A 55,863-nucleotide genomic window follows, 5' to 3' on the forward strand; every position below is an offset into this window, starting at 1 on the left:
GGGAGCCCGCCGCCCGCGACCGGTGGCTCGACGCCCTGGTCGCGCACCCGATCCTGATCCAGCGGCCGATCATCACCGCCGACGACGGCACGACGGTGATCGGCCGCACCCCCGAGTCCGTCAGGTCGGTCCTGGGCTGAACCGGCCGTGGGCCCGCACCACCGCGGACGGGCCCACGGAGGATCCGGGTCAGAAGTGGATGAAGTTCCCGACGCTGCTCGCGCTGATCGTCCGGGTGTCGTAGTTGTGCGCGCTGAGGTAGTTGTACTCCTCGACCAGGATCGTTCCGTCGCTGTTGACCCGGGCGACGTAGGCGACGTGCCCGTACGTGCCGGTGTTCCACTGCGCGACGGCCCCGACCTTGGCGGTGTGGTCGACCCTGACCCCGGCGGCCGAGGCGGCGTTGTCCCAGTTGATGGCGTTGCCCCAGTGGACGCCCCCGTAGGAGTTGGTGAAGTCGACGCCGAGCCGCTGACGGACCCGCCACGCGGCGAACGAGACGCACTCCCGCTTGTAGAAGAGCCACGGGTCCGCTTCGCTCCACGAGTCGGACTTGTAGGGGTAGTCGTCGGTGACCGTCTGGATGCAGGGCGGTGCGACGGTGCCGTCCGAACCGGTGTAGACGTAGGCGTCCGCGACATAGCCGGCCGGACTGGTGATCTTGTCCCAGACGCTGCTGGTGCCGTACGTGCCGGTGACCGTCGTTCCGCGCGTCTGGCACGTGATGGTGACGCTGTTCCCATCGGGCACGCTGCCGGTCGCCGTGTAGCCGGTGCCCGCGCCGGAGCGCACGGTGAGTGCGACACCGCTGGTGTTGACCGTGCCGGTCGCCGCACTCGCGGCCGGCACGCCCACCAGCATGACCCCGGCCACGGTCGCCGCGACCGTCAGCCCGCCTCTCCTGATCCACGCCATGCCCGACCCCTTTCTGACGGAAGATCCGATCAGACGGTAAGTGATCAACTGACACGCTGGAATCGGCGAATGTGACAAATTAACGGACTCCGGCTGGCAACCCGATGCCCCGGAGGAGACGGGGGCTCAGCCGGCGGTGAAGTGGACACCGGAGAACCCGGCGCGCCACGCGGTCACCTCGGCCGCGACCGTCTCCGGCTCGGTGTCCGGGTCGAGGCCACGCGCGATGAACGACGCCAGCACCGGCATGTCCGCCTCCGTCATGCCGAGCCGCACGATCTCGGGAGTGCCGACGCGCAGACCGTTCACGTCCCCGTCGACGGGCGCCGTCGGCAGGCCGATGCCGCAGGCCAGGAGGTTGGCCCGGCGCAGCCGGCGCGCGGCCCGCTGCCCGCCGCCGTACCGGTGGGCGAGGACCGCGAACTGGTGCGACCGGGTCGCGCCCCGGTCGGCGGCGAAGACCGGCACGCCCAGGGCCGTGAGCTCCCCGGCGAGGCGGGCGGCGGCCGCGGCCATCGTCTCGGCGTAGGCCCGCCCGGCGGCCTTCCAGTCGAGCATGGTCACGGCCAGCGCGGCGGTCCGCCCGGCGTCGAAGTTCGCGGTCAGCCCCGGGTAGGCGATCGCGTCGAGGCGTTCGGCGAGCTCGGGGTCGTCGGTGACGATCAGGCCGCCCGCCGGGCCGCCCAGACTCTTGTACGTGCTCATGGTGATCAGGTGCGCCCCCTCGGCGAGGGGCTGGGGCCACACCCGCCCGGCGACCATGCCGCAGAGGTGGGCGGCGTCGAAGAGCAGGCGCGCGCCGACGGAGTCCGCGACCTCCCGGATGGCGGCGACGGGGTGCGGGAACAGGTTCAGGCTGCCGCCGATCGTGATCAGCGCCGGGCGCGTCTCCTCGGCCAGCGCGCGCAGCGCGGCGACGTCCACCGTGTAGCCGTCGGCGGCCACGGGCGCCGGCACCGTGGTGAGCCCGTACAGCCCCGCCGCGCCCGGACCATGGTGGGTGACGTGGCCGCCGATGTCGGCCGGCGGCGCGATGATCGTGTCGCCGGGACGGCAGATCGCCATGAAGGCGTAGAGGTTGGCCAGCGCGCCCGAGCCGACCCGGACCTCGGCGTACCGCGCGCCGAACACCTCGGCCGCGAGCTCGGCGGCGATGATCTCGATCTGCTCGATGGCCTCCAGACCCGTCTCGTACTTGTCCCCCGGGTAGCCCAGCGAGGCCCGTGAGCCGAGCCCGGCCGCCAGCATCGCCTCGGCCCGCGGGTTCATGACGTTGGTGGCGGGATTGAGATTGATCGATTCGACGTCGTGGATGCGGTGGTTCTCGGCGACGAGCCCGTCGAGGGCGGCCAGCACGGCGGGGACGGGCCGGCTCGCGACCGACTCCGATACCTCCCGCACGCGCTCTTCGCTCGGTGCCGGGACCCAGGGGCGGGAGGCGAGGGAACGTGCCATCGGGCGATCTCCTGGTGAACTGCGGGACGGCGGCCGCGCGAGCGGCCCGTACGCGGCGACGGTAGATCGCGGCGGCCGCGCGGCGCATCGGATGAACGCCCTGACCTGCGCACGGTCGTTCCTACACTTGTCGGAAGACGAGCGGCGGGAGGTCCGGTGGAGGCGAGCGGCGGGATCCAGGCGAGGCTGGACGCGCTGGCCGCCCGCATCGGGCACGGCGTGTCCGTCGACGACCCGGAGGGCCGGCTCGTCGCCTACAGTGCGCACGAGGCCGGTGCCGACGCCGCGCGCATCGCCGCCATCCTGACCCGGCAGGTCGCCCCCGCGATCCAGGACTGGCAGAACCGGCACGGCATCGCCGAGGCGACCGGACCGGTCCGTGTCCCCGCCAACCCCGCGCTGGGGATGGCACCACGGCTGTGCGTTCCCATCCGCGGGGACCGCCGCTGCCTCGGGTACCTGTGGGTTCTGGAGTCGGACGGGCCGCTGGACGATCCCGCGATCACCGAGGCGCTCCGCTGCGCCCATGACCTCGCCGGCGCCCTCACCCCGGGCGCCCCCGCCGACGGCGGCGTGGACGGCCTCGTCCGGCGGCTGGTCGGCGAGGACTCCGGCACCGACGTACGGGACCGGCTGGCGGCGGCCGTCCCGGCGCTGGTCGGCGCGCGGATCCAGGTGTGCGCCGCCGTGCCGTACCGGCCGGAGGACGAGAGCGTCGCCGCGCTCACCTCCGCGGACTTCCGGCGTCTCAGCGCCGGGATGTCCCGCGCGCTGCACCGACACCCCGCCTATGTCGGATCGTTCGTCGGCGCCACGCACGCGGTGGTGCTGCTCCGGCATCCGGCGGACCGCCCTCCGGCCGCGGACGCGATCCATCGGGTCGCCGAGGCCGTGGGTGGCGGGCCCACTCCGACCGGGACGCGGCTCGCGGCCGGTGGCGGGCCCACTCCGACCGGGACGCGGCTCGCGGCCGGCGGCGAGTCCCCGCGGGACGGAACGCGGCTCGCGGTCGGCGGCGGGGCCCCGCCGGACGGGACGCGGTTCGCCGTGGGCGCCAGTGAGCCGGTTCCCTTCGCCGCCGGTACGGCGCGCGCCGCGCACGCCCAGGCGCTCGCCGCGGCCGAGCTCACCGTGCTGGACCCCGCGCTGCCCGAGCCCCTGTACTGGTCCGATCTCGGGCCGTACCGCGCCCTGCTGCGGATGCCGCCGGCGGACGCCGAGGACGCGCTAGCGCCGCTCGACCGGGCCGGGGCCTCGGGCGACACGCTGACGCGGACCCTGGAGACCTACCTCGACCTGGGCTGCGACGCCCAGCGCACGGCCGCCCGGCTGCGGCTGCACCGGACCAGCCTGTACTACCGGCTGGGCCGGATCGCCGACCTCCTCGGCGCCGACCTCGGGGACGGGCTCGTACGGCTGGACCTGCATCTCGCGCTGAAGAGCCGCCGCCTCGCCCGCCGCACGCTCACCTGACCCCTGAGGGCGCGCCCCGGCGGCCGGTCAGGCGGGGCGGCGCCAGGGGCCGGTCGGCGCCACGGGCCGCTGGTCGCGCGCCACGGCGGCGCGGTGCTCGCGGGGGCTGACGCCGCGGACCCGTTTGAACGCGGCGCTCAGCGCGAACGGGCTGCCGTAGCCGACCCGCTCGGCCACCTGGCCGATGGTGAGACCGGGGTCGCGCAGCAGGTCGGCGGCGAGCGCGAGACGCCAGGCGGTCAGGTAGGCCATCGGGGGCTCGCCGACGAGCGCGGTGAACCGGCGGGCCAGGGCCGCCCACGAGACGTTGGTGGCGGCGGCCAGCCCCGCCACCGTCCACGGGCGCTCCGGGGCGTCGTGCAGGAGCCGCAGGGCCGCGCCGACGACCGGGTCGCTCTGGGCGCGGTACCAGGGCGGCGGGTCCGCCTCGGGCCGGGAGAACCACGTGCGCAGGGCGGCCACCAGCAGCAGGTCGAGGAGCCGGTCCAGGACGGCGTCCTGGCCGGGCTCCTCCTTGACGACCTCAGCGGCGAGCAGGGGAACGAGCGGGCCGTCCCACGCGTCGTGCCGCAGGACGATCAGCGGGGGCAGCGCGTCCAGCAGCGGACGGCAGATCTCGCTGAGCACCTGGTAGGTGCCGGTGACCAGCACCGCGGCGCCTTCGGCCGCGTTCCCCCAGGTGCGGACGCCGAGCTCCCCCAGGTCCGAGAGCTCACCGCCGTCCGGGGTGGTGCAGCGCTGGCCGGGATGGATGACCGCCTGCGGGGCCGTGGCCGGGTCGTCGGCGAAGGTGTACGGGTCGGGGCCGCGCAGGATCGCGACGTCACCCGGGCCCAGCTCCGTCGCCCCGCCGCCCTCGGGGATCACCCAGGCCGTGCCGCGCACCGTCGCCACGAGCGTGAGCGGCGCCTCGTCCCGCACGCGCAGCGACCAGGGCGGCACGAGGGAGGAGCGGAGCAGGAAGGCCCCCTGCGCCCGGGGCCCGTTGAGGAGCCCGGCCACGATGTCCATGCCGCGACTGTAGACGAACACGTATGAATCAGAGAGCTTCGGCCATGGGAAGTCTCACACGGAGGCCATTGAATCGAGCCATGACCCAGAAGAGCCTCCAAACCGCCCTCCTCATGGCGGCGACCGTCACGACCGGCCTCATGGCCGGCCTGTTCGCCGCGTTCGCGTACGCGGTCATGCCCGGGCTGCGCGACAGCTCCGACCGCTCGTTCGTCGAGGTGATGCAGAACGTCAACAGGGCGATCCTCAACGGCTGGTTCATGTCCTGCTTCGTCGGCTCGCTGATCCTCCTGATCGGCGCGGCCCTGCTGGCCTGGCGCGGGCACGGACGGCAGGCCCTCCCCTGGATCGTCGCCGCCCTGGTGTTCTACCTGCTGATGTTCCTCATCACCAGCGGGGTGAACGTCCCGCTGAACGACCGGCTCGCCAGGGCCGGCGACCCCCGTCACATCGCCGGCCTCGCCGCCGTACGGCAGCGGTTCGAGGCCCGGTGGGTCACCTGGAACGTCGTGCGCGCGGTCGCGAACCTCGCCGCCTTCGCCTGCCTCGTCTGGGCGCTGGTCGTGTACGGCGCGCACCGCGACGACGCGCGCCGCGACGGTCCGCGCGCCGCCGGTCTGCCCTCGGCCGCGACGGAGGACGCGGCCTTCACGAGCCGGTCCCGGCCCGCGACGGGTGACGTGGCCTCCGCAGGCCGGTTCCCGGCCGCGGCAGGGGACGTGGCGCGAAAGGCGGGGTACGCGGCGTCCTGGCGCCGCCCGGCGGCCGCCGGCTGTGAGAGGCTGTGCGCGGCGAGCGGACGGTCGGCCGGCGGGCGTCCCGCCGCCTCCTGCGACGCTGCGAGGAGTGGGAGTTGACCGGTACGGCGCACGACTTCCTGGCCGTGGCCCGTTCGGCGGCGGGTCTGCTGCGCGACCCGGCGGTGGCCGCCCGGTGGACCGGGCCGAGCGCGCTCCCGGAGTTCCGGGTGAGCGGTCTCGCCGGTCACCTCGCCTACCAGGTCCTCGCCATCCCGCGGATCCTGGCGCGGCCGGTCCCGCACGAGCCGACGATCCCCCTGCTGGAGCACTACGCCCGCGTGGACTGGATCGACGCCGGCCCCGACGCCGACATCAACGTCCGCATCCGGCGGGGCGGCGAGGAGGCCGCGGCCGGCGGACCGGAGGCGCTGGCGGCGGAGGTGGACGCCGTCGTCGAAAGGTTGACCGGCGACCTCGCGTCCGCGCCGGACCGGGCGGTGCGCATCCCGTTCTGGGGGCCGTGGTCGCTGACGCTGGACGACATGCTGATCAGCCGGATGATGGAGCTGGTCGTCCACTCGGACGACCTCGCGGTCAGCGTGGGGGTCCCGGCGCCGGCGCTCCCGGCGAGCGCCGTCGAGACGGTGGTCGACCTGCTGACCCGCCTGGCCGTGCGCCGGCACGGCCCGACCGGCGTACTGCGCGCCCTGAGCCGCGCCGAGCGGGCCCCGGCCTCGATCGCGGCGTTCTGACGGCCGGGCACCGAGCCAGACCAGAGAGGAACCACGGATGGACGACGACAAGGAACTCCGGCGGCGCTTCGAGACGCTGACCACCGCGCACGTGGCGGACGCGTGCATCCGCGCCGGCCTGCCCGTGCGCTGCGCCCCCGCCGCGATGAGCGCCGTGGAGCCCGGCACCCGCCTGCTGGGCCGCGCGCGCCCCGCCCGGCACCTCGGCAGCGTGGACATCTTCCTGGAGGCGTTCGAGGGCGCGGCGCCCGGCGAGGTGCTGGTGGTCGACAACGACGGGCGTCTCGACGAGGCGTGCGTCGGCGACCTGGTCGTCCTGGAGGCCGCGGCGGCCGGGCTGACGGGCATCGTGATCTGGGGCCTGCACCGCGACACCGCCGACATCCGGGCGATCGGGCTGCCGGTCTTCAGCCTGGGGGCGATCTCCACCGGCCCGCTCAGCCTCCGCGACCGCCCGGCGGACGCGCTCACGTCGGCCACCGTCGGCGACCAGACGGTGAGCACCGAGGACCTCGTGCTCGGCGACGACGACGGCGTGCTGTTCGTCCCGGCCGCCGAGGCCGAGCGCCTCCTGACGATCGCCGAGCGCATCCGCGACACCGAGCGGACGCAGGCCGAGCGGATCCGCGCGGGCGTCTCCCTGCGCGAGCAGGTCGGCTTCGCCGCCTACCTCACCGCGCGCGGCGAGACGCCGTCGCTGACGTTCCGCGAGCACCTGCGCTCCGTGGGCGGCGCCATCGAGGAGTGAGCGAGCGCCCGTCGCTCCGGGGGAATCGGGATGAGGCGGGCCCGGTGGCGATGTTACGGTTCCGGAGCCGGTCGCGGGACTGCGGTGCGACTTCCGGAACCCGCCTATGAAGCGACGATTCGCAGCTCGTGCCCCCACTCCCCGACCGGCGCTCCCCTCCCTCCCCCCGGAAGGTGCGGACCGTGGCGCGTGCCGAGACCAGCGCGGACTTGATCGCCGCGGAGGACGTCCTGTTGTTCGTCAACGCGGCGATCACGTCGACGGGCCAGCGCGAGTTCCACTCCGGCGCCGATGAGCAGAGCCTCTCGCTGGACTTCCTTCACGAGTACGTGCTCGGCAACTACCGCGATCTGTACGCCGCGACGCTGGCCCTGGACGTCAACGACCACAACGCGGTGCTCATCGCGCGGAATCTCCTGGTCACCGCGGCCGAGGCGAGCGCCGAACAGCGCCGCGCCGAGGGCCGGCTGATCGCCCGGCGGCTCGCCCTGCTGCCTCCGCAGCGCGTGTACGGCCTGTTCCGGCGGTTGCGCCGTGCCCGGGTCAACAACCGGCGGACGCGGGCGATCATGCGGGACTGGCTGGCGGCCCGCCCCGACCCGGCGTTCGACGCGGTGAAGTACCGCGCGGCGGTCAAGGATGCGGTCCGGCACGCGCACCTGGCGCCCGCCGGCGAGCTGGGCCCCTTCCTGTTCACCCCGCACCGGCCGGCCGCGTACCGCACGCCGATCCTGGAGACCTGGCGGCGCGCCCACTACGAGCAGGCCGCGATGTACGACCTGCCGTACACCGTGGCGGAGGGGTTCGCGGCCCGGCACGGCGTCCCGCGTGGCGCGTTCCTGGAGCGTGTCGCGCCCCGGCTCACCCGCCTCGAACGGCTGCGCCTGCAGGAGTCCGCGCGCGGCCTGGGGGCCGAGGCCGTACGGGCCGACCTGGGAACGATGCCGCTGACCCGGCTGGCGTCGTACGTGCTCGGCCTCTCTCTGGAGGACCGGCGGAACCGCCGCGACGAGCTCACGGCGGCGCTGCGCACGGCGGCCCGCCGTGCGGCGGGCGAGGATGCGGGCCGCTGGGGGACCGTGGCCGCGGTGCTCGACGACAGCTTCTCGGCGTACGGCTCGGGTCAGAAGCGCCGCCGGCCGCTCGCCGTCGCGCTGGCCTGTCACTTCCTGCTGGAGGCGCTGGCCGCGGAGTACACGCCACTGTGGCTGTCCGGCCGCGCCGACGCGCTGTCGGTCCGGCCGTACGGGCCGACGCCGCTCGGCGAGCGGATCCTCGACGCGCTGGAGCTCGGGACCGCTCGCCTCGTCATCGTCTCCGACGGTTGGGACAACGCGCCGCCGGGTCTGGCCGGTGAGGTGCTGCGGATCTGGCGCACCCGGCTCGACCCGTCCCGCGCCTGTGCCATCGTCCACCTCAACCCGGTGTACGACGCCGCCGACTTCGACGTGCGGCGCCTCGCGCCGACCGTCCCGACCGCCGGCGTCCGGGACGCCGAGAACCTGGTCGCACTGGTCGAACTCGCGCAGTTCGCGGAGGGACGCACGGGACTGCCGGAGCTGCGCGCCCACCTGGCACGGCGCGTCGAGGACTTCCTGCGGGAGGGCCCATGACCGAGCGAAGCGAGGGAAATCGATCGGCACGGCCCCTTGGTCATGGGGCCGGCGAAGGAGGTCCCATGACCAAGGTGACGCTGAACGGCCTCACGAGCCGCCCGTCGCAGGTGTGGGGCGGGGTGCGGCTCGTGCCGCTGATCCGGGAAGAGCCGATCGAGGACCTGCGGCTGGACGCCCGGCTCTACGACGCCGACGCCGGGGTGGTCACGGTGGACCCGCGGACGGTCTACTGCTCCTACATCCCGCACGGTTATGTGGCGACGTGGGCGGACGACGGCGCGCCGGCCGCGGCGTACGGCACCCAGCTGCGCGACGCCGCCGACCGCGACCGCGCGCCCAGGCGGATGCCGCTGCGCTTCCACCGCCGGATGGCACGGCGGCTCGACAAGAACCGGCTGCGCTTCCTCCCCCTGCACGTGGCGCTGGAGGGCTACCTGGCGCTGCACTTCGGTGGTCCCACGTTCGCCTGGAAGGAGTGGTCACGGGAGGCGATCCGCCGTGGCCTGTCGCCACGCGCGGAGGAGGCGTACACGGGCGGCGCGGTCCGGGGCCTGGCCGACGCCCTGCGGGTGTTCGAAATCTACCCGGGCCAGTGCGGCGTCCTCGTCTACGCCGCGGACGCGCTCGCCGCCGCCTTCGTGGTGCCGCATCCCGCCGACTACCGCGCACTTCACCCGACGCTGATCCACGACCTGTACGGCGAACTGATCTACCACTACGCCATGCTGGGCGGCCCGGTGCCCGCCTTCGGCGCCCGCGTCGACGACACGGCCGTGCGTTCGCTCGGCGACCTGCGGGCCGCCGCACGGGCGCAGCGGGACGAGTGGGCCGCCTTTCACGAGGACGTCATGGCGGGCGGGCTGCTGGACGGCGACTACACCCGCGAGTACGTCCAGGAGGTCGGGCCGTACCGCCTGTCCCGGTTGATGCCGTCCTTCGAGCGGCATCGGGAGAACCACCTCGGTGAGCTCATCGACGACGACGCCGGGCGGCTCGCGTACCTCAAGACGTTCCGGCTGTCGGAGAACCAGGTCCGGCGCGGTCACCTGCTCACCCGGCTTGCCGCCGGCGACTGGAGCCTTTCAACGACGGCGGCCGCCATGGGCGTCACCGAGCCCGAGCTCGTCCGGCGGATCGAGGCGGCCGGCTTCGGCTACCTCCTCCGCCAGGACGTCCGCGACCACTACCGCGCCCGAGCCCGTGGGGACGCGGCACGGCGCGGGCGCTAGAACTCGACCTGGGTGCCCATGACGACGGTGCGGTCCTCCGGGAGACGGAAGTACTCGGCGGGGCTGGCGGCGTTGTTGGCCAGGGTGAGGAACACCCGCTTGCGCCACCGGCTCATGCCGGGCTCCCGGGTGAGGCGCAGGGAGCCGCGCGACAGGAAGTACGAGGCGTGGTCGGGGTCGATGTCGAGCAGTTCGTCCCGGCCGTCCGCCTGGGACGCGGCGAGCCGCAGCGCCCCGGGGATGTCCTGGTCGTCCTGGAACCCGTACGTGACGGTGAGGTGCACGATCCCGTCGTCCCGGTAGCCCAGGTCGTCGACGCTGATCCGCTGTTCCCGCGGGACGTGGGGGATGGTGTCGTACGTCACCGAGACGATCACGACGTGCTCGTGCACGACGTGGTTGTGGTCCAGGTTCGCCCGCAGCGCCAGGGGCGTCGTCTCCTTGCCCGGGTGCGGGAACACCGCGGTGCCGGGCACACGCGGCACCTTGGTCATGCGCAGCTTCCGCACGAGTTCCGGCAGCGCGCCCTCCTTGTCGACCCGGCGAGCCGTGACGATCTCGCGCCCCCGTTCCCACGTCTTCATGACGGTGAACACGGAGACCGCGATCAGCAGGGGCAGCCAGCCGCCGTGCGTGACCTTCGTCAGGTTGGCCGCGAAGTAGGTGATCTCGGCGCCGCCGATCACGACACCGATCACCACGAGCCGCCACATCGGCCACCGCCACTCCGCCCGCGCGATGACCAGGAAGAGGATCGTCGTGATGATCAGTGTCCCGGTGACCGCCACGCCGTACGCCGTCGCCAGGTGCTCGGACGACTTGAAACCGAACATCAGCGCCAGCACGCCGATGAACAGGATCCAGTTGACCGCGGGGACGTACACCTGGCCGACCTCTCGCGGCGAGGTGTGGCGGATCCGCAGGTACGGCAGGAACCCGAGCCGTACGGCCTGGCGCGACACCGAGAACGCCCCGGTGATCACGGCCTGGGAGGCGATCACCGTCGCCGCGGTCGCGAGGATCACCATCGGCAGCCGCGCCCAGCCCGGCAGCAGCAGGAAGAACGGGTTCGCCACGCTCTTGGGATCCCGGAGGATCAGCGCGCCCTGGCCCAGGTAGTTCAGCGTCAGCGCCGGGAACACCACGCCGAACCACGCGCGCCGGATCGGCCGCCGGCCGAAGTGCCCCATGTCGGCGTACAGCGCCTCGGCGCCCGTGATCGCCAGGACCACCGCGCCCATCGCGATGAAGGCGACGTACGGGTGCCGCAGCACGAAGGCTCCCGCGTAGGTCGGCGACAGCCCGAGCAGGATGCCCGGCTTCCGTACCACCTCGCCGACACCCGCGAGGGCGATCGCGACGAACCAGACCACCATGACCGGCCCGAACAGGATGCCGACACGGTGCGTGCCCCAGCGCTGCGCGAGGAACAGCAGGGTCAGGATCGCCGCCGCGATCGGCAGGACCAGATGGGACACGGCGGGGCTGGAGACCTTGAGGCCCTCCACCGCCGACAGCACCGAGATCGCGGGCGTGATCACGCTGTCGCCGTAGAACAGCGAGGCGCCGAACACGCCGAGGGCCATCGCCACCACGGCCTTGCCGCGCACGCCGCCGAGCACCCGCCGCACCAGGGCGGCGAGCGCCATCACGCCGCCTTCGCCCTCGTTGTCGGCGCGCAGGATGAAGATCACGTACTTCACCGACACGATCAGCGTGACCGACCAGAACACCATGGAGATCACGCCGTAGACGTCGCCGCTCGTCGGGCGGACGGCCCCGTTGTCGATGCGGAACACCGTCTGGAGGGAGTACAGCGGGCTGGTGCCGATGTCGCCGTAGACGACCCCGAGGGCACCCAGCATCAGCGCCAGGAGCCCGGACCGGTGCTCGGACGAGCCCGGCCCGGACGTGGACGCGGTGTCCCGCACCGCAGAATCGGCCATGAGGCAATACCTACCTGACGGCGATCCGGCCACACGCAGCCGGGTCCGGGATGTGCCCTGACCTGGGACGGGCGTCAGGCCGTGTGCTGGTAGGCCGGGTAGGTCAGATACCCCGCGTCGCCGCCCTGGTAGTACGTGGCCTCGTCGACGGGGGCGATCGGGAGTCCGAGGCGCAGTCGCTCGACCAGGTCGGGGTTGGCGATGAAGGCGCGCCCGAAGCTGATCAGCTCGGCGCCGAGCCCGAGCCAGTGGTCGGCGTCCTCCCGGCTCGTCTGCTTCGGTCCCATGGGAAGGACCGGGTTCATGATCAGGGTTCCCGGCCAGGCACGGCGCAGTGCGACCAGCACCTCTTCCTCGGCGGTGGCCTCCAGGTGGACGTACGCGAGGTCCAGGCGGGCCAGCTCGGTCAGCAGCGCGGTGTAGAGCTCGGGAACATCGGTCTCCTCGACGCCCCAGAACGTCCCGCCCGGGGAGAGCCGGATGCCGGTCCGGGCCGCGCCGACGGCCTCGACGGTCGCGGCCACCGCCTCGACCGCGAACCGGATCCGGTTCGCGACCGAGCCTCCGTACCGGTCCGTGCGCAGGTTCGCGTTGGACGAGAGGAACTGGGAGATCAGGTAGCCGTTGGCGCCGTGCAGCTCCACGCCGTCGAACCCGGCCTCGACGGCCCGGCGGGCGGCCTCGGCGTACGACCGGGCGTGCTCGGGCACCTCGGCGGTCTCCAGGGCGCGTGGCATGGGCGCGGGCTGCGGGCCGGTCGGCGTGAACACGTCGCCGACGGCGGGCACGGCCGAGGGCCCGACCGGCTGCAGGCCGGTGGTGTCGGAGTGCGAGACCCGGCCGCCGTGCATGATCTGGGCGAAGATCCGCCCGCCGTTGGCGTGCACGGCGTCGGTCACGGGCCGCCAGGAGGCGACCTGCTCATCGGTGTGCAGGCCCGGCGTGCCGGGGTTGGACTGGCCGATCAGGCTCGGCTGCACGCCCTCGCTGACGATCAGTCCGGCGGTCGCCCGCTGGGCGTAGTACGTGGCCATCGACGGTGTCGCCAGGCCGCCGGCGGCGGCCCGGACCCGCGTCATCGGCGCCATCACGAGCCGGTTCGGCAGCGTCAGGTCACCGAGCCGGTAGCTGCTGAAAAGGGTCGTCATCTCAGGACTCCTCCGCTCCGCCGTGCCCGGATCTCGGGCACGGCGATACGCTAAAACCTGACATTGACGTCAGAGGCAAGCGTTGTGGCGCGAGTCACAACCGGGGAGGACGACGACATGCGCATCGGGGAGCTCGCCGCACGGACCGGCGTCAGTGTCCGGTCCCTGCGCTACTACGAGGAGCAGGGCCTGCTCACCAGCGTCCGCAGCGCCAGCGGGCAACGGCACTACACGGAGGACGACGTCGAGCGGGTGGGGTTCATCCAGCGGATGTACACCGCGGGCCTGTCCAGCCGCACCATCGCCGAGGTGCTGCCCTGCGCCGACGCGCCGAGCGAGGAGCACTCCGACGCCGCGCTGGAGCGGATGGCCCAGGAGCGCGACCGGCTGTCGGAGCACATCACCGAGCTCATCCGCGCGCGGGACGCGCTCGACGACCTGGTGGCCATCGCACGAGCACACCGCGAAACGCTGCGCGCGCCGGCGGCCCGCTGATCACTCCGGCGCCGGCTGATCGATGAGCCCCGGCAACGCACGCAGCGACGTGATCTCATGGCGGGGATCCGGGTCCCCGGGCCGGCGCGCCGCACCGGCCCGGTTGAGCCAGACACCGGCGCCCAACCGGGCGTTCCGGGCGCCGAGGACATCGGTGGCGAGGCTGTCGCCGACGTGCCACACCGACTGCGGCCCGACGCCCAACCGGCCGAGGGCGAGCTCGAAGATCGCCTGATCCGGCTTCGCGACGCCGATCTCGGCGGACACGACGATCTCGTCGAAGTGGCGGTCGAGCCCCGTCGCCGTCAGCTTGTCCCGCTGGGCGTCGGCGGGGCCGTTGGTGACGACGGCCAGGGCGTCGACGCGCTCCCGGAGGGCGACGAGGACCTCCAGGACATCGTCGAACAGCCGGTAACCGCCCTTACGGTCGCGCACGTAGAGGTCGAGCGCGCGTTCGGCGAGGAGCTCGCTCTCGCACCCGCACGCCGAGAGGGCGTGCCGCCAGAGCTCTCCCCAGATGGCGCGGGCCTCAGGGGATCCACTCGGCGAGCGCGCGATGGTCCCCTCGGTCCCTCCCAGGTGGCCGGCGTAGGCACGGGTGTACGCGTCGAACAGCCGATCGGCGTGGAGCTCCGCCGCATCGGCGGTCAGCGCCGCGCACACCCGGCGTACGGTCGCGTGCCACGCCGCCCGGTCGTAGTCGATGAGCGTCGCGTCGAGGTCGAAGAACACCGCCCGGATCGGCCCCATCCCGGCATCCTAGGAGGGATTCGGGAACTCCGGTCAGCCCTGCTGGAAGTAGTGCCCCTGCGCCAGATCCTCGAGGAGTCCCGGATGCACCGGCTCCCACCCGAGCACCTTGCGCGTCACCTCGCTGGAGGTCGGGTTGTCCACTCCCACGGCGGGGCCGAGGAAGGCGAACCGCTCGGCGGCGTCCGACGCGGCGATGCTCGTCGTGGGGACGCCGACGCCGCGCCCGATGGCCGCCGCGATGTCGCGGAAGGGGATCCCCTCGTCGGCGACCGCGTGCAGCCGGCTTCCGGCCGGCGCGCTCTCCAGGGCGAGGCGGTACACCCGCGCCGCGTCGAGCGTGTGCACCGAGGGCCACCGGTTGGCCCCGTCCTCCACGTATCCCGACACGCCGGACTGACGGGCGATGCCGATCAAGATGTGCACGAAGCCGTGCCGGTCGAGCGTGCTGTGCACGATCGGGGGCAGCCGGACGACGGAGGACCGTACGCCGTGCTCGGCGAGTCCGGTCACGAAGTTCTCCGCGTCGACCCGTGGACCGCTGTCGGCGAAATCGGCCTCGGTGCCCGGTCGCCCGGTGATGCCCGCCGAGATGAGCATGAGCGTTCCGGAGGTGGTGACGAACGGCTTGCCCGTCCCTTCCAGCCCTGAGGCGAGCGCCTTGATGGCGGCGAGGTCGGCGGCGACCGCAGCGGCCATATCGCCGGCCCCCATCAGGTCGTGCTTGAAAGCGAGGTGGATGACGCCGTCGGCCGCCGCGGCGGCCTCGCGCAGCCCGTCGAGATCGTCCAGGTCGCCGCGCCGCACCTCGGCGCCGGCGGCCGTGAGCGCCTCGGCCGAGCCGTCCGAACGCGCCAGCCCCACGACCTGATGCCCCGCCTGCAGCAGCTCCGGCACGACCGCCGAGCCCATGTGCCCCGACGCTCCGGTCACGAAAACACGCATGGTGAGCCCTCCTCGGGCGAGTGATGTCACCTGGTGCCATCACCATAGCAGAGGCATGACACCAGGTGACATCGACTAGTCTTCTCCCATGGGGAGATGGCGGCCGGACGCGCGGGCGCGGCTGCAGGAGGCGGCCATGGCCCTCTACGGCGAGCGCGGGTACGACGAGACGACCGTCGCGGAGATCGCGGAACGCGCGGGGCTGACGAAACGCACGTTCTTCCGCTACTTCACGGACAAGCGCGAGGTCCTGTTCTGGAACTCGGATCTCCTGGAGCAGCAGATGGTGGCCGCCATCGAGGCCGCCCCTACGTCCGCCCCGCCTCTCGACCTGATCGGCGCGGCGCTGGACGCCGCCGCCGTCCGGTTCGAAGAGAGCCGTGAGTTCGCCGGCCTGCGGCACCGGATCGTCGCCTCGAGTCCCGAGCTCCAGGAACGCGAGCTGATCAAGGCCAGGTCGATGGCCACCGCCATGACGCGGGCACTGTGCGCCCGGGGAGCCGGCGACACCGCCGCCGCCCTCACCGCCCTCATGTGCACGACCGTCATGCACGTCGCCTTCGAGCAGTGGGTCGACGACCCGGACCGGACGCCGTTCCAGCAGCTCGCCAAGGACGCCCTGGCGCAGCTCCGGGAGCTCACCGCCGCGGGCTGATCCCGTCAGCCGGTCGGGCGGGTGCGGAGGCCGTCGAAGGCGACCTTGGCGACGGCGTCCGCGAGGTCGGGGCCGCCGATGTGGCCCTGCGGGCGGTACCACTCGATCAGCGAGTTGACCATGCCGAACAGCAGACGGGCGGTGGTGGCCGGATCGACGTCGCTCCGCAGGTCGCCGTCGGCGACGGCGTCGGCGACGAGCCCGGCGACGATGCGGTCGAACTCCCGCCGCCGTTCGAGGGCGTCCCGCTCGACCTGGGTGTTGCCGCGCACCCGCAGCAGGAGCGTGACGAAGGGCAGCCGGCCCACCAGGACCGTCACACTGCCCCGTACGAGGTGCTCCAGGCGGTCGACCGCCCGCCCGGGGACGGAGTCCAGCTCGTCGGCCAGCGCGAAGAGCCCGTCGAGGGCGCGATCGACGGCCAGCCGCAGCAGCTCCTGCTTGCCCGGGACGTGGTGGTAGATCGCGGCCTTGGTGACGCCGAGCTCGCGAGCGAGGTCGTCCATGCTCGTGCCGTCGAAGCCGCGCTCGTTGAACAGGGCGACCGCGACCCGCAGCAGGGACTCCCGGTCATGGCCGGGCCGGCCGCGCCTGGTCCGCCGCGCTCCGGGCGGCGTGCCCGACGGTGCGGCCGATGGCGTGGTCGCACGGTCAGCCGGTCGTCCCCTTCCCTCCGCCATGGTCGCACGGTAGCATGAATTACCTACCATTCGGTCAGTTAATCGATCCTGGAGGCCGGCTCCATGACCGCACTGCACAGCTACGTCGGCGGCCGGTGGCAGGCGCCGACGGGCGAGGGCATCCCGCTGCACGACGCGGCGACCGGCGAGGAGATCGCCCGCGTCTCCACGGCGGGGATCGACATGGCCGCCGCCCTGGAGTACGGCCGCCGCGTCGGCGGTCCGGCGCTGCGCGAGCTCACCTTCCACCAGCGCGCCGCCCTGCTGAAGGCGCTGGCCTCGCACATGCGCGAGCACCGCGAGGAGCTGTACGCGCTGTCGGCCCGGACCGGCGCCACGCTGAACGACTCGCGCTTCGACGTCGACGGCGGCATCGGCGTGCTGTTCGCGTACGCGAGCCGGGGCCGCCGCGAGCTGCCGAACGACACCGTCTACGTCGAGGGCCCGGTCGAGCCGCTCGGCAAGGGCGGCACCTTCGTCGGGCAGCACGTCTGCACCCCGCTGCGCGGCGTCGCCGTCCAGATCAACGCCTTCAACTTCCCCGTGTGGGGGCCGCTGGAGAAGCTCGCCCCCGCGTTCCTGGCCGGGATGCCCAGCCTGATCAAGCCGGCGGAGCAGACCGCGTACCTCACCGAGCGGCTGGTCCGGCTGATCGTCGACTCCGGCCTGCTGCCGGAGGGCGCCGTGCAGCTCGTCTGCGGCCCGCCCGGCGACCTGCTCGACCACGTGACCGACCAGGACCTGGTCGCGTTCACCGGCTCGGCCGCCACCGCGCGCAAGCTCCGCGCGCACCCGGCGATCGTCCGCGAGGCGGTGCGGTTCACCGCCGAGGCCGACTCGCTGAACTGCTCGATCCTCGGGCCGGACGCCCGGCCCGGCACGCCCGAGTTCGACCTGTACGTCAAGCAGCTCGTCACCGAGATGACGGTCAAGGCCGGGCAGAAGTGCACCGCGATCCGGCGGGCCCTCGTCCCGGCCGAGCTGATGGACGACGTCGCGGCGGCGGTCCGCGAGCGGCTGGCCAAGGTCACCGTCGGCGACCCGTCGCGCGAGGACGTGCGGATGGGCGCCCTGGCGAGCCTCGACCAGCGGGAGGAGGTCCGCCGGGCGGTCAAGGCCCTGCGCGGCGCCGCGACATTGATCTTCGGCGACCCCGACCACGTCGAGGTGGTCGGCGCCGACGCCGACCGGGGCGCGTTCGTCTCGCCCATGCTGCTGCGCTGCGACGACCCGGACCGCACCGAGCCGCACGAGGTGGAGGCGTTCGGGCCGGTGTCGACGCTCCTGCCGTACGACTCGGCGGAGCGGGCGATCGAGCTGGCCGCGCGCGGCCGGGGCAGCCTCGCCGGGTCGGTGGTCACCGCCGACACCGGCTTCGCCCGGGAGATCGTGCTCGGCCTCGCTCCGTGGCACGGCCGGATCCTCGTCCTCGATCGCGACGACGCGAAGGAGTCCACCGGGCACGGCTCGCCGCTGCCCGGCCTCGTCCACGGCGGGCCCGGCCGCGCGGGCGGCGGCGAGGAGATGGGCGGCCTGCGCGGCGTGCTGCACCACATGCAGCGCACCGCCGTCCAGGCCGACCCGGCGACGCTGAGCGCGGTGACCGGCCGCTGGGTCGCCGGCGCGCCGCGGCGTACGCACGTGTCCGGCACCGGCGAGGGCGTGCACCCGTTCCGCAAGTCCCTGGCGGAGCTGCGGGTCGGCGATGCGGTGACCGCCGGGCCCCGCACGGTCACGCTGGAGGACATCGACCACTTCGCGGAGTTCACCGGCGACACGTTCTACGCGCACACCGACGAGGAGGCGGCGAAGGCGAACCCGCTGTTCGGCGGGATCGTCGCGCACGGCTACCTGGTGGTGTCGCTGGCCGCGGGGCTGTTCGTCTCCCCCGAGCCGGGGCCCGTCCTGGCCAACTACGGCCTGGAGAACCTCCGGTTCCTCACTCCCGTCAAGCCGGGCGACGAGCTGACCGTGACGCTGACCGCCAAGCAGATCACCCCACGGGCGAACGCCGACTACGGCGAGGTGCGCTGGGACGCCGACGTGACCAACCAGACCGGCGAGTCGGTGGCCAAGTACGACGTGCTGACCCTGGTGGCGAAGGAGGCCTCATGACCGTCGTGGCCGAGGAGAGCCTCGAACGGCACTTCGAGCACACGATCGAGCGGGACCAGCGGATCGAGCCGCGCGACTGGATGCCGGACGCCTACCGGGCCACGATGATCCGGCAGATCGCGCAGCACGCGCACTCGGAGATCATCGGCATGCAGCCGGAGGGCGACTGGATCACCCGGGCGCCCTCGCTGCGGCGCAAGGCGATCCTGCTCGCCAAGGTGCAGGACGAGGCGGGCCACGGCCTGTACCTCTACTCCGCCGCCGAGACCCTGGGCGTCGACCGGGCCGACCTGACGACCCGGCTGATCGAGCGGCGGCAGAAGTACTCCTCGATCTTCAACTACCCGACGCTCACGTACGCCGACGTCGGGGTGATCGGCTGGCTCGTCGACGGGGCCGCGATCTGCAACCAGGTGCCGCTGTGCCGCAGCTCGTACGGCCCGTACGCCCGCGCGATGATCCGCATCTGCAAGGAGGAGTCGTTCCACCAGCGGCAGGGCTATGAGCTGCTGATGACGATGATGCGCGGCACCGGCGCCCAGCGGGCCATGGTCCAGGACGCGGTGGACCGCTGGTGGTGGCCGAGCCTGATGATGTTCGGGCCGCCCGACGCGGACTCGCCGAACACCGCGCAGTCGATGGCCTGGAAGATCAAGCGGCACACCAACGACGAACTGCGCCAGCGGTTCGTCGACATGACGGTGCCGCAGGCCGAGGCGCTGGGCGTCACGCTCCCCGACCCCGACCTGAGGTGGAACGCCGAGCGCGGCCACCACGACTTCGGCCCGATCGACTGGGACGAGTTCAAGCGGGTACTGCGCGGCGACGGCCCGTGCAACGCCGAGCGCGTCGCCCGGCGCCGCCGCGCTCACGAGGAGGGCGCGTGGGTCCGCGAGGCCGCCGCCGCCCACGCCGCGAAGCGGAGGGACCGATGAGCGAGCGCGCGTCGTCTGGACTGAGGAGCGCCGGGAGCGAAGCGACCAGAGCGACGAGGGAAGACGACGCGTTGGGCGCTCGCTCACCGCGCTCGCGGAGCGAGCGCAATCCGGCAGGGAGCGATCTGTACGAGGTGTTCGTGCGCGGGAAGCGCGGGCTCAACCACGTCCACGTCGGCTCACTGCACGCGCCGGACGACGAGATGGCCCTGCGCAACGCACGGGACCTGTACACCCGCCGCAACGAGGGCGTGAGCATCTGGGTGGTGAAGGCGTCGCACATCGCGGCGTCCAGCCCCGACGAGAAGGACCCGTTCTTCGCGCCGTCGGCGGACAAGGTCTACCGGCACCCGACCTTCTACGACATCCCCGACGACGTGCCGCACATGTGATCGGAGCGTCATGTCCTTCGACAACGTCTACGAGGCCCTGAGCGGCGACGGCGACGCGCGGTGGGCCTTCGGTACCGGGTTCGCCGACCCCCTCGCCGGCGTCGACACCACCGTCCCGCCGGACGTCGACCCCGCCGACCTGGCCGCCTACTGCCTCATGCTCGGCGACGACGCCCTGGTCATGTCGCACCGGCTGCAGGAGTGGTGCACGAACGCGCCCGACCTGGAGGAGGAGGTCGCGCTCGCCAACATCGGGCTCGACCTGCTCGGCCAGACCCGCATGCTGTACGCCCGCGCGGGCCACGCCGACGGCACCGGCCGCGGCGAGGACGCCTACGCCTACTTCCGCGAGCCGGAGGAGTTCGCGAACGTACGGCTCGCCGAGACGCCGCGCGGCGACTTCGGCGACCTGATCGCCAAGCTGCTGGTGTTCGCGACCTGGCGGCTCGCGCTGCTGCAGCGACTGATCCCCTCCCGCGACCCGGTCCTCGCCGCGATCGCCGCCAAGGGCGTCAAGGAGGTCGCCTACCACCGCGACCACGCCGCCCAGTGGGCCGTGCGCCTCGGCGACGGCACCGACGAGTCGCACCGGCGGATGCAGGCCGGGCTCGACCGGCTCTGGCCGCTGGTCGGCGAGCTGTTCACGCCGCACGAGGTCGAGGAGCGCCTGGCCCGCGCGGGCGTCGCCGCCGACCCGGCCGGCCTGCGCGCCGAGTTCGACGCCGTACTCGACCAGGTGCTCACGGCGGCGACCCTGCGCCGTCCCGAAGCGCCGCTGGAGCCGGGCGGGCGGCGCGGCACGCACACCGAGGCCCTCGCGCCGCTGCTCGCCGAGCTGCAGAGCGTGGCCCGCGCGCTCCCGGAGGCGACGTGGTGACCACGGTGACGGACGCGCGGGCGGTGGCCGAGACGGTCACCGACCCGGAGCTGCCCATGCTCACGCTCGCCGACCTCGGCGTGCTGCGCGACGTGACCGAGGAGGACGGCCGGGTCGTCGTGACCATCACCCCGACCTACTCCGGCTGCCCCGCGATGGACGCCATGCGCGCCGACCTGATCCGCGCGCTGCGCGCGGCGGGCCACGAGCAGGTCGAGGTGCGCACGGTGCTGCACCCGCCGTGGAGCACCGACTGGATCAGCGCGGCGGGCCGCCGCAGGCTCGCCGAGGCCGGCATCGCGCCGCCCGGCGCCGCCCCGCGCCGCGCGGAGGGGCCGATCCCGCTCGCCCTCGGCCCGACCGTGCTCACGGTCCGGTGCCCGCGCTGCGGGTCCGCCGACACCGAGGAGACCTCGGCGTTCGGCGCGACCGCGTGCCGGGCGCTGCGCCGGTGCCGTGCCTGTCTCGAACCGTTCGAGCACGTCAAGGAGATCTAGGTGACCGTCAGCACACCGGCGCCCGCGCGGGCGCGCGGAGGGTTCCACCGGCTGCGGGTCGCGTCGGTGGAGCGGCTGTGCGCCGACGCGGTGGCGGTGACGTTCGACGTCCCGCCGGAGCTCGGTGACGTGTACGTCTTCCGCGCGGGCCAGTCGCTGACGCTGCGCCGTGAGGTCGGCGGCCGGGAGGAGCGGCGGTCGTACTCCATCTGTGCGGCCGAGGGCGCCGCCCCGCGTGTCGGCGTCCGCGAGGTCCCGGACGGGCTGTTCTCCTCCTGGCTCGTACGGCGGGTGCGCCCCGGCGACGAGATCGAGGTCGGCCCGCCGACCGGTGGATTCACGCCCGGCGACGAGACGGCGGGGCACCACGTGTTCGTCGCCGCCGGATCCGGCATCACGCCGATCCTGTCGATCGCCGCCACGGTCCTGCGCGACCCGGCGGCCACCGCGACCCTGCTGTACGCGAACCGGCGCGCGGACACCGTGATGTTCGCCGACGAGCTGGCCGACCTGAAGGACCGCCACCTCGACCGCCTGGAGCTCGTTCACGTCCTGTCCCGCGAGCCGCTGGAGACCGAGCTGTTCACCGGGCGGCTGGACGCGGCCAAGTTCACCGCGCTGCGCGCGCTGCTGCCCCCGCTCGCGGACGTCGCGCACTGGTGGCTGTGCGGCCCGTACGCGATGGTCGAGGACCTGCGGGCCGTGCTCGACCAGGAGGGCGTCCCGGCGGGCCGGGTCCACCGGGAGCTGTTCTTCGTCGACGACGTGCCGCCCGTGCCGGTCCGCCACGAGGACGCCGCGCCCGACGGCGCCACCAGCGAGGTGACGATCCTCCTGGACGGCCGCGCGACGACGGCCGCCGTGCCGCGCGACACCCCGCTGCTGGATGCGATGCAGCGGGTCCGGCCCGACCTGCCGTTCGCCTGCAAGGGCGGTGTCTGCGGCACCTGCCGGGCCAGGGTCACCGACGGCAAGGTCCACATGCGGCGCAACTTCGCCCTGGAGGAGTCGGAGGTCGACGCCGGATTCGTGCTCACCTGCCAGTCGACACCGCTGTCCGACCGCGTCGGCCTCGACTACGACGCCTAGGGCATGTGTCAGAGTCCCGTCCGTAGGACAGCGGGGCTTCGCGACAGGCCCTAGTCTTCGGGCCGGTGGGCGGGGCCGTGGGAGTCGCCGCAGTGCTCCTCCGGCCGCCGGCCGATCGACAGCAGCGGGTCGGGGTTGTGGTCGACCTGCAACGTCGTGTGGGTGATCCCGTACTCGGCCAGGACCGCCTCCAGATCGGCGCGTACGGCGTGGCAGTCCTCCCCCGGGGCGACCAGGACGTGCGCGGAGGCCGCGGTCATCCCCGCCGTGATCTGCCAGATGTGCAGGTCGTGCACCTCGGTGACGTACGGGCGGGCGGCCAGGGCCCTGCCGACCTGCTCCGGGGAGACGCCGGCCGGCGCGGCCTCGAGGAAGATCCGCCCCGACTCGCGCACCAGCCCGAGCCCCGCCTTCACCATCAGGACGACCACGACCAGGGAGGCGATCGCGTCGGCGCGGGCGAACCCGGTCATCAGCATGACCAGCCCGGCGACGGCCGTGGCGATGAAGGCGTACGCGTCGGTGAGGATGTGCCGGAAGGCCCCCTCGACGTTGAGGCTGGTGCGGTCGGCGCGGGAGATCAGCCAGGTGGCGCCGACGTTGACGACGATGCCGACCAGCGCGGTGACGAGCACGAGGCCGCCGGTCACCTGCGGCGGGCTGATCAGCCGCCGGATCGCCTCATAGGTCAGCCAGGCCGACAGCAGCAGCAGGGAGAGCCCGTTGGCCTGGGCGGAGAGGATCTCGGCGCGCTTCAGGCCGTACGTGTAACCGCCCCGCGGCGGCTTGGCGGCCAGCCGCATCGCCACCAGCGCCAGCGCGATGGACGCGGCGTCGGTCAGCATGTGCGCCGCGTCGGAGATCAGCGCCAGTGAGCCCGCCAGCACGCCGACGGCGACCTCACCGGCCATGAACGCGACGATCAGGCCGAGCGCCCCGCTCAGCAGGCGGGCGTCGGCGTCCTCGCCGATGCCGTGGGCGTGGCCCGCGTGGCCGTCGGCGGACCCGGCGTGGTCGTGCTCTTCGCCGTGCGCGTCGTGGGCGCTGTGCTCGCTCATGTCACGTCTCCCTCGGTCTGGCGGCGCTCGGGGTGGGCGGCAGCCGGGGCGTGGCCGATGTGGGTGAGGGCGACGTCCAACAGCATGCGCACGTGCGCGTCGGCGAGCCGGTAGTAGGCCATCCGCCCGGACCTGCGCGCCTGGACGACCCGGTGGGCGCGGAGCAACCGCAGATGGTGGGAGACGGCCGACTCGCTGGCGCCGGCGACCGCCGCCAGGTCGCAGACGCACATCTCGCCCTCCAGCAGGGCGACCAGAACCTTCAATCGGCCGGGGTCGGCGAGCAGCCCGAAGACGTCGGCGACCTCGGCGACGTCGTTCGCGGGCGGCATGGACGCGCACACGGTCGCGACGCGGCCGGGGTCCACGACGCGCACCGCGCAGGACTCGAGACCCACGACCACCTGGTCATCTGAACGATTGCTCATACGTTGCACCCTATGACGGGCGCGGAGCGTCGCCAACCCTCCTACTCCGGCACCCGCTTGACGGCGATCACGGCGACATCGTCCTCCAGCCTCTCCGCCGCGTAGGCGCACAGGTCCGCGTGCAGGCGTTCGACGAGCCGGGCCGGATCGTCCTCCTCCCACGCGAGCAGACGGTCCCGGAGGGGATAGAACACGTGGTCGGCGTCACGGGTCTCGATCACGCCATCGGTGTACAGGAGCAGCAGGTCACCGGGCCGGAACGGGAACGAGTCGACATGGGAGTCCGACTCGGCCAGTTCCCCCAGGCCGAGCGGCGGCGCGGGCCGCGTCGCCCGCAGCTCCCTGACCCGTCCGCGCGTCAGCAGCAGGGGCGGCGGATGCCCGCGGTTCACGATGTGCACCTGCGGCTCTTCGTCGGGGATGTCCAGTACGGCGGCGGTGACGAAGTTCTCGCCCGAATTCGCTCCTTCCTCCTCCAGTGTGGTGAGCTCGACGGTGGCGGCGCCGTCGAGGAAGGCGAGCAGCTCGTGCAGCGCCGACCGCCGGTGGGCGGCCGCGCAGAACGCCCCCATGACCAGCGCGGCGCTGTCGACGGCGGCCAGGCCCTTGCCCCGGACGTCCCCGATGATCAACCGCGTCCCCCGCGTGATCCGCGCCGCGCCGTACAGGTCACCGCCGATCCTGGCCTCCTCCTGGGCGGTCAGGTACAGCGAGGCGATCCGCAACGGGCCGATCCGCTCGGGCAGGGGGCGCATCAGCGCCCGCTGGGCCGTCTCGGCGACCGAGCGCACGATCGCGAGTTGCCGCTGATGCCGCCGGCGTACGGCGGAGAAGAACACGATCAAGGCCGACACCAGGAACAGGGAGATCACGTGCGACTCGTACTCCGGGAGTCCTCGCCAGCGGTCGTGCGCGGCCACGAGCACGTCGGCGCCGATCGCCGCCATCCCGATCAGCGCGACCTCCACCGGCCCGGCGAAGGATGCCGTGAGCGCCGGCCCCACGATCAGCAGCGGGCCCAGGTGGATCCGGGGCCCGGTGGCGATGTCCGCCACCACGATCAGCCCGATCAGCGCCAGCGGCAGCAGAATCAGCGCACGGCCCCGCCACCACACCCGCGGGCCGGCCGTACGGGGGTGTCGGATCCGTCGCACCATCCCTGCGTACCCGCTGCGGGCACGCGCCGACACCGGGACGTCGCTACGCGGGCGTCCGCTTGATCGCGATGATCGCGACGTCATCGTTCAGCATCTCGTCGGTGTACGCGCACAGGTCCGCGTGCAGGCGCTCGACGAGCCGCCCGGGGTCGTGCTCGTCCAGCATGCGCAGGCGCTCCTGGAGCGGGTAGAACGCGCCGTCGGCGGCGCGGGCCTCGATCACGCCGTCGGTGTAGAGGAACAGGACGTCGCCGGGACCGAACGGGAAGGTGTCGACCAGGGCGTCCTCCGGGGCGAGGTCGCCCAGGCCGAGCGGCGGCGCGGGCCGCGTCGCGATCAGCTCCGTGACCTCTCCATGCGCCAGGAGCAGAGGCGGCGGATGCCCGCGGTTCACGACGTGCACGCACGGCTTCTCATCGGGGACGTCCAGCACGGCGGCGGTGACGAACCGCTCCCCCCAGCCCGGCCCGCCGCCGTCCGCCGGGACGGGATCGACGGCGGCGGCGCCGTCCAGGAAGGCGAGCAGGTCGCGGAGCGCCGACCGCTGGTGGGCGGCGGCCCAGAAGGCCCCCACCACCAGGGCGGCGGTGTCGACGGCTGCCAGGCCCTTGCCCCGGACGTCCCCGATGATCAACCGCGTGCCCCGTGCGATGCGCGCCGCGCCGTACAGGTCGCCGCCGATCCGCGCCTCCTGTTCGGCGGTCAGGTACAGCGAGGCGATCCGCAACGGACCGACCCGTGCCGGAAGGGGACGCATCAGCACCCGCTGGGCCGTCTCGGCGACCGAGCGCACGAGCGTCAGCTCCCGCCGGTGCCGCTGCCGCAGGGTGGAGACGAACATCATCACGCCCATGATCATGATCAGCGAGGAGAGCTGCATCTCGTACTCCCCGACACCGCGCCACGTCTCCGAGACGCCGACGATCACGTAGGCCGTGACGGCCACCAGCCCGATGACGGCGACCTCGCCGGGGCCGGCGAAGCAGGCCGTCGTCGCCGTCGCCACGCTGAGCAGCGGGCCGAGATGGACCTGCGGCCCGTTGACGAGGTCGGCCGCGCCGATCACCATCACCAGGGCGAACGGCAGGAGCATCAGCGCGCGGCCCCGCCACCGGGACCGTGCTCGACCCGAACGGTCAGCACTCAACCGTTGCACCATCCCTGCGTACCCGCTGGTCAGCGGTGAACCATCACCGAACCGCTAACGCCGGACGCCTTCGACGACGGGCGCCCCGGTCCCGGCCCGCCGCTCGGGGGTGCGGACGTGCTCCGGCAACAGGCCGTAGATCATGATCCGGGCCATCGCCTGGGACAGCAGCCGCCTGCCCGCCGCGGTCTCGAGGACGGCGGGGAGGCGCGGTTCGGCGTCGCCGAGGGCCCGGTCGATGATCCGGCTCTGGACGACCCGCTGCACGGTCTGGGTGCCGATCGTGGGGACGGCCCGGCGGCGCTGGACCCGGCGCACCAGGCCGGGGTTGAGCGTACGGTCGAACCGCGCCGGGTCGGCCTGCGCGCGGTACAGCGGATCGGCCAGCAGGTTGGCGGCCGCGACGGCGTCCTGTACGGCGAGGTTGATGCCGACACCGCCGATCGGCGACATCGTGTGGGCGGCGTCCCCGATGGCGAGCAGACCCGGCCGGTCCCAGCGCGCGAGCCGGTCCAGGCCGACTTCGAGGAAGGCGACCTTGTCCCAGGCGTCGATCTCCCCCACCCGGTCGGCCAGGAACGGCGCCAGCGCCGCCAGCCGGTCCCGCAGCGCCCGGAGCCCCTGAGCGCGGACCCGCTCGTACGACCCCTTCGGGATCAGGAACGCGATCTGCCAGTAGTCCCCGCGGTCGATCGTCGCCGCCATCTGGCCCCGGCCGATGTAGCCGCCGAGGCCGCTCCGGTCGCCGGGCCGCCGGGAGATCCGCAGCCACAGGACGTCCATCGGCGCGCCGAGCTCCGTGGGGACCATGCCGGCCGCCTTCCGCAGGTCGGACCGGCGGCCGTCCGCCGCCACGGTGAGAACCGCCCGCAGTTCGTGCTCGCCCGAGGGATCGCGGTAGCGGAGTCCGCGCACCGCGCCGCCCTGTTCGATCGGGCCGAGGACCTCGGCGTTCATCAGCAGGCGGAACGCCGGGTACCGCCGCGCGTGCTCGACCAGCAGGGTCAGCAGGTCCCACTGCGGGATCATCGCGATGTGGCGGTACCGCCACCGGGTGAACCGCGTGAGGTCAGCATCGATCAGCGGCCGCGTGTCCGTCCCGATCCGCAACGTCGTCAGCTTCCGGTGCGGGAGACCCTCCAGCTCGCCGACCAGCCCGATCTCGTCGAGCACCCGCAGCGTGGACGGATGGACCGTGTCGCCCCGGAAGTCGCGGAGGAAGTCCCCGTGTTTCTCCAGGACCGTCGTCCGCACCCCGGCGCGCGCCAGGAGCAGGCCGAGCGTGATCCCGGCGGGGCCACCGCCCGCGATGGCACAGGTCGTTGTCTGAGCTTCCGGCATCTCAGGTTCCCCGCCTCGTCGGGACGATGACGTACGGACGCCGTCGTGGCCCATACCCGGACCGGGCACCCGTGAACCCGGACCGTCCGCCACCGGCCGGCGTCCGCGCGTCTGCGGCGTCGTCCGGGCACCGGCCAGGCCATCGGCGCCGAGAGTTCACGTCGTTCTCACGGCGAGAACCCTCGGCGCGATCACGCGAGGTCCTGCCGCCCGCGTCGCGTGCCCGGAGGTGGCCGGTCGCACTGCGAGGAGGTCCGCGTGGGGACCGCCGGCGAGGCGGTCCCGGTGCGGACCCGGCCTAGGCGATGCCGAACACGCGCTCGGCCGTGCGGTGGGCGATCGCCGTCCGCTGCTCGCCGGTCAGCGGCACGTCCCGCAGGAAGGCCACGGCGGCCGCCGGGTCCTCGTACGGGTAGTCGATCGCGAACATGATCCTGTCCGCGCCGACCGCGCGCAGGGCCAGCCCGAGCACGTCCGGATCGTCGATGCCGCTCGTGGTGATCACGAAGTTGCGCCGGAAGTACTCGCTCGGCGTGAGCGACAGGCGTGGCATCGGCGTGGCCGCCCCGGCCGTCCGCGTCGCGAACGCGTGCCGGTTGTCGATCCGCCGCAGCCAGTACGGGATGCCTTCGCCGAGGTGCCCGAGCACGACGGTCAGGCCGGGGTGACGGTCGAGCGTACCGCTGAGGATGAGCCGCATGGCGTGCAGCCCGGCCTCGGCCTGGTAGCCCCAGATCGCTCCGGGCAGCCCGTAGTCCCGGTAGGCGGCGAGCATGCTCGGCGCCCGTGGGTGCAGGTAGATCGGCGCTCGGCTCGCCTCGGCCGCCTCCAGGAGCGGCGCGAACCCCGGCTCGTCCAGGTAGCGCCCGCCCGTATGCGAGTTGATCATGATGCCGTTGAGTCCGAGCGGGCCCATGGCCCGCTCGATCTCGGCGGCTGCGGCGACCGGATCCTGCGGCGCCACGGTGGCCAGCCCGCCGAACCGCGCCGGATGCCGCCGTACGATCGCGGCCAGCGCGTCGTTGAAGTCCCGGGCCAGTGGCACGGCGTCGGCCGCCGGGTAGGGCTGGACCCCGGGCGGGTTGAGGCTGAGCACCGCCATGTCCTGCCCCAGCGCGTCCATCTCCCGCAGCCGGGCATCGAGATCGACGAGCCGGGCGCGGAACTCGGGTGGGTCCTCGATCGTGCGCATCAGGTCGATCTCGGTCTCGTCGCCCGGCACGACGTCCAGTCCGTGCGCGACGCGCAGGAACGCCTCGGTGGCCAGGTGCTCCTCGACCGCGATGACCCTCATGCCCGCCGTCCGCCGTCGACCGACAGCGCGATCCCGGTGACGAAGGACGCGGCGTCGGTGCAGAGCCAGACCGCCGCCGCGGCGGCCTCCTCCGGGGTGGCCAGCCGGCCGAGCGGGGTGATCGCCGCCTGCCGCCCGATCATGTCGGTGCCGGCCGCCACCTCCTCGAACCCGGGGGTGAGGGTCGGGCCGGGACAGACGGCGTTGACCCGGATGCCGTCCGGCGCGTAGTCGACCGCGGCGACCTTGGTCAGCCCGACGACGCCGTGCTTGGCCGCCACGTAGGCGGGGGCGGTCGGGATCGCGTACAGGCCGCCGTTGGAGGCGACGTTGACGATCGCGCCGCCGCCGCGCCGCCGCAGGGCGGGCAGCTCGTACCTCATGCACAGGAACGTCCCGGCCAAGTTGACGTGGACGACGCGCTCGAACTCCTCCAGGGTCATCTCATCGAGCCGCCGGTGGTGGGAGGCCAGGCCGGCGTTGTTCACGGCGAAGTCCAGGCCGCCGTACGCCGCGACCGTGCGCTCGACGGCCGCCTGGACGGAACGTTCGTCGGCGATGTCGACGGCGACGGCAAGCGCCTCCCCGCCGTCCCTCCTGATCATCTCGGTGGTCTCGGCCGCCGTGCTCTCGTCGATGTCGAGCACGGCGACCGCGGCACCGTTCCGGGCGAACTCCAGCGCCGCCGCGCGGCCGATCCCACTGCCGGCGCCGGTGACCAGCCCCGCCCTTCCGGACATCGCGCTCATGGGCCCTCCTTCGCCGGGGGAGTGATCAGAGGCGCTGTGTCGTTGATTCGCTCGCTCCGCTCGCTCATGCCAGCGGCTCGTGGTTCGCCCAGGCGACCTTGTACGGGTGCCGCGACTGCCAGCGGTCGATGACCTCATGCAGGCCGGGCGCGGTGAATCCCTTCGCCAGCGCGTCCAGGTCGGCCACGGTCACCTGCACGATCGCGGTCGCGATCAGCGCCGGAATCGACTCCTCGCCCGGGATCGGGAGGTGACGCCGCGTCACGACCGACTGAGCGAAACCGGCGTCAAGCATGACCCGTTCGATATCCGCGAGGTACTGATCGAGCTCGGTGTCAGGGAGGGGCTGATCGAAGGAAACGAGCATCGTATGCTGAATCATGCTGTTGATTCTCGATGGCGTACGCCACCGATGTCCAAGACCGCTTCGATCTTCGGCGATAACCTGAAGGCATGATTGAACGGGAGACCCGCGAGCTCGAGTACTTGCTCTGATCCCGCCGTCCGTCGCCGCTGCGCTGCGGCACAGGTGAGGGTGTCGACCCGGCCGTCTCATCGGCTCGACCTCATCCGTCGCCGGGGAGACCGGACAGACCGCCGGGATGTGACGGGAGTACGCGCAAGATCTTCCAACCGCCGGGTGCCCCAGACCGCCGGAGGCGGCCGCCGCCATCCGATGCCGACTGCCGGGCCCCGGCGCGGTGGCCTGCGGCAGAACCCCGGCACCTTCTCCGCTGGAGGCCGCCCCGGCGCGCGGATCACTCAGCTCGGAGTGTGAAGGCCGTCGAGGATGACGGTGATGGCCCGCTGCGCCTGCTGAGGCCCGGCGGGCACATCCAGGACGCACCCCGTCGGGGTCGCGGCCTGGGCCAGGAACGGGATGTCCTCCCAGCTCACGTCGTCGCGCAGAACCCGGGCCCGGTGAGCACGTTCAGTGACGCGGTGCAGAAGGTCCAGGAGACGACGGCGCTGTGCGGCGACGCGGGGGCCGCCCTGTTCGTCGAGGGACCCTGACAGACCGGCGTTCTCACGGGCGCGCAGCGCGAGACTGGTGAAGACGCCGGTGAAGCCCTCCCACGGGTCGGGGCACTCGAGGGCGCGTTCCGCTTCGTCGATCAACTCGTCGAGGATGTCGAGCAGTACGGCCGCCATGAGCTGATCCCGTTGAGGGAACCGTCGATAGACCGTGCCGACGCCCACGCCGGCCAGCCGTGCGATCTCGTGGTAGCTGACGCCGAGTCCGTGGACGGCGACAGCGCGCCGGGCCCCGGCCAGGACCAGTCCGGCGTTGCGTTGCGCGTCGGCACGCGGCGCTTTCACCGGTGTCTCACCGGCGGCTCCCTCGGATGGCATGCCGTCACCATACCCAGAAGTGGACAGCAGTCGTCCACTTCCGTACGCTGCCGTTAAGTGGACAGGATCTGTCCATTTAGCGAAAGGGTGTCGCCATGTCCTCACGTGTGTGGCTGGTCACGGGCGCGGCGGGTGGCCTCGGCCGCGCGGTCACCGAACGGGTCCTCGGCGCCGGGGAACGGCTGATCGCGGTGACGCGCAGCCCGGAGCGCCTGGCCCTGCCGGCCGAAGGCCACCCCGGCCGGCTGCTCGCGGTCCGCGCCGACATCACCGATCCCGCCCAGGTGCGGCAGGCGGTCGAAGACACCGTCGGCGCCTTCGGCAGGCTCGACGTGGTCGTCAACAACGCCGGCTACGCCCTCCCCGGCCCGCTGGAGGAACTCGACGAGAAGGACCTGCGTGCCCAGTTCGACGTCAACGTCTTCGGCCCTGTCAACGTCCTGCGCGCGACCCTGCCCTACCTACGGGCCGCCCGCCGGGGGCACGTCCTGCAGATCAGCTCCATCGCCGGGCAGAGCGCAGCGGCCGGAATGAGCGCCTACACCGGCAGCAAGCACGCTCTGGAAGGCATCTCCGTCTCCCTGGCCGCCGAACTGGCCCCCCTCGGTGTCCATCTCACCATCGTCGAACCCGGCGCGGCCCGGACCGACTTCCGCCGACGGTGGACCGACCGCGCTGCAGGGCGGACCACCATCGCCGACTACGCCCCGGTCCGTCAGGCGCTCTCGGCGATCGGCGCCGACGCGGAAAGCCGGCGGGGCGACCCCGCCCGCATCGCCGACGCCCTGTACGCCGTGGCCGGAATGGACCGGCCGCCGCTACGTCTGCCATTGGGCAGCGACGCCCTGGCCGCCATCCGGCGCGCCCGCACCGCACAACTGGAAGATCTGGACAGGCACGAGGCACTGAGCCTGTCCTCCGACCACCGTTTTGGAGACTGACGTGCCGGAGAACACGAACACCGCGGTCGTCACCGGGGGCAGTGACGGCCTCGGCTACGCCATCGCCGGCGCCTTGGCGGCCCAGGGCGCCGACCTGATTCTGGTCGCACGCGACCCCGGCAGACTGGAGGCGGCTCGCAAGTCCCTGCTGCAGCACGGCACCAGCGTGCACACCCTGGCCACCGACCTGTCCGATCCCGGCGCCGTCACACCGGTCGCCCAGCAGATCCTGGCCCTGACCGACCGGGTGGACACCCTCGTGAACAACGCCGGAACGGCACACTTCGGATCCTTGCGCGACACCTCCACCGAGGAGTTCGACGCCATGTGGCAGCTGAACGTCAAGGTGCCCTTCCTGCTCAGCCGGGCTCTCCTGGACGCGCTGATCCTCGCTCGGGGCAGCATCATCAACATCAGCAGTTACTGGGCGCACAAGATGGCGGCCGGCCGCTCCTCGGCGGCCTATTCCGCCACTCGCGGCGCGATCAACTCCATGACACGGGCCCTGGCCAACGAACTCGGCCCGTCCGGTGTCCGTGTCAACGCCATCGCCCCCGGCGCCGTACACACCCCCACTTACGAACACGCCTACCTGGGGCGGATGAGCCCTCAGCAACGCGAGACGCATGACCAGCAGGTCTCAATCGCCTATCCCCTGGGGCGGATCGGCCGGCCCCAGGACATCGCGGAGGCCGCGGCCTACCTCGCCTCCTCCCGGGCACAGTGGACCACCGGCATCATCCTCGCCGTCGACGGTGGACTGACCGTTCGCTGATTCCGCGTTCGCGACGAGGGCCGGGCCGGTCAGCCGCCGCCGGGTGAAGGCGGCGAGGACCGGCCGGGCGGTGCGTCAGCGGGGGAAGTCGGTGCGAGCCCAGTCTGAGCCGTCGCGGCTGTCCGCGCCCGCGAGGGGGCCCAGAACTGCGAGGGCGATGAGCAGCGCGAGCACGATCCACATGGTGAAACTCTCCTCGGTCATCAGTCTTCTTCTCTGTTGCTCCTTACATTTTCCGCCTCTCAACCATGAAGGTCCAGCGAGCTTTACTGCATGGAATCTGTAAGCTCTCCTGAATGATCGACCTCGTCCGGTTGCGGGTGCTTCGCGAACTTCAACTGCGCGGTACGGTCGGCGCGGTCGCCGACGCGCTCGGCTACAGCCCCTCGGCGGTCTCCCAGCAGCTGGCCCAGCTGCAGAAGGACGTCGGAGTGCGGCTCACCGAACGGGTGGGGCGCCGCCTGCGGCTGACCGAGGCCGGCGAGACCCTGGCCCGCGCCGCCGACGGCCTGCTCGCCCAGGCCCGGCAGGCGGAGGAGGCCGCGCGGGCCGCGTCCGGGATGGTGGCCGGGACCGTGCGGATCGTCGCCTTCCAGACCGCGCTGCTCAATCTGGTGGCGCCCGCGCTGGACGCCCTGTCGACGCGCTACCCGGACCTCGTCGTCGAGGTCCTCGACGACGAGTTCGAGCGCGCCCTGCAGGCCCTCGTACTGCAGGAGGTCGACCTGGTGATCAGCAACCAGTACGACGCCGTCCGGCGCCCGCGCACCGCCGGGCTGACCGACGAGCTGCTGCTGACCGAGCCGACCCGGCTGATCCTGCCCGCCGGGCACCGCCTGGCCGCCACGAAGGCGCCGGTACGGGTGGCCGACCTGGCGGGCGAGGTGTGGGCGTCCGGGCATCCGGGGACCGCGCACGCGGAGCTGACCGAGCGGCTCTGCGTGGAGCACGGCGGTTTCCGGCCCGAGATCCGGTACCGCTCCAACGACCTGCTGGTCATCCTCGCCCTCGCCGCCCACGGCCAGGCGATCGTGCTGCTCCCCGAACTGGTCCGGTTCACCGACCAGTCCGGCATCGCGATCCGCGACCTGGCCGACGCCGACGTACGGCGCCGCGTGCTCGTCTGGACGCGGCGCGGCGGCGACGTACGGCCGTCGGTGCGCGCCGTCCTCGACGCCCTGCGCTCCGCCGCCGACGGGCTGACCTCCGTACGCCCGGGCGTCACGCGCGGAGAGTGATCCGCCCGCGAGGCCGCACCTGACGGATCGCCGTCCGATCCCAGAACCCGAGGGCGGTGCCCTCATGGCCCCGGCGCCCGGGGGCGTACGGCCTGGTCGGAGGGCTCGTCCTGCCACTCGCCCCAGGAGAGCGGTGTAGCTGGCGTCACCCCGGAGACGGAAGCCCGCGCCATGGGCGTCGCGCTCGCCCGTCGGTTCAATCAAGTCCATGAAGCCTTCACGGACGAGAAGATCACTCGCACTCGCCGGGGCCCTCCTGGCCGCCTCCGTCATCGGCGGCGCCACGACGGCCTCGGCCGCTCCCCCGGCCACGGGAACGCTGCCGCCGCTGGACCCGGCGGCGCTGCGCGCGGCCATCGCCGGGCTGCCGAACGCGACGGTGACGGGTGCGATGGTGAAGATCACCGGGCCCGCCGGCCACTGGAGCGGCACCTCCGGCGTCGGGAACGTACGGACCGGGACGCCCGTTCCGGCGGACGGCCGGTTCCGGGCCGGCAGCATCTCCAAGGTGTTCACCGCGGCGGTCGTCCTGCAGCTCGCCGCCGAGCACAAGGTGGACCTCGACCGGTCCGTCCAGTCCTACCTGCCGGGCCTCCTGCCCGCGTCCTACCCCGAGGTCACCGTACGGCAGATCCTCGACCACACCAGCGGGCTGCCGCACGGCGGCAGCCTCGGCGAGCCGGAGGGCGACCCGAACCAGTGGTTCGTGGACCACCGCTTCGACAGCTGGACGCCCCAGGAGATCGTCGCCGACACGATGAAGTACCCGATGGACTTCCCGCCCGGCACCCGCCAGCGCTACAACGGGATCAACTACTTCGTCGCCGGACTGCTCATCGAGAAGGTGACCGGGCGGTCTTACGCCGACGAGGTGCAGCGGCGGATCCTCCGGCCACTGCACCTCAACGCCACGTACGTCCTGGACCGACGCGACCCGCGCCTTCCGGGCCCCCACTCCCACGGCTACGTCGCGGTGACCGCGAACGGCACGACCGTGCTGCACGACGTGTCCGAGCAGAGCCCCTACCCGTGGGCCGAAGGCGGAATGATCTCCAGCGCGGACGATCTCACCCGTTTCATCCGCGCCGTCTTCCAGGGCCGCGTGGTGCCCCGGTCCGTGCTCGGCGCGATGTTCACCGTGCCGAACGTGGAGTACGCCGACAAGAACAACTGCAGCATCGGGCCGGACGCCGGCCGCGCCTGTTACAGCGCGGGCCTGATGCGGACGACGCTGCCGAACGGCCTGACCGGCTGGGGCAAGACGGGCTCCCGCCCCGGCTACACCAGCGGGATGTTCGCCACCCGCGACCTCCGCCGCGTCCTCGTCTACTCGCTCAACCCCACGGGCAACAAGGACGGCTCGGAGCAGCCCTACGTCATGAAGATCGCCGCTGCCGCCTTCGACCCGTCACTCGCCGCTCCCACCTCGGGCTGACCCTCAGCGGGGGCGGCGGGGGGCGGCGTCGCGTTCGCGGCGGACGGTGGGCTTGCGACCCTTGATCGTGGTCCTGCGGAGGGCCTTGATGACGTCGTCCGCCGCCCCCTCGGGGATCTCGACGAGGGAGAACCGGTCGGCGATCTCGATGGTGCCGATGTCGCGCCCGGCCAGCCGGGACTCGCCGGCGATCGCGCCGACCAGGTCCTGCGGCCGGATGCCGGCGCTGCGGCCCGCTCCGACGAACAGCCGGGTCATGCCCTGCGCGGGACCACGCCCTCGCCGGTCACGGCGGCCGCCGTCCCTTCGTTCGCGCCCGTCGCGCCCGTCCCGGCCGGGTTTGTAGGCGACCTCCGGGATCTCCTCCTCGTCGACCGTCGCCCCACTGGAGTCGTACGCGAGCTTCACCGCGGCCAGCGCCACCTCCATGACGTCGAACTCCTCGGCGAGCGGCTCGACGATGGCGAGGAAGTGCTCCAGGTCGTCCTCGAGGAGGCTCTCGCGCAGCGCCGCGCGGGTCAGGTCGAAGCGACGGGCCCGCAGGTCGGCGACGGTGGGGACCTTCTGCACGGTGATCCGCTGCTTCGTCTGGCGTTCGATCGCCTTGAGCATCCGGTGCTCGCGCGGCTCGGCGAGGGTGATCGCGACGCCCTCGCGGCCCGCGCGGCCGACCCGGCCGATGCGGTGCACGTACGACTCGGGCGCGGAGGGGACGTTGTAGTTCACGACGTGGGTGAGCTGCTCGATGTCGAGTCCGCGCGCGGCCACGTCGGTGGCGATGAGCAGTTCGGCGGTGCCGTTGCGCAGCCGGCTCATGACCCGGTCCCGCTGCTCCTGGCTCATCCCGCCGTGCAGCGCCTCGGCGCGGTAGCCGGAGCCGTTCAGGCTCTCGGTGAGCTGGTCGACCTCCTCGCGCGTACGGCAGAAGACGATCGCGGCGGCGGGCGACTCGACGTCGAGGAGCCGGCCGAGGGCCGCCGGCTTGTGCGCGCGGGCCACGACGTACGCGTCCTGGCGCACCTTCGGCGCCTCGCCGGGCGCCGGCGCCTCCCGGCCCATCTGGATCCGGACCGGCTCGCGCAGGTAACGCCCGGTGATGCCCTCGATGCGCGGCGGCAGCGTCGCCGAGAACAGCACGGTCTGACGGTCCTCCGGGGTCTCCTGGAGGATCGCCTCGATGTCCTCGGCGAAGCCCATGTCGAGCATCTCGTCGGCCTCGTCGAGCACGACGGCGCGGACGGTCTCCAGCTTGAGGGTGCCGCGGCCGATGTGGTCGAGGGCCCGGCCCGGCGTGGCCACCACGACGTCGACCCCGCGCTCGATCGACTTGATCTGCCATCCGATCGGCTGGCCGCCGTAGATCGGCAGCGCGCGCACGCCCATGCCCCGCCCGTACCGGTGGAACGCCTGGGAGACCTGGACGGCCAGCTCACGGGTCGGCACGAGGACGAGGGCCACCGGTCCGGCACCCCGGCCGTCCTCGGGCATCCGCTGCAGGATCGGCAGCGCGAACGCCGCGGTCTTGCCGGTCCCCGTCGCGGCCTGGCCGACGAGGTCGCTGCCCTCCACCAGCGGCGGGATCGCCTCGCGCTGGATGGGGGTGGGCTCCTCGTAACCCAGCCCGGACAGCGCGTTCAGCAGCTCCGGCCGCAACGGCAGGTCCGCGAAGGTCACGGCGCCGCCGTCGTCGCTCACACCGTCACCGGCCGTACCACCGTCGGTCACACCGTCACCGGCCGTACCACCGTCGGTCACACCGTCACCGGCCGTACCACCGTCGGTCACACCGTCACCGGCCGTACCGCGGTTGGTCACATCGTCACCGGCGGTACCACCGTCGGTCACGCCATCGCCCGTCGTGTCGCGGTCGGTCACGCCGTCGGACTCGTTGGGGGTCATCATCGACTGGTCCTTCCCAAAGCTCACCTCTACGCCTACACCGTCCCGGTCGGCGCCGTTCGACCGCACCCCGGGTTGGAGCGTTCCTGTAAGGACCGGGCCGACGGGACGGGCGCGCGGGCGGGCACGGCCGGGCGGGGGTGAACGCTCGAGGTGGGCGGGTGCCGGGGCGCGCCGGTCAGGGCTTTCGCCCCACGCCCGCGACCGACCAGATCATCTCGGGGTCGACGGCGGGTACGCCGGAGTCCGGACGCCAGGCCGGCACCTTGACGATACCGGGCTCGACGAGGTCGAGCCCCGCGAAGCAGGGTTCGACCTCGGCCAGCGAGCGGACGTTGCGCCGCCGGCTGCCCCTGACGATCTGCTCGTCCTGGTAGAGCTCGGCGAGCTTCTCGGTGACCTGGGGCCGGGGGTCGGAGATGGCGTGGCTGATCGCCAGGTAACTGCCGGAGGCGATCCCCTGGCGGAAGCGCTCGACGATGCGGACCGCGACGTCGTCCTCCGGGATGATGCTGAGCACGCCGACGAGCAGGATCCCGACCGGCTGCCGCAGGTCGATCAGCTCCGTCAGCCGCGGATGGGCGAGCAGCGCGTCGGGGTCGTGCATGTCGGCGCGGATGACCGCGGTGCGGGGGGAGCCGGCGAGCAGCGCCTGGGCGTGGTTGACGACGAGCGCGTCCTGGTCGGCGTACACGACCCGCGTCTCGGGGGCCGTGGCGTGCGCGACCTCGTGCACGCTGCCCCGGGTCGGCAGCCCGCAGCCGACGTCGACGAACTGCCGGATCCCGGCGGCCACCATGAAGCGCACCGCGCGGTCGAGGAAGTTACGGGACTCCCGCGCCATGATCGGAAGCTCGGGCGCCAGGGCGAGGGCGCGTTCGGCGGCCGCCCGGTCGGCGGCGAAGTTGTCCTTCCCGCCGAGGATGTAGTCGATCATCCGGGCCTCGTTGGGCATGGTCGGGTCGAAGCCGGACGACCTCGAACCAGACTCCACCTTCGCCCCCTCACGGACCACCACAGGTCGAATGATCCCAGAAACCGACGCCTACCGCAGAACTACGTGACAACGCCTCAAAGCGGAGCATCCGGAAGATCTTCCGGCCGTACGATCGTCAGATCGTCCTTCGTCGGCGCGCGGAGCTCCGCGACCCGCTGCGCCTGGTGCTCGGTCATCCGCTGGAACACCTGCCGGGCCGCGCGGCCGTTCCCGAAGCGCGCCCCGCGCGGGTAGCGCTCGAAGAACTCCAGCAGCCGGGCCAGGGTGTCCTCGGGCAGGTGGTAGTCGTGCTGCCGGGCCTGGTACTGCACGATGCGGACGAGCTCCTCGGACGAGTAGTCCTCGAAGGTGAGCGTACGGGTGAACCGCGACGCGAGACCGGGGTTGGAGTCGATGAACCGCTCCATGTCGCCGGGATAGCCCGCCGCGATGACCACCACCTCGTCGCGGTGGTCCTCCATCAGCTTGACCAGCGTGGCGATGGCCTCCTGCCCGAAGTCGTTGCTCTGCCCGTACGGCGCGAGGGCGTACGCCTCGTCGACGAACAGCACGCCGCCCAGCGCCCGCTTGAAGACCGCCTGCGTCTTCGGCGCGGTGTGGCCGACGTACTCCCCGACCAGGTCGCCGCGGTCGGTCTCGACCAGGTGCCCGCTGGACAGCAGCCCGAGGGCGGCCAGGATGCGCCCGTACAGCCGGGCGACGGTCGTCTTGCCGGTGCCGGGGTTGCCGGCGAAGACCAGGTGCCGCGACAGCGGCGGCGGCGACAGCCCGACCTCCTCGCGGCGCTTGACCATCTGCATCAGCTTGGCCAGCGAGGCGACCTCCTGCTTCACGCGGCTCAGGCCGACCAGCCGGTCGAGCTCGGCGAGCAGGTCCGCCAGGTCCTCCCTGCCGTCGCCCTCCGTGAGGGCGCCGCGGGCGGTGGCGTGCGCCGCGCCGGGGCGCGGGACGGCGCGCTGGCTGCGCTCGGCGGACGGGATCGCGCTCGTGGCGACGTTGCCGGTCCGGCAGTCCTGGAACACCGGCTCGGCGCCGTCCGCGACGGTGAGGTCCTCGCGGGTGTCGTGCACGAGGCAGCGGCGCACGGTGGGCGTGGCGTGCGCGCCGACGTACAGGGCGGGAAAGCCCGTCTCGGAGATGTCGCAGTCCTCGAGCACCCCGGCGGCGCCCTCGTTGAGGTACACGCCGTTCTTCCCGGACCGGGCGATCGTCACCGACCGGACGCGCGGCCGGGCGCCCGTCCAGATCACCAGCGCGCTGCCCTCGGTGTCGCAGATCTCGGCGTCCTCGATCCACGCCTCGCTGCCCTCGTCGAGGAAGACCCCCGCCGACCCGGTCCCCGAGACCTTGCCGCCGCGGATCAGCACGCCGGTGTCGGGCCCGACCTCGATCCCGGTACGGGCCACGTCGGAGAACTCGCAGTCGTCCAGGAGGGGCCGGTGCCGGGTCGTGATCTGGGCGCCCATCTCCACGTCGCTGACGCGGCACTCCCGCAGCACCGCGTCGGCGCCCTCGATCGACACCCCGGCGAGCCGCGCGCGTTCGATCCGGGTCCGCTCGGCGAACAGGTCGGCGCGCTCGTCGACCCGTACGCCGTGCTCGGGGGTCTCGCGGACGTGGCAGTCCTGCAGCGTGGCGCGCGCGCCGCCGCCGAGGTGGACGGCCGTGAACGCCGTCCTCGCGATCTCGCACTCCCGCAGGGACACCACCGCGTCGCCCTTGCAGTGCACCCCGTTGGCCCCGGACCGGGCGAACACCGACCGGCGTGCGCGCACGGCGCCCGCCCCGGTGACGACCAGCGCCGTCCCGGTGACGTCGACGGCGCGCACGTCCTCCAGGTCCAGCCGGCAGGACCCCGTCGCGACGATCGCCGCCGCGTCCGTCTCGCGGACCTGGCAGTCCTTCAGCCGGGCGGCGGCCTCCCCGCGTACGAGGACGCCCTCCGCCTTGGTGCGGACGATCTCGCAGCCCTCGAGCCGTACCCGGCGATCCTCCAGCCCGGCCGAGGCGCCCTCGGCCTCGTCGCGGTGGGCCGCGGCCGGCGCCGGCTCCGCCGCCCCCGCGGAGTCCTCCAGGCGAACGCCCTGCGCTCCGGAGTCGTGCAGCCCGCATCCGCGCAGGGAGGCGTACGCGGCGCCGCCGATGACCAGCGCGGCGTTCCCCGACCGGCGGATCTTGCAGTCGGTGAAGATCCCGTGGGCGGCGCCGCCGAGCTGCAGGCCGGGGCCGCGCGTCCGGTCGACCACGGTGCGGACGCACTCGACCTGGGCGGTGCCGTCGAGCCGTACGCCCGCGCCCGCCACGGACCGCACGGTGCAGTCGGCGATGATCCCCTTGCTCGTGCCCGTCACGCGCACGCCCTGGCCGGCGTCGCGAAGGTCGCAGCCGCGCAGCGTGAAGGTCGCGTCGGTGAAGGTGATGCCGCCCCCGTTGATCTCACAGCGTTCGAGGACCGGCGCGCCGTCACGGCCGAGCACGGCCACGTCCGCGGAGCCCGCCGCCTCCAGCGTCAGGTCGCGCACGGTCGCCGAGCAGTCGTGCAGGCTGAGCGCGGGCCCGTGCGGTGAGACGACGCGTACCGTGCCCGCCCCTTTCGCGGCCACGATCGTGACGTTCCGGTCGATGATCAGCGCCTCGTTGTAGACGCCGGGCTGGACGGAGACCACCGCGCCGTCGGCCGCGGCACGCACGGCGGCGCCGATCGTACGGTGCCCGCCCCAGGCTCCGGGCGCGACGCGCTGCCAACCCGCCTTGACACGGAACTCCTCACGATCCGTGTTCCCTGGCATACCCACGCGATCAAGCTTGCCAGGCTCACCTGCCACATGCGAGTGTCGCCGTCCCGCGTCCGGCACCGGGACGGCGTGGCGCGGATCACGATCGGGCAACCGTCACCACGCGGCTCCGCCGAGTGAGATCATGCCTCATGCCCTACCGTGCGCGATGGTCCGGCTACCCCGGCCGGCCGGGCATGCCGGACCGGAGGACCGCCCTGCTGGCGGCCCTGGGTGCGGCCGCCACCGCGATCGGCGGCTGCGCCCTGACCGGGGCGGGAGGTCGCTACCGGAAGGGACACCTGCCGATCGCGACCGGGGTGACGGACGGGGTCTACTACCGGTACGGCCAACGGCTCGCCCGCCTCCTCGACGACCGCCTCCCGGGCGTGCGCGCCTCGGCGGAAGTCACGACCGGGTCCCTGGACAACCTCCAGTGGCTGCGGTGGGGCGGCGACCGGCTCGCGTTCCTGGCCGCCGACGCCGCCGGCGCGGCGGCGTCCGAGCACGGCACGGCGACGCCCGATCCCGACGCGCCGATCCGGGCGCTGGCCCGCCTGTACGACGACTACCTCCACCTGGTGGTCCTGGAATCGTCGAGCTTCCACACCATCGACGACCTGCGCGGCCGGCACGTCTCGGTCGGCGCGAAGGGGTCGGGCGTCGAACTCGTCGCCCGGCGGGTGCTGAGCGCCGCCGGGCTGACCGGGCACCTGACGCCGGTGCGGATGGGCCTGGACTACGCGCCCGCGGGCCTGCTGTCGGGCCTGATCGACGCGTTCTTCTGGTCCGGAGGCCTGCCGACCGCCGGGATCGCCGAGCTGGCCGAGCGGATCCCCATCCGCCTCATCCCGCTGGGCGGGCTGGCGCCGCAGATCCGCCGGCGGTACGGGCCCTACTACCGCGCGGCGACGATCCCGAGCGGCACCTACGTGAACGTCGACGAGACCCAGACCCTGGCCCTGGCCAACTTCCTGGCCGCCCCGGCCTCGTTCGACGACGGGCTCGCCTACCGCGTGACCGAGATCCTGATCCGGGACCGGGACGCCCTCGCCGCGGCGGTGCCCTCGGCGGAGCTGCTGGACGTGCGCAGCGCGATCCAGACCGACCCGGTCCCCCTGCACCCGGGGGCGCTGCGGTACTACCGCTCGATCCGGCGCTGACGGCGGGCACCGCCAGGGTCACCGGCCCGCGGGCCCACCGGCCGGTTGGACGTGACGGCGCGGACCGCGGTCGCCGCCCGCCCGCGCCGCCACCCGCCGGTCAGACGGTGACGGAGGGGACGGCCATGGTCACGCGGAGGCCCGCGCCGTCGGCGGCGGCGATCTCCAGCCGGCCGCCGCTCGCCTCCAGGAGCGTACGGGCGACCGACAGGCCCAGCCCGGAGCCGTCGACGTTCTGGTGACCCGGGCTGCGCCAGAACCGGTCGCCGATGCGGGCGAGCTCCTCCGGCGGCAGGCCGGAGCCCTCGTCGGTGACGCGGATCTCGACGTCGCCGCCGATCTCGGCCAGTTCGACGGTGACGGCCGACCCCTCCGGGGAGAACTTCAGCGCGTTGTCGATCACCGCGTCGAACGCGCTGCCCAGACCGGTGGGGTCGGCGGCGCCGAGCACCGGTCCCGTCCACCGGCGGCGCACCTCGATGGCCCGCCGGTCCGCGACGACCTGCCAGGCGGTGACGCGCTCGTCGACGAGGACGGCCAGGTCGATGGCCTCCACCGTGGCGCCGTGCTCCTCGGCGAGGGCGAGTTCGAGGAGGTCGTCCAGGACCCGTGTGAGGCGCTCGGCCTCGTGCCGCAGATCCTGGATCTCCTCCTCCGACCCGGGGGGCAGGGACAGCGCCAGGCCCTCCAGCCGCAGCATGACGGCGGACAGCGGATTGCGCAGCTGGTGCGACGCGTCGGCCACGAACGCGCGCTGGCGCTCCATCGTGGCCTCGACCTTCTGCACCATCTCGTTGAACGACGCGGTGAGGCGCCGCAGCTCCGGAGGGCCGGTCGCGGCCGGGACGCGCACGTCGAGCCGTCCCGTCGCGATCGTGTGGGTCACCGCGTCGAGCGCGCGGACCGGGCGCAGGATCCAGGTGGCGACCAGGTGGGCCAGCGCGAGGAAGAGCAGCACCGCGACGGCCTCCGCGGCGGCGAGCAGCGCCCAGTCCCGCGCGACGGCGGCCCGCATCCGGCCCGTCGGCGAGACCGTGACGACCGCGCCCACGACGTCGCCGTTCCGCGTCACCGGCGCGGCCACGACGAGCGGGCCGTCCTCCCACGGCCAGATGGTGCCGGTGTCGGCGCTGTGCCGGCCGGCGAACGCCTGGCGCAGCCCGACCCGGACGCCGTCCGCGTCGTTGCCCGGGTAGCCGGGCGTGTCGAGCAGGATCGAGCGCTGGCGGTCGACGACCGCCGCGGCGGTCCCGTAGACGTCGTGGTAGCGGGTGATCTCCTCGCCGATCTCCGAGGGCGACGTGCCGAGGGGTTCGCCGGCCACGATGGAGGCGAACCGCGACGTGTCGTCCAGCCGGTCCTGGAAGAGGGCGTCCTGGTGCTGGCGGACGATGCTCGTGGCCAGCGGGACGCCGAGCGCGAGCAGGCTGCAGATGACCAGGGTGTTGAGGACGAGGATCAGGCGGGCGCGCACGGTCGGATCACGAATGCGGGGGCGCGGATCGCGGATGCGGGGGCGCGGGCCGCGTGCCGCCGTCCGCGGTGACGCAGTAGCCCACGCCGCGCACGGTCTGGATGGCGCCGGGCACCTTCAGCTTGGCGCGCAGCGAGGCGATGTGGACCTCCAGCGTCCGCTGGTTGCCCTGCCAGTTCGTGTGCCAGACCTCGCTGATCAGCTGGTCGCGGGGGCAGACGACGCCGGGCCGTCGGGCGAGGACCGCCAGCAGGTCGAACTCCTTGCGGGTCAGGCTCGCCGGCACCCCGTCGACGCTGACCACCCGGCGCAGCCGGTCCAGGTGGATGCGCCCGGCGATCAGCTCGTCCGCGGCCGGTTCGGCGGGGCGGGCGCCGTCGTGCCGCGCCGAGCGGCGGCTGACGACGTGGATGCGCGCGATCAGTTCCCCGACGTCGTACGGCTTCACGACGTAGTCGTCGGCGCCGAGGTGGAGGCCGTGGATCCGGGAGCGCACGTCCGACCGCGCGGTCACCATGATGATCGGGACGTCGCGGACCGCGCGGATGCGGCCGCACAGCTCGAACCCGTCGCTGTCGGGCAGGCCGAGGTCGAGCAGGATGACGTCCGGCTCGTTCACGAGGCGTTCGAGCGCCTCGGCGGCGGTGCAGGCCGGGTCGACCTCGAAGCCGTGCCGGCGGAGCACCGAGCACAGCGCCGCGGCGACGCGGACGTCATCCTCGACGACGAGTAGCCGCACCACCGCTCCTTCCGTCAGGCGACCTAAGCGATCTTTCGCCTCAATCGCACACCGTACCGGGCCGATCACACGAATGGGACCGGGCCCTCCCCGGCGCCGGAGGGGGAGGGCCCGGAGTACTCGGGGTCAGCCGACGGAGGCCAGGTCGGTCTCGCCGACCGCGGACTCCCCCGCGACCTCGCGGGACGGCCCGGCCCAGCCGCTGCGGACGCCCCAGGCGTAGAAGCCCAGCGACGTGACGGCGACGACCGCCATGTCCACGCCGTACGGGATGACGTCGTGGCCGCCGAACTTGGCGCTGCCGAGCGCGGACAGCAGCGCCATCCACGCGAGGTAGGCGACGAGCCAGATCCCGGCTCGCAGGTGCGGGACCCACGCGGCGAACCCCTGCCGCCAGCCGTAGTAGACGTAGATCGGCAGGCCGAGCGCCATGATCCCGATGACCTCGCCGGTCAGCGGCCACTTCGACCAGAACAGCAGCAGGGAGGCGAACATGAACCCGGCCGGCGCGACGACCTTCAGCGCGGGCGCGCGGGCGGGCCTCGGCAGGTCCGGGCAGGTGCGCCGCAGGACCATGGCCGACACCGGCCCGGTCACGTACGAGATCACGGTGGCGACCGAGATGACCTCGGCGAGCGAGCCCCAGCCCCGGAAGGTGAACAGGAAGACGAAGGAGACCGCGAGGTTGAACCACATGGCCGGCTGCGGGATGCCGTACTTCGGGTGGACGTAACCCAGGATCTTCGGGAAGTAGCCGTTCTCCTTCATGCCCTGGATCATCCGCGCCGTGGACGCGGTGTAGGTCATGCCCGTGCCGGACGGGGAGACGAACGCGTCGGCGTACAGCGTCACGGCCAGCCAGTTGAGGTTCCAGGCCATCGCGAGGTCGGCGAACGGCGAGTTGAAGTCGATGCCGGACCAGCCGTGCCCGAGGAGGTGACCGGGCACGGCGCCGATGAACGCCGTCTGCAGCCCGACGTACACGAGCGCCGCGACGACCAGCGCGCCGATCAGCGCGATCGGCACCGAGCGGCCGGGGTTGCGCGCCTCACCGGCCAGGTTGATCGGGCTCTGGAAGCCGTTGTAGGCGAAGACCACGCCGGAGGTGGCGATCGCGCTGAGCACCGCCGCCCAGCCGTACGGGGCGAAGCCGCCGTGGTGGACGAAGTTCCCGCCGTGGAAGCCGGAGGCGATCAGGCCGATGACCGTCAGCGCCGGGACGGTGAACTTCACGATCATGATGAAGTTGTTCGCCAGGGCGTACAGCCGGACGGTCCAGTAGTTGAGCAGGAAGTACACGATGACGAGGACGGCGGCGAGCGCCAGTCCCATCGGGTGCAGTTCCTTCCCGTCGTACAGCCCCTTGGCCCAGTGCCACTTCCAGGAGCTCATGTACTGGATCGAGGCCTCGGCCTCGATGGGGATGACCGAGACGATCGCGATCCAGTTCGACCAGCCGCCCATGTAGCCGACGAGCGAGCCGTGGGAGTACTGGGCGTAGCGGACCATGCCGCCGGACTTGGGGAAGGTCGATCCCAGCTCCATGTACGACAGGCCGATGAGGATCATGATGCCCGCACCGATGATCCACGCGAAGAGGGCCGCCGGGCCGGCGACCTTCGCGGCCTTCCACGAGCCGAACAGCCAGCCCGAGCCGATGATCGAGCTGAGCCCGACCATCAACAGCGAGAAGGTCCCCAGTCGCCGCCGGTAGTCACCGGTCGACGCGGGCCCGGACACGGATGACGCGGTCGCCATTGATCACTCCATCTCGTCGCGCGCTCGAAGCGGGGGGGATGTCTCGCGCGATGCGGACGAGAATCCCCCGCGCGGGAGCGCGACCCGAGACGTTTGAGCGAGATCTGAGGTTCCAGGGCGACGGCGGCGCCCGGCCCGGGTCCGTCGAAGGGCTCGGTCCCGGTCCGTCGAAGGGCTCGGTCCCGGTCCGTCGAAGGGGCCCGGCCGGTCAGCAGCCGATGCGCGACGATCCGACGGCCACGTCGTCGAACCAGAGGGTGTCCCGCGCGCCGCCGTAGCTCTCCCAGCCGAGGCGCAGGTCGACAGGGCGCGGGCGCCAGTTCGCCCGGCTCAGCCACTGGCGGTCGACGTCCGGCGTCGGGGTGCCGTCCTCGTGCAGGCCGGCGACCTCGGTTCCGTCCAGCCAGGTGCTCATGGTGCCGTTCGTCCCGTTGATGGCGAACTCCACGCAGGACCACCGGTTCACGGGCAGCGGCACGCTCATCGCGACGCCCGTCGGGCTCTGCTCGGGCAGGGTCGCGTCGTCGGACTCGCGGTTCCACTGCAGCGCCTGGTTCTGGCCGCCGAGCCGCAGGTGCTTGTTCCCGTCCGCCGCGTCGGTCAGCGTCGTGAAGGCCACGTGACCGGCGGGCAGCGCCTGCGTGTGCCGGACGTAGTAGCGCACGTAGATCACCGAGCCGGCCGCCGCCACGCCGGTCGTGTTGACCGCGAACGCGTGGTCGCAGTACGTCGCGCCGCCGTCCACGCGGAGCGAGGTGGTGCCGCCGTGCGCCTGCGTGTGGTCGATCGCGACCGTTCCCGAGCCCTGGCAGTCGGGGTAGGACGGCTGCCAGGCCCCGGACGGCGTCGATCCGGTCTGGTTCTCGAAGCCGTCGCAGAAGGCCGCCTGCGCGCACGACGTCGGGGGCGTGGGAGTCGGCGTCGGGGTGGGGGTCGGCGTGGGAGTGGGAGTGCCGTCCCCCTCGCAGCTCGCGCCGTTCAGCGCGAAGTCGGCCGGGACGGTGTTCTGGCCGCTGAACGTCCCCTGGAACCCGAAGCTCGTCGAGGCCCCGGTCGCCAGCGCGCCGTTGTACCCGCTGTCCCGGGCGGCGACGGCCTGCCCGGACTGGGTGACCTGGGCGTTCCAGGCGGAGGTGACCTTCTGTTCACCGGCGAACGTCCAGGTCAGCGTCCAGCTCGTGACCGGGGCCGCGTTGTTGGTGACGCTGACCTGAGCGGTGAAGCCGCCGGTCCACTGGTTGAGGGTGTACGTGACCGCGCAGGGCGGCGCGGCCGACGCCGTCCCGGCGGAGGGCAGCACGAGCGAGACCACCAGGAGGATCGCTCCCACCACCGCCGAGGCGGCCCCGTACGGCCAGGTGGCGGGCCGGCGGAACACGGGTCGGGTCTTCGCTGGGCCGGGCATGGCTGCTCCTCACCGGGACGGCGCGTACGCGCCGAAGCGCGTACGCACCAGAGTGAGAGGACCTCAAGCGCCCGGCAAGGATCTTCCACGTTCCTTTCACGCCTGAGGGGTCAGCGCGTGGCCTTCCAGCCGTGCACGCGCATCAGGGCGGCGGCGACGCGGGCGAACCGTTCGGGCTCGAGGATCGCGCCCTCCCGGCGGATGTCGTCCTCGTCGAGCGCGAACACGCGGTCCAGCCGCACGTACGACTCGCGGCCGTCCCGGTCCCAGGTTCCCGAGCCGAGTTCGAGCCAGTCGGGGTCGTCGCCGTGGTCACGGCTCGACAGCATCATCGCGAGCAGACGGCGGCCGTGCCGGCCGACGACCAGCAGCGGCCGGTCCTTCCCTCGGGACGGGTCCTCCTCGTAGGGCACCCACGCCCACACGATCTCGCCGGGGTCCGCGAGGCCGTCGAGGTCCGGGGAGTACTCGAGGGTCGCCGCCCTCTCGGGGGTATAGATCTCGCGCACCGCGCCGTGCGCGGGCCGCGGGTCTTCGCCATGATCGAACATCCGGGCAGCTTATCCGTCCGCCCAGCCGGGGCCGCGCTCCGTCGTCTCCGGCGGGGCTCAGTCGTCGGCGGCGGTGAGGTCAGGGCGGTGACCGAGCCGGAGCCCGCCGATCATCTGGGAGACGAACGCCTCGTCCTCGGGCCCGTCGCCGAGCAGCATCTTCATGAACGCGTGGTTGAAGCAGGCGCCGATCAGCAGCCGCGCCGCCGCCACGCAGTCCACGTCGGCCGCGATCCGCCCGAGGCCGCGCTCCCCTTCCAGGTAGCCCGCGACCTCGGCGTACGCCGCCTGGGGTCCCAGGTCATGGCTCTGGAACACCTGCCGGAGCCGCACGATCTGGTCGGAACTGGCGAGGATGGACACCTTCGCCGCCAGGATCTCCCGGTAGAACCCGATCGTCGCCTGCCCGGCAGCGAAGAGGTTCTCGGCGACCTCGCCCCGGCCCACCCGCGCGCCCAGGTCCTTCATGACGCGCGCGAAGACGGGGAGGCGGTCCTGCAGGAGGGCGAGATAGAGCGTCACCGCGGACGGGTCGGACCCGGGCGGGGCGGGCCGCAGGATGTCGGCGGCCGCCCCGAGCACCTGATGTCGTACGGCGTCGCCGTGTCCGCTCGCCGAGGGGGACCACGCCGATCGATCATCGGTTTCCATGACGCATAAGGATCTTGCGGGAAACCCGCCCCGTCAACGAAAACGTTCCGAAGATCAGTACCCGACGGTGAAACGTGTCCGGTGGTGGCGGGGATTCTCGGCCTCGTCGAGCAGTGCCACGGCGAGGTCCTCCATGGAGATCCGGGACTCTCCTTCGGCGTCGACCAGCAGTTCGCCGGCGCCCAGCCGGTACGCACCGGTGCGCTCGCCCGGCTCCAGCAGCGCCGGCGGGCTCAGGTAGGCCCAGTCGACGCCGGTCGCGGCGCGGCAGGCCGCTAGCTGGTCCGCGCAGGCCAGTGCGATGGGCCGCAGCTCGGCGGGGAACCCCGGCTCCTCGACCACGGTGAGTCCTCCGGTGCCGGGCACGGTGAGGGTCGCGGCGCCGCCGACGACGAGGAGGCGGACGCCCGTCCCGGCGAGGCCCGCCAGCAGCGCCTTCGCGACCGTGACGAGCTCGGGCTCGCCGCCGGGAGCGGGACGGGTCGCGGTGATCACGATGTCCTGGCCGGCGGCGAGGCGGCCCACGTCCTCGGCGTTCCGGGCGTCCGCCGTACGGATGCGGGCGCCCGCGGGCGGCTCGGCGAACCGGGCGGGGTCGCGTACGACGGCGGTGACCTCGTGGTCGCGGGACAGCGCCTCGGCGACGACGCGGCGTCCGACGGCCCCCGCCGCTCCGAACACGGTGATGCGCATGGTCACGAGCTCCTCCTCGCGGTGACGGCGGGTGCCGCCGGTGGGGCGGGTGGTGCGGGTACGGCCTCGCGGCGCCGGCCGCCGGACCACTGGCCGGCCAGCGTGCCGCCGAAGGCCAGCGCCATGCCGAGCAGTTGCAGGGGCGTCAGGGCCTGGCCGAGCGCGGCCCAGCCGATGACCGCCGCGGACAGCGGGCTGAGCAGCGGGAGGAAGGCCACCGAGGTCGCGGGAAGACGGGACAGGCCGCGGAACCACACCCAGTACGCGGCGGCCGTGCCGACCGCCCCGAGGTAGAGGTAGCCGCCGACGGCACGCCCGTCGAGGGCGGGCGGCGGTCCCTCGACGAGGAGGGTCACCGGCACCAGCAGCAGCCCGCCGGCGGTGAGCTGCCAGGCGGTGAGGCCGAGCGGGCCGACGCCCTCGGGGCGGCCCCAGCGCTTGGTGAGCACCGTGCCCGCGGCCATCGACGCCGCCCCGGCGAGCCCGGCCAGCACGCCGAGGACGTCCATCCGGGCGTCGGCGCGCAGGACGACGAGTCCGACCCCGGCGAGGCCGGTGAGGGCGGCCAGCAGCTTGCGGGCGGTGGGCCGCTCGGCCAGCAGCAGGGCGGCGAACGCCAGGGCGAACAGCGGGCCGACCGCGCCGAGCACCGCGGCGACGCCTCCGGGCAGCCGGTAGGCGGCCAGGAAGAGCAGCGGGAAGAACGCCCCGATGTTGAGCACGCCGAGGACGGCCGCCCGCCACCACCAGGCCCCGCGCGGCAGCACGCGGGTGGCGGCGAGGAGGACGAGGCCGGCCGGCAGCGCCCGCGTCATCGCGGTGAACATGGGCCGGCCGGGCGGCAGGAACTCGGTGGTCACGGCGTAGGTCGACCCCCATGTCAGGGGGGTGAGCGCGGTGAGGGCCAGGTCGCGGACGCTCGACGAGGAGGAGGCGTCCCGCCGGGCCGTGAGAACGGCCATGTCGATCCCTCCAGATTGATAATCTCAACGTTGAGATAACAGCACGCAGTGATGCTCAACGTCAAGTAGATGAACGTTGAGATTGTTTGCGTTGAGAGGAGTGCCCGGTGAGCGACGCGGTGGATCAGATCCTCGGCCAGTGGGCCCGTGAGCGACCCGACCTCGACGCGTGGCCGATGGGGATCATCGGCCGGATCAACCGGCTGTCGAGGCTCGTGGACCGGGAGCTGAAGGACTTCTTCGCCGCGCACGGGCTGGAGCACTGGGAGTTCGACGTGCTCGCCACCCTGCGCCGGTCCGGCCCGCCGTACGCGCTGACGGCGGGCGCGCTCAACCGCGCCGCGATGGTGACCTCCGGGGCGATCACCAACCGGATCGACCGGCTCGCGGCCAAGGGCCTCGTGGAGCGGGTGCCCGACGAGCAGGACCGCCGGTCCGTACGGGTCCGCCTGACCGAACGGGGCCGGGCCCTGGTCGACGAGGTCGTCGGGCTCCACGTCGCGAACGAGGCCCGGCTGCTCGCCTCGCTGAGTCCCGACCGGAGGATGGAGCTGGCGGACCTCCTGCGCGACCTGCTCGAGTCCTTCGGCGACACGTCGATCGAATGATCCGCCCACGGACGACGAGGGCGGCCCTGGCGGTTCCGAGGATGCCGGTCAGGCGACGGGGACCAGGGTGAACCGGCCGTCGGGGCGGCGTTCGGCGCGCCCGAAGACGACATCGGCGAAGTGGCCGCCGTAGCCGATCGTGCCGGGGCGGCTCAGCTCTTCGACCAGGCGGCGGCGGTGCTCCGCGGACTCGGCCGGGTCGTGGTCGATCCCGCAGGACCACTCCGGGTGCGTGACCTGGACCGGCGCGTGCAGGGCGTCGCCGAACGCGATGAGCCGCCGGTCGCCGCCGGTGATGGTGTAAGTGGTGTGGCCGACGGTGTGTCCCGCCGCGAACGACGCCCGCACACCGGGGAAGATCTCCTCCCCGTCCTGGGCCGGGTGGACGCGGGACGCGAAGGCCGCCAGGCGTTCCTCGGTCGCCCCGCCCTCGGCCGCCAGATCGCGCCGCTCTCACTCGGGCGCCGCGACGAAGTGGGTGGCGTGCGCGAACGGCGGTGCGCCGGCGCCGGGCGCCGTGCTCCAGGCCCAGCCCAGGTGGTCGGTGTGCAGGTGGGTGATGGCGACGGCCTCGATCCGGTGCGGCTCGCGGCCCAGGCGGCGCAGGCCGTCCAGCAGCGCGCCGCCGTACACCCTCCCCAGGAACGGGTTGGCGGGGTCGTCGGGGTGGGTAGCGCGCTCGGCCGACGATCGGCCGGGCCCGGCAACGATGCGCCCGAAAGGCGATGGGGCGTCGGCCTGCCGGCCGGCGCCCCATCCGGAACCCGTCAGTGCCGGGCCTTCAGCTTGACGGTGACCTTCTTCGGGGCCATGACGCGCTTCGCGGCGCTCTTCCTGGCCTTCGGCTGCGGGCGCAGGCCCGCGACGAGCTTCGACAGGGTCGACGGCGACGCCGTGGACCGTACGGCCGGGGTGTCCGCCGGGTTGATGCCGACGCCGAGGCTCATGACGCCGGTCAGGTTCATGGAGTTATTGGCCGATCCGGACGGCAGGCCCATCATCTGGTTGATCACGCCGTCGAGGATCGAGCCGGGACCGCAGCCCTTGGCGGCGGGCACCGCGATCTTGTTGTTGATCTGAACCGGATACGGCGTCCAGCCGAGCGCCGGGTCGCCGGCCCCGCCCGGGACGAGGATCGTCGGGGTCAGGCTCGCGGTGATCGGGCCGATGACGCAGGACGTGCCGAGCAGCTGGTTGTTGAGGTGGACGTTCAGCTTCGCGGTCGCCTCGATGCCGCCCGGGCCGAGCTGGACGGTGATCGGCGCCGCCAGCGACTGAGTGATCGTGAGCTTGTTGACCGGCAGCAGCGCCGCCGGGGTCTTGCCCAGGATCGGGCCGACCAGCGGCAGCTGACCGATCAGGCCGCCGGGCACCTCGACGGGCTGCGACACGAGCTGGTCCCCCATCACCGGCGGGTTGAGGACGCTGCCCGGCCCGAGGGAGGAGATGTAGCCGGTGACGCGGATCGCGTTCGGCGGCAGCGTCAGGGCGAAGCTGCCGATCTTCACGCTGCCGCCGGAGGTGATCTGCGTCTGGCAGGCGTGGTTCTGCGGGCACTGCGCCTGGAACTTGGCGGCGACCTGGGGCATGCTGCCGTGCGCGAGCGCCGGGACGGCGGGGTGCGGCGCTCCGGTCGGCGGCGCGGCCGGGTCGAGACTGCCCACGGCGCCCTTGCCCGCCTCGGTGAACCAGAGTTTCTTGCCCGGACCGGCCGCGATCCGCATCGGCGCGGACAGCGTGGCGGGCAACGGGTACTCGGTGACCGTGCCGGAGCCGGGGTCGACGCTGCCGATGTTGCTGGCGGCGGCCTCGGTGAACCAGATCTGCCCGTCCGGGCCCACGGTGATGCCGATGGGCGCGGAGTCGGCGGTGTTCACCGGATACTCGTCGATGCCGCCGCTCGCCGGGTCGAGCCGGCCGATCATTCCGACGCCGGGTTCGGTGAACCACAGGGCGCCGTCCGGACCGGCGACGATCCCGCCGAGGGCCGGTGAGCCGCTGCCCGCGGACGGCGGGTTGTAGGAGGTGACCGCGCCGGTCTCCGGGTCGAGCCGGCCGATGGACCCGTCGGTGCCCGTGTACCAGACCGCCCCGTCCGGGCCGGCCGCGAGGCCGTACACGCTCGCGCCGGCGGTGGCGTACACGGTGACGGTGCCCGAGGAGGTGATCCGGCCGATCGCGGGCGACGCGCCTCCGCCGAACCACATCGCGCCGCCGGGACCGGCGATGATGTCGGTCAGCCGCCCGCCCGCGAAGTTGACGTCGCCGGTCGTGGGGACCTCGAAGAGGGTGGTCTTCCCCGTCGCCGGGTCGACGTAGCCGACGCGCGGAACGTCGACGGAGGAGTCGGTGAACCACAGGCGGCCGCCGGGTCCGGCGGCCATCCCGTCGGCCGCGCCCTGGGTCTTGGCCGAGTTGGCGGGCAGGGCGTACTCCTTGACCTTGCCGGCCGAGTCGACCTTCCCCAGCCCGCCGGCGTTCTCGGCGAACCAGACGCTGCCGCTCGGGCCCGCGACCAGGCCCGCGGGGGCGACGTCGGGCACGGGCAGCCCGATCTCGGTCACGCCGGCGGCGGCGCCGGCGGGCGAGGCCGGGCTGAGAGCGACCGCGCCGAACAGGGCCGCCGACGCGACCATCCCCGCGCGCACACCACGATGGCGCATGCCATCGCCTCCTATGATCTTCATGGTGGGCTACTAGAAACCCACGGGTGTTTCACGTCAAGCCGATCGGTGCCGCCCGTCCGGTTCCGGTCACCGGCGCGGTACGGGGAGGCGCAGGGGCCGCCCGGAGGCGGCCCCTGCTCGTGTTTCGTCCCTCGGTCGCGTACGTCAGGTGATCGTGACCGTCGGGCTCGTGGTGTAGACGCCGGTGGCGGTGCCGGTCGGGCTGATCGTGCCGCAGGCCGCGTTGCCGGAGAACGGCACGCTCGCGCTGGTGAACGTGGCCTTGCCCGTCGAGTTGCTGTAGCTCGCCGTGATCGGCGCCGCGGCGGTCGGGGCGCCCGTCACCACGCAGCCGGGCAGGGTGGTCGTCGACACCGTCACGCCCGCCTTCGGGATCGTGATCTTGACCGACGTCGGGCTGGCGATGGCCAGCAGCGTCCAGCTGCCGTTCGTGTGGTTCGCCGTGATCGTGGCCGTACCGCCGAAGTTGTCCTTGCAGCCGCTGAACGTCGGGTCCGGGCTGATGTTGACCGGGCCGTAGCCCGACGACGGAGTCGTGAACTTGATCGTCGAGCTGGTGCAGGTCACCGAGAAGGACAGGCCGGACAGGGTGCCGGCGAACTTCACGCTGGTGCTGGTGGCGGTGATCGCGGTGTTGGCCGGGCTGACGCCCGCCGCGTAGGCGATGCCGCCCATCATGGCGACCAGGGCGCCGGCCCCGGTGACGGTCGCGGCCAGCTTCGCCGTTCTGGAGATCATGTGCGTACCTCTCCTGAGGAGGCCGGGACCGACCTCGCCGGTCCCGGGTTCTGCGGGTGGTGGCGGGTTGTCGGGACAGTGGAACGGTGCGGTGCGAGGGGGTGACGCCCTCCTCTCTCCGGTCAGGAATGCGCCCCCGCGCCGACGCTGAGGATCGCGGGAAGGTCGAGGCTGTTGCCTGAGGCCGACGGCAGGCCCATGGTCGAGTTGATGACCCCGTCGAGGATTCCGCCGATGCCGCAGCCGTGGGCCTTGGGCACGGACAGGGTGGTGTCCTTGATCTCGACGTTCAGGGGCTGCCAGCCGAGCTGCGGGTCGTGCACCGAGCCGCCGGACCGGTCCGCCGGGGCCAGGCTCGCGGTGATCGGCCCGATGACGCAGCTGCCGCCGAGCAACTGGTTGTTGAGCTGGATGTTCAGGGTCGCGGTGGCCTGCAGGCCACTGGGGCCGAACCCGACGGTCACCGGCCCGGCCAGCGACTGCGTGATCGTGAGCTTGTTGAACGGCAGCATCGCCGCCGGGGTCATGCCGAGGATCGGGCCGATGAGCGGCAGGGTGCCGATGATGCCTCCCGGCACCTCGACCGGGACGGACTCCAGTTCGGACCCGGTGAGCGGCGGCTGGAGGGTGGCCGTGCCGGTGCCCAGCGAGGTGACGTAGCCGGTGACGCGCAGCGCGCCGGGCGGCATCGTCTGGCTGAAGCCGCCGATCTTCACGCTGCCGCCCGTCGTGATCTGGGTCTGGCAGATGATCGCCGTGGTGGGACAGCGGCCCTGGAAGGACGCGGCGATCCGCGGACTCGAGCCGTCGGCGATCGGCGGGGCGGCGGCGTGCGGCGAGCCGGAGGGCGGCGCGGCGGGGTTCAGCCGGCCGACGGCGCCCGTGCCCGCCTCGGTGAACGACAGCACGGCCCCGGGCCCCTTGACGATCCGCATCGGGGCGGACAGGGCGTTCGGCAGCGGGTACTCGGAGATCTTCTTGGTCGCGGGGACGATCCGGCCGACGTTGCCGGCCGCGGCCTCGGTGAACCACACGTTGCCGTCCGGGCCGGCGGTGATGCCCTCCGGAGCGGAGTTCGCGGTCGGCACGGCGTACTCGGTGATGGCGCCGGTCGAGGGGACGATACGGCCGATCTTGCCGACGCCGGGCTCGGTGAACCAGACCGCGCCGTCCGGGCCGGCCGCGATGCCGCCGGCCGCCGGATTGCCCGAACCCGACGAGTCTGGCGAGTAGGTCGTGACGTTCCCCGTGGCCGGGTCCAGCCGCCCGATCGCCCCGCCGTTCGTGTCGGTGAACCACAGCGCCTTGTCGGGGCCGGTCGTGATCGCGTACGGCGACAGGCCGACGGTGGCGTACGCGGTGACCGCGCCCGAGGAGGTGATCCG

56 protein-coding genes (2 of these 56 only partly in view) are annotated in these 55,863 nt (G+C 73.0%); 22 read left to right on the plus strand and 34 right to left on the minus strand.

Features of this window, described 5'->3' with window-relative positions; all coding sequences use genetic code 11:
• A protein-coding gene (locus tag NDW01_RS30250) for an arsenate reductase family protein (RefSeq protein WP_252827735.1) crosses the window boundary here: on the plus strand, positions 1-140 show its end. 217 nt of this gene lie to the left of the window's left edge; only the last 140 of its 357 coding nucleotides appear in the window; its start codon lies off the left edge, out of view; the stop codon is at positions 138-140.
• A 49-nt stretch (positions 141-189) separates the two neighbouring features.
• On the opposite strand, the gene NDW01_RS30255 is transcribed toward NDW01_RS30250, so the two are convergent.
• Positions 190-915: a CHAP domain-containing protein gene (locus tag NDW01_RS30255; protein WP_252827736.1), complete on the minus strand. Its 726-nt coding sequence runs from the start codon at positions 913-915 to the stop codon at positions 190-192.
• A 126-nt stretch (positions 916-1,041) separates the two neighbouring features.
• Positions 1,042-2,370: a serine hydroxymethyltransferase gene (locus tag NDW01_RS30260; RefSeq protein ID WP_252827737.1), complete on the minus strand. Its 1,329-nt coding sequence runs from the start codon at positions 2,368-2,370 to the stop codon at positions 1,042-1,044.
• Positions 2,371-2,526: 156 nt separating this feature from the next.
• On the opposite strand from NDW01_RS30260, the gene NDW01_RS44025 reads away from it, so the two are divergent.
• Positions 2,527-3,843: a helix-turn-helix domain-containing protein gene (locus NDW01_RS44025; RefSeq protein WP_252827738.1), complete on the plus strand. Its 1,317-nt coding sequence runs from the start codon at positions 2,527-2,529 to the stop codon at positions 3,841-3,843.
• A gap of 27 nt (positions 3,844-3,870) precedes the next feature.
• Here the strand turns inward: NDW01_RS44025 and NDW01_RS30270 are convergent, their stop codons facing one another.
• Positions 3,871-4,854, minus strand: a complete 984-nt coding sequence (locus NDW01_RS30270; RefSeq protein ID WP_252827739.1) for an AraC family transcriptional regulator — start codon at positions 4,852-4,854, stop codon at positions 3,871-3,873.
• 80 nt (positions 4,855-4,934) lie between these two features.
• On the opposite strand from NDW01_RS30270, the gene NDW01_RS30275 reads away from it, so the two are divergent.
• From NDW01_RS30275 to NDW01_RS30295, 5 genes are all read left to right on the plus strand, one after another.
• A complete protein-coding gene (locus tag NDW01_RS30275; RefSeq protein WP_252827740.1) occupies positions 4,935-5,711 on the plus strand; it encodes an anthrone oxygenase family protein in 777 nt (258 codons plus the stop codon).
• The gene (locus tag NDW01_RS30280) at positions 5,708-6,346 is read left to right on the plus strand and encodes a maleylpyruvate isomerase N-terminal domain-containing protein (protein ID WP_252827741.1); all 639 of its coding nucleotides are present in this window, start codon (positions 5,708-5,710) and stop codon (positions 6,344-6,346) included. The genes NDW01_RS30275 and NDW01_RS30280 overlap by 4 nt, the downstream gene beginning before the upstream one ends.
• A 37-nt stretch (positions 6,347-6,383) precedes the next feature.
• Positions 6,384-7,094, plus strand: a complete 711-nt coding sequence (locus NDW01_RS30285; protein WP_252827742.1) for an RraA family protein — start codon at positions 6,384-6,386, stop codon at positions 7,092-7,094.
• 182 nt (positions 7,095-7,276) lie between these two features.
• Entirely contained in the window at positions 7,277-8,707 is a 1,431-nt protein-coding gene (locus NDW01_RS30290) for a hypothetical protein (RefSeq protein ID WP_252827743.1), read from the plus strand.
• Between the two features lie 65 nt (positions 8,708-8,772).
• Positions 8,773-9,939, plus strand: a complete 1,167-nt coding sequence (locus NDW01_RS30295) for an ARPP-2 domain-containing protein (RefSeq protein ID WP_252827744.1) — start codon at positions 8,773-8,775, stop codon at positions 9,937-9,939.
• Here NDW01_RS30295 and NDW01_RS30300 read toward each other — a convergent pair.
• Together NDW01_RS30300 and NDW01_RS30305 are read right to left on the minus strand one after the other, a co-directional pair.
• Positions 9,936-11,885, minus strand: a complete 1,950-nt coding sequence (locus NDW01_RS30300) for a potassium transporter Kup (RefSeq protein ID WP_252827745.1) — start codon at positions 11,883-11,885, stop codon at positions 9,936-9,938. The genes NDW01_RS30295 and NDW01_RS30300 overlap by 4 nt on opposite strands.
• A 74-nt stretch (positions 11,886-11,959) precedes the next feature.
• Complete coding sequence (locus NDW01_RS30305) at positions 11,960-13,033, minus strand: alkene reductase (RefSeq protein WP_252827746.1); 1,074 nt, start codon at positions 13,031-13,033, stop codon at positions 11,960-11,962.
• A gap of 117 nt (positions 13,034-13,150) precedes the next feature.
• Here NDW01_RS30305 and NDW01_RS30310 point away from each other — a divergent pair, with 117 nt between their 5' ends.
• A complete protein-coding gene (locus NDW01_RS30310) occupies positions 13,151-13,528 on the plus strand; it encodes a MerR family transcriptional regulator (RefSeq protein ID WP_252827747.1) in 378 nt (125 codons plus the stop codon).
• Here NDW01_RS30310 and NDW01_RS30315 read toward each other — a convergent pair whose 3' ends face one another.
• Both NDW01_RS30315 and NDW01_RS30320 read right to left on the minus strand, forming a co-directional pair.
• Positions 13,529-14,278 (minus strand): HAD family hydrolase, encoded by a 750-nt coding sequence (locus tag NDW01_RS30315; protein WP_252827748.1) that lies wholly within the window; start codon positions 14,276-14,278, stop codon positions 13,529-13,531.
• A 33-nt stretch (positions 14,279-14,311) separates the two neighbouring features.
• Positions 14,312-15,223 (minus strand): SDR family oxidoreductase, encoded by a 912-nt coding sequence (locus NDW01_RS30320; RefSeq protein WP_252827749.1) that lies wholly within the window; start codon positions 15,221-15,223, stop codon positions 14,312-14,314.
• Between the two features lie 88 nt (positions 15,224-15,311).
• Between NDW01_RS30320 and NDW01_RS30325 the strand changes: the two genes are divergently transcribed.
• A complete protein-coding gene (locus NDW01_RS30325; protein ID WP_252827750.1) occupies positions 15,312-15,878 on the plus strand; it encodes a TetR family transcriptional regulator in 567 nt (188 codons plus the stop codon).
• Between the two features lie 5 nt (positions 15,879-15,883).
• On the opposite strand, the gene NDW01_RS30330 is transcribed toward NDW01_RS30325, so the two are convergent.
• Positions 15,884-16,558: a TetR/AcrR family transcriptional regulator gene (locus NDW01_RS30330; RefSeq protein WP_252827751.1), complete on the minus strand. Its 675-nt coding sequence runs from the start codon at positions 16,556-16,558 to the stop codon at positions 15,884-15,886.
• A 63-nt stretch (positions 16,559-16,621) separates the two neighbouring features.
• Here NDW01_RS30330 and paaZ point away from each other — a divergent pair, with 63 nt between their 5' ends.
• From paaZ to paaE, 6 genes are all read left to right on the plus strand, one after another.
• Entirely contained in the window at positions 16,622-18,673 is a 2,052-nt protein-coding gene (paaZ, locus tag NDW01_RS30335; protein ID WP_252827752.1) for a phenylacetic acid degradation bifunctional protein PaaZ, read from the plus strand.
• Entirely contained in the window at positions 18,670-19,608 is a 939-nt protein-coding gene (paaA, locus tag NDW01_RS30340) for a 1,2-phenylacetyl-CoA epoxidase subunit PaaA (protein WP_252827753.1), read from the plus strand. Before paaZ ends, paaA begins: the two co-directional genes overlap by 4 nt.
• Positions 19,609-19,679: 71 nt before the next feature.
• Positions 19,680-20,000, plus strand: coding sequence for a 1,2-phenylacetyl-CoA epoxidase subunit PaaB (gene paaB, locus NDW01_RS30345; RefSeq protein WP_252827754.1), 321 nt, complete (start codon positions 19,680-19,682; stop codon positions 19,998-20,000).
• 10 nt (positions 20,001-20,010) lie between these two features.
• Positions 20,011-20,877 carry a 1,2-phenylacetyl-CoA epoxidase subunit PaaC gene (gene paaC / locus NDW01_RS30350; RefSeq protein ID WP_252827755.1) on the plus strand — a complete coding sequence of 289 codons (867 nt, stop codon included), beginning with the start codon at positions 20,011-20,013 and terminating at the stop codon, positions 20,875-20,877.
• Entirely contained in the window at positions 20,871-21,374 is a 504-nt protein-coding gene (paaD, locus tag NDW01_RS30355; RefSeq protein WP_308211822.1) for a 1,2-phenylacetyl-CoA epoxidase subunit PaaD, read from the plus strand. Before paaC ends, paaD begins: the two co-directional genes overlap by 7 nt.
• Complete coding sequence (gene paaE / locus NDW01_RS30360) at positions 21,375-22,463, plus strand: 1,2-phenylacetyl-CoA epoxidase subunit PaaE (RefSeq protein WP_252827756.1); 1,089 nt, start codon at positions 21,375-21,377, stop codon at positions 22,461-22,463.
• A 50-nt stretch (positions 22,464-22,513) separates the two neighbouring features.
• On the opposite strand, the gene NDW01_RS30365 is transcribed toward paaE, so the two are convergent.
• The 8 genes from NDW01_RS30365 to NDW01_RS30400 form a co-directional block, all read right to left on the minus strand.
• Positions 22,514-23,521, minus strand: a complete 1,008-nt coding sequence (locus NDW01_RS30365; protein ID WP_252827757.1) for a cation diffusion facilitator family transporter — start codon at positions 23,519-23,521, stop codon at positions 22,514-22,516.
• The gene (locus tag NDW01_RS30370; RefSeq protein WP_252779158.1) at positions 23,518-23,949 is read right to left on the minus strand and encodes an ArsR/SmtB family transcription factor; all 432 of its coding nucleotides are present in this window, start codon (positions 23,947-23,949) and stop codon (positions 23,518-23,520) included. Before NDW01_RS30370 ends, NDW01_RS30365 begins: the two co-directional genes overlap by 4 nt.
• Before the next feature lie 41 nt (positions 23,950-23,990).
• The gene (locus NDW01_RS44030; RefSeq protein WP_252827758.1) at positions 23,991-25,103 is read right to left on the minus strand and encodes a PP2C family protein-serine/threonine phosphatase; all 1,113 of its coding nucleotides are present in this window, start codon (positions 25,101-25,103) and stop codon (positions 23,991-23,993) included.
• A gap of 46 nt (positions 25,104-25,149) precedes the next feature.
• Entirely contained in the window at positions 25,150-26,253 is a 1,104-nt protein-coding gene (locus NDW01_RS30380) for a PP2C family protein-serine/threonine phosphatase (RefSeq protein ID WP_252827759.1), read from the minus strand.
• Positions 26,254-26,307: 54 nt separating this feature from the next.
• Positions 26,308-27,594, minus strand: coding sequence for an FAD-dependent oxidoreductase (locus NDW01_RS30385; protein ID WP_252827760.1), 1,287 nt, complete (start codon positions 27,592-27,594; stop codon positions 26,308-26,310).
• Positions 27,595-27,892: 298 nt separating this feature from the next.
• Positions 27,893-28,888: an amidohydrolase family protein gene (locus NDW01_RS30390; protein WP_252827761.1), complete on the minus strand. Its 996-nt coding sequence runs from the start codon at positions 28,886-28,888 to the stop codon at positions 27,893-27,895.
• A complete protein-coding gene (locus NDW01_RS30395; RefSeq protein ID WP_252827762.1) occupies positions 28,885-29,637 on the minus strand; it encodes an SDR family NAD(P)-dependent oxidoreductase in 753 nt (250 codons plus the stop codon). The genes NDW01_RS30390 and NDW01_RS30395 overlap by 4 nt, the downstream gene beginning before the upstream one ends.
• 64 nt (positions 29,638-29,701) lie before the next feature.
• Complete coding sequence (locus tag NDW01_RS30400; protein WP_252827763.1) at positions 29,702-29,902, minus strand: hypothetical protein; 201 nt, start codon at positions 29,900-29,902, stop codon at positions 29,702-29,704.
• Here NDW01_RS30400 and NDW01_RS30405 point away from each other — a divergent pair.
• Positions 29,888-30,094: a hypothetical protein gene (locus NDW01_RS30405; RefSeq protein ID WP_252827764.1), complete on the plus strand. Its 207-nt coding sequence runs from the start codon at positions 29,888-29,890 to the stop codon at positions 30,092-30,094. The genes NDW01_RS30400 and NDW01_RS30405 overlap by 15 nt on opposite strands.
• A gap of 305 nt (positions 30,095-30,399) precedes the next feature.
• On the opposite strand, the gene NDW01_RS30410 is transcribed toward NDW01_RS30405, so the two are convergent.
• Positions 30,400-30,990 (minus strand): TetR/AcrR family transcriptional regulator, encoded by a 591-nt coding sequence (locus NDW01_RS30410; protein ID WP_252827765.1) that lies wholly within the window; start codon positions 30,988-30,990, stop codon positions 30,400-30,402.
• Positions 30,991-31,085: 95 nt separating this feature from the next.
• Between NDW01_RS30410 and NDW01_RS30415 the strand changes: the two genes are divergently transcribed.
• Positions 31,086-31,931, plus strand: coding sequence for an SDR family NAD(P)-dependent oxidoreductase (locus tag NDW01_RS30415; RefSeq protein WP_252827766.1), 846 nt, complete (start codon positions 31,086-31,088; stop codon positions 31,929-31,931).
• A 1-nt stretch (position 31,932) separates the two neighbouring features.
• A complete protein-coding gene (locus NDW01_RS30420) occupies positions 31,933-32,706 on the plus strand; it encodes an SDR family NAD(P)-dependent oxidoreductase (protein ID WP_252827767.1) in 774 nt (257 codons plus the stop codon).
• A 75-nt stretch (positions 32,707-32,781) separates the two neighbouring features.
• On the opposite strand, the gene NDW01_RS43200 is transcribed toward NDW01_RS30420, so the two are convergent.
• The gene (locus NDW01_RS43200; protein ID WP_256513450.1) at positions 32,782-32,910 is read right to left on the minus strand and encodes a hypothetical protein; all 129 of its coding nucleotides are present in this window, start codon (positions 32,908-32,910) and stop codon (positions 32,782-32,784) included.
• Positions 32,911-33,002: 92 nt separating this feature from the next.
• Here NDW01_RS43200 and NDW01_RS30425 point away from each other — a divergent pair, with 92 nt between their 5' ends.
• A complete protein-coding gene (locus tag NDW01_RS30425) occupies positions 33,003-33,944 on the plus strand; it encodes a LysR family transcriptional regulator (protein ID WP_252827768.1) in 942 nt (313 codons plus the stop codon).
• Positions 33,945-34,152: 208 nt separating this feature from the next.
• Entirely contained in the window at positions 34,153-35,379 is a 1,227-nt protein-coding gene (locus NDW01_RS30430) for a serine hydrolase domain-containing protein (RefSeq protein WP_252827769.1), read from the plus strand.
• A 3-nt stretch (positions 35,380-35,382) separates the two neighbouring features.
• Here NDW01_RS30430 and NDW01_RS30435 read toward each other — a convergent pair whose 3' ends face one another.
• The 3 genes from NDW01_RS30435 to NDW01_RS30445 form a co-directional block, all read right to left on the minus strand.
• On the minus strand, positions 35,383-37,281 hold the full coding sequence (locus NDW01_RS30435) for a DEAD/DEAH box helicase (protein WP_252827770.1): 1,899 nt from the start codon (positions 37,279-37,281) through the stop codon (positions 35,383-35,385).
• 175 nt (positions 37,282-37,456) lie between these two features.
• Entirely contained in the window at positions 37,457-38,272 is an 816-nt protein-coding gene (locus tag NDW01_RS30440; RefSeq protein ID WP_252827771.1) for an SAM-dependent methyltransferase, read from the minus strand.
• A gap of 77 nt (positions 38,273-38,349) precedes the next feature.
• Complete coding sequence (locus NDW01_RS30445) at positions 38,350-41,064, minus strand: right-handed parallel beta-helix repeat-containing protein (protein WP_252827877.1); 2,715 nt, start codon at positions 41,062-41,064, stop codon at positions 38,350-38,352.
• 137 nt (positions 41,065-41,201) lie between these two features.
• On the opposite strand from NDW01_RS30445, the gene NDW01_RS30450 reads away from it, so the two are divergent.
• A complete protein-coding gene (locus NDW01_RS30450; RefSeq protein ID WP_252827772.1) occupies positions 41,202-42,212 on the plus strand; it encodes a TAXI family TRAP transporter solute-binding subunit in 1,011 nt (336 codons plus the stop codon).
• 100 nt (positions 42,213-42,312) lie between these two features.
• On the opposite strand, the gene NDW01_RS30455 is transcribed toward NDW01_RS30450, so the two are convergent.
• The 8 genes from NDW01_RS30455 to NDW01_RS30490 form a co-directional block, all read right to left on the minus strand.
• Positions 42,313-43,686 carry a sensor histidine kinase gene (locus tag NDW01_RS30455; protein WP_252827773.1) on the minus strand — a complete coding sequence of 458 codons (1,374 nt, stop codon included), beginning with the start codon at positions 43,684-43,686 and terminating at the stop codon, positions 42,313-42,315.
• 7 nt (positions 43,687-43,693) lie between these two features.
• Entirely contained in the window at positions 43,694-44,425 is a 732-nt protein-coding gene (locus tag NDW01_RS30460) for a response regulator transcription factor (protein WP_308211823.1), read from the minus strand.
• A 126-nt stretch (positions 44,426-44,551) separates the two neighbouring features.
• Positions 44,552-46,183 carry an APC family permease gene (locus NDW01_RS30465; RefSeq protein WP_252827775.1) on the minus strand — a complete coding sequence of 544 codons (1,632 nt, stop codon included), beginning with the start codon at positions 46,181-46,183 and terminating at the stop codon, positions 44,552-44,554.
• Between the two features lie 208 nt (positions 46,184-46,391).
• Positions 46,392-47,588, minus strand: a complete 1,197-nt coding sequence (locus NDW01_RS43575) for a cellulose-binding domain-containing protein (protein WP_305883832.1) — start codon at positions 47,586-47,588, stop codon at positions 46,392-46,394.
• 110 nt (positions 47,589-47,698) lie between these two features.
• Positions 47,699-48,139: a type II toxin-antitoxin system PemK/MazF family toxin gene (locus tag NDW01_RS30475; RefSeq protein WP_252827776.1), complete on the minus strand. Its 441-nt coding sequence runs from the start codon at positions 48,137-48,139 to the stop codon at positions 47,699-47,701.
• 57 nt (positions 48,140-48,196) lie between these two features.
• Complete coding sequence (locus tag NDW01_RS30480; protein WP_252827777.1) at positions 48,197-48,790, minus strand: TetR/AcrR family transcriptional regulator C-terminal domain-containing protein; 594 nt, start codon at positions 48,788-48,790, stop codon at positions 48,197-48,199.
• Between the two features lie 54 nt (positions 48,791-48,844).
• Positions 48,845-49,483: an NAD(P)-dependent oxidoreductase gene (locus NDW01_RS30485; protein WP_252827878.1), complete on the minus strand. Its 639-nt coding sequence runs from the start codon at positions 49,481-49,483 to the stop codon at positions 48,845-48,847.
• Positions 49,484-49,485: 2 nt separating this feature from the next.
• Entirely contained in the window at positions 49,486-50,445 is a 960-nt protein-coding gene (locus NDW01_RS30490; RefSeq protein WP_252827778.1) for an EamA family transporter, read from the minus strand.
• Between the two features lie 107 nt (positions 50,446-50,552).
• On the opposite strand from NDW01_RS30490, the gene NDW01_RS30495 reads away from it, so the two are divergent.
• Positions 50,553-51,053 (plus strand): MarR family winged helix-turn-helix transcriptional regulator, encoded by a 501-nt coding sequence (locus tag NDW01_RS30495; RefSeq protein WP_252827779.1) that lies wholly within the window; start codon positions 50,553-50,555, stop codon positions 51,051-51,053.
• A 48-nt stretch (positions 51,054-51,101) separates the two neighbouring features.
• Here the strand turns inward: NDW01_RS30495 and NDW01_RS30500 are convergent, their stop codons facing one another.
• The 5 genes from NDW01_RS30500 to NDW01_RS30520 all read right to left on the minus strand — a co-directional run.
• Positions 51,102-51,401, minus strand: a complete 300-nt coding sequence (locus NDW01_RS30500; protein WP_252827780.1) for an MBL fold metallo-hydrolase — start codon at positions 51,399-51,401, stop codon at positions 51,102-51,104.
• 105 nt (positions 51,402-51,506) lie between these two features.
• On the minus strand, positions 51,507-51,686 hold the full coding sequence (locus NDW01_RS44485) for an MBL fold metallo-hydrolase (RefSeq protein ID WP_252827781.1): 180 nt from the start codon (positions 51,684-51,686) through the stop codon (positions 51,507-51,509).
• A gap of 134 nt (positions 51,687-51,820) precedes the next feature.
• Positions 51,821-53,716, minus strand: a complete 1,896-nt coding sequence (locus NDW01_RS30510) for a Vgb family protein (protein ID WP_252827782.1) — start codon at positions 53,714-53,716, stop codon at positions 51,821-51,823.
• 168 nt (positions 53,717-53,884) lie between these two features.
• Positions 53,885-54,478, minus strand: coding sequence for a hypothetical protein (locus NDW01_RS30515; RefSeq protein WP_252827783.1), 594 nt, complete (start codon positions 54,476-54,478; stop codon positions 53,885-53,887).
• Between the two features lie 122 nt (positions 54,479-54,600).
• A protein-coding gene (locus tag NDW01_RS30520; RefSeq protein WP_252827784.1) for a Vgb family protein crosses the window boundary here: on the minus strand, positions 54,601-55,863 show its 3' portion. 486 nt of this gene lie beyond the right edge of the window; only the last 1,263 of its 1,749 coding nucleotides appear in the window; the start codon falls outside the window, past its right edge; it ends in the stop codon at positions 54,601-54,603.

It is taken from the genome of Actinoallomurus soli (genome assembly GCF_024055715.1).
Taxonomy (GTDB): Bacteria; Actinomycetota; Actinomycetes; order Streptosporangiales; family Streptosporangiaceae; genus Actinoallomurus; species Actinoallomurus soli.

Bases quoted from the DNA above. Each gene is read 5' to 3' on its own strand.
- NDW01_RS30255 (WP_252827736.1), bottom strand. From the start codon at position 915: ATGGCGTGGATCAGGAGAGGCGGGCTGACGGTCGCGGCGACCGTGGCC.
- NDW01_RS30260 (WP_252827737.1), bottom strand. From the start codon at position 2,370: ATGGCACGTTCCCTCGCCTCCCGCCCCTGGGTCCCGGCACCGAGCGAA.
- NDW01_RS30270 (WP_252827739.1), bottom strand. From the start codon at position 4,854: ATGGACATCGTGGCCGGGCTCCTCAACGGGCCCCGGGCGCAGGGGGCC.
- NDW01_RS30275 (WP_252827740.1), top strand. From the start codon at position 4,935: ATGACCCAGAAGAGCCTCCAAACCGCCCTCCTCATGGCGGCGACCGTC.
- NDW01_RS30285 (WP_252827742.1), top strand. From the start codon at position 6,384: ATGGACGACGACAAGGAACTCCGGCGGCGCTTCGAGACGCTGACCACC.
- NDW01_RS30295 (WP_252827744.1), top strand. From the start codon at position 8,773: ATGACCAAGGTGACGCTGAACGGCCTCACGAGCCGCCCGTCGCAGGTG.
- NDW01_RS30300 (WP_252827745.1), bottom strand. From the start codon at position 11,885: ATGGCCGATTCTGCGGTGCGGGACACCGCGTCCACGTCCGGGCCGGGC.
- NDW01_RS30305 (WP_252827746.1), bottom strand. From the start codon at position 13,033: ATGACGACCCTTTTCAGCAGCTACCGGCTCGGTGACCTGACGCTGCCG.
- NDW01_RS30310 (WP_252827747.1), top strand. From the start codon at position 13,151: ATGCGCATCGGGGAGCTCGCCGCACGGACCGGCGTCAGTGTCCGGTCC.
- NDW01_RS30315 (WP_252827748.1), bottom strand. From the start codon at position 14,278: ATGGGGCCGATCCGGGCGGTGTTCTTCGACCTCGACGCGACGCTCATC.
- NDW01_RS30320 (WP_252827749.1), bottom strand. From the start codon at position 15,223: ATGCGTGTTTTCGTGACCGGAGCGTCGGGGCACATGGGCTCGGCGGTC.
- NDW01_RS30325 (WP_252827750.1), top strand. From the start codon at position 15,312: ATGGGGAGATGGCGGCCGGACGCGCGGGCGCGGCTGCAGGAGGCGGCC.
- NDW01_RS30330 (WP_252827751.1), bottom strand. From the start codon at position 16,558: ATGGCGGAGGGAAGGGGACGACCGGCTGACCGTGCGACCACGCCATCG.
- paaZ (WP_252827752.1), top strand. From the start codon at position 16,622: ATGACCGCACTGCACAGCTACGTCGGCGGCCGGTGGCAGGCGCCGACG.
- paaA (WP_252827753.1), top strand. From the start codon at position 18,670: ATGACCGTCGTGGCCGAGGAGAGCCTCGAACGGCACTTCGAGCACACG.
- paaC (WP_252827755.1), top strand. From the start codon at position 20,011: ATGTCCTTCGACAACGTCTACGAGGCCCTGAGCGGCGACGGCGACGCG.
- NDW01_RS30365 (WP_252827757.1), bottom strand. From the start codon at position 23,521: ATGAGCGAGCACAGCGCCCACGACGCGCACGGCGAAGAGCACGACCAC.
- NDW01_RS30370 (WP_252779158.1), bottom strand. From the start codon at position 23,949: ATGAGCAATCGTTCAGATGACCAGGTGGTCGTGGGTCTCGAGTCCTGC.
- NDW01_RS30385 (WP_252827760.1), bottom strand. From the start codon at position 27,594: ATGCCGGAAGCTCAGACAACGACCTGTGCCATCGCGGGCGGTGGCCCC.
- NDW01_RS30390 (WP_252827761.1), bottom strand. From the start codon at position 28,888: ATGAGGGTCATCGCGGTCGAGGAGCACCTGGCCACCGAGGCGTTCCTG.
- NDW01_RS30395 (WP_252827762.1), bottom strand. From the start codon at position 29,637: ATGAGCGCGATGTCCGGAAGGGCGGGGCTGGTCACCGGCGCCGGCAGT.
- NDW01_RS30410 (WP_252827765.1), bottom strand. From the start codon at position 30,990: ATGCCATCCGAGGGAGCCGCCGGTGAGACACCGGTGAAAGCGCCGCGT.
- NDW01_RS30415 (WP_252827766.1), top strand. From the start codon at position 31,086: ATGTCCTCACGTGTGTGGCTGGTCACGGGCGCGGCGGGTGGCCTCGGC.
- NDW01_RS43200 (WP_256513450.1), bottom strand. From the start codon at position 32,910: ATGACCGAGGAGAGTTTCACCATGTGGATCGTGCTCGCGCTGCTCATC.
- NDW01_RS30425 (WP_252827768.1), top strand. From the start codon at position 33,003: ATGATCGACCTCGTCCGGTTGCGGGTGCTTCGCGAACTTCAACTGCGC.
- NDW01_RS30430 (WP_252827769.1), top strand. From the start codon at position 34,153: ATGAAGCCTTCACGGACGAGAAGATCACTCGCACTCGCCGGGGCCCTC.
- NDW01_RS30435 (WP_252827770.1), bottom strand. From the start codon at position 37,281: ATGATGACCCCCAACGAGTCCGACGGCGTGACCGACCGCGACACGACG.
- NDW01_RS30445 (WP_252827877.1), bottom strand. From the start codon at position 41,064: ATGCCAGGGAACACGGATCGTGAGGAGTTCCGTGTCAAGGCGGGTTGG.
- NDW01_RS30450 (WP_252827772.1), top strand. From the start codon at position 41,202: ATGCCCTACCGTGCGCGATGGTCCGGCTACCCCGGCCGGCCGGGCATG.
- NDW01_RS30465 (WP_252827775.1), bottom strand. From the start codon at position 46,183: ATGGCGACCGCGTCATCCGTGTCCGGGCCCGCGTCGACCGGTGACTAC.
- NDW01_RS43575 (WP_305883832.1), bottom strand. From the start codon at position 47,588: ATGCCCGGCCCAGCGAAGACCCGACCCGTGTTCCGCCGGCCCGCCACC.
- NDW01_RS30475 (WP_252827776.1), bottom strand. From the start codon at position 48,139: ATGTTCGATCATGGCGAAGACCCGCGGCCCGCGCACGGCGCGGTGCGC.
- NDW01_RS30480 (WP_252827777.1), bottom strand. From the start codon at position 48,790: ATGGAAACCGATGATCGATCGGCGTGGTCCCCCTCGGCGAGCGGACAC.
- NDW01_RS30485 (WP_252827878.1), bottom strand. From the start codon at position 49,483: ATGCGCATCACCGTGTTCGGAGCGGCGGGGGCCGTCGGACGCCGCGTC.
- NDW01_RS30490 (WP_252827778.1), bottom strand. From the start codon at position 50,445: ATGGCCGTTCTCACGGCCCGGCGGGACGCCTCCTCCTCGTCGAGCGTC.
- NDW01_RS30510 (WP_252827782.1), bottom strand. From the start codon at position 53,716: ATGCGCCATCGTGGTGTGCGCGCGGGGATGGTCGCGTCGGCGGCCCTG.
- NDW01_RS30515 (WP_252827783.1), bottom strand. From the start codon at position 54,478: ATGATCTCCAGAACGGCGAAGCTGGCCGCGACCGTCACCGGGGCCGGC.